The following is a 57,671-nucleotide window of genomic DNA, read 5'->3' as shown; positions in this document are numbered from 1 at the left end:
GGAATGGCGTAACTTTGTCCTTGTATGCCCACACTTACGCCCATGATGGCGCCAAAATGTCGGTGAGCTGTGCGTGCAGCGCCACCCCAATGCATGCCTTCACTATTGCTACCAAACACAAATACCTCGTCCAAGTTTAAGCTGGTTATCTTTTCAGGTGTGAAAAGGGGGCGTCTAATGCCATTATAGACGCGTGTTTGTTCGTTAGTGGGCTTAATTCCCGTTTTAAGAGATGCGTTTAGTAGGGTATTATTAACGTGTTCATCAAATGCATAACTCACATCGAGCATCCATTTTGGAAGCTTGTTTTTGGCATCTTTCAACAGTTCTTCAGGCATATACTTATAATGGGCGTATGCAATAGGCCCAGCAATAGCAGCAAGCGTGTCGGCATCTCCACCCAAAGCGATGGCCAATTTGATGCAGCTGGTATAGTCGTTGCTTTCTAAAAAGCAAATCAATGCTGCTGGGACGGTTATTTGGCACGTTTCGTCGAAGCGGTAATCGGGTTGTATGTCTTTGTACAGACAGCCCGACCATTGTGGATAGTAAACGTCTAACACTTTTTCGCGAATAAAGGTTTTGCCTTTGTTTTGCATGCCATAGAATATGGCCAAGGCCGTGGCCACAGCCCCTTTTATGCCTTCGGGGTGATTATGTGTTGGCATGGCGGTGCTGATTGCTAGGTCAATGCACTCGCTAGAGGTGGTAGCCATAAATCCCGCAGCAGCAACGCGCATGGCACTTCCATTGCCAAACGAATTATATGCTGGTGTTACATGGGGGTGATTGAGCCACTTGCGAAAGCGTCCGCCATAGCCTCGCTCTTTCTCCATGCGGCATCTTGACCAAAGTGTAGTGGCCATGTCGGTATGATTGAGCAACGATTCTGCGCACGCAAAGGTGCATACTGTATCGTCGGTATATGTGCTTTTGGCGTTTAAGAGCCTCACATCATTGTAATTCTTCGTTCGATTGCCAAATTCGTAGGGCATGCCAGCGATGTCGCCAACAGCCACACTGATAAGTAGGTCTTTCATTTTGTTTGTTTTTTATTGCTTGGTTGTGTGATATTACGATTTATTTCATTTTGATTGTCGAAGTGAAAATACTTGGTCCTTAATATTTAGGGGGATGGCTTTGGGTGAGTTTGAGAAAGATAAACCGCACAACTACACGGTCTCGTCAACTTGGTTGTATGCCAACTTATCAACTCGTAGGCTCACAATCTCGTAAACTAGAAACACATTATCTCGTGAAATAGACCACTACAAGTGGCATAAGTCATAAACACCTAAAACTCTAATCTAAATCCCTTCTGTTTTAAATCGTCGTAGCTTTCTTTATTAAAGCGGTAAAGTCGTGCTTCTCGTTTTGGGGTAGGTCTTACAGTTTCGTCTAAGGGTGTGAGAATGTTGAAGTGGAGCATTTTTTTCGAGAAGTTACCACGGTCGAAATGCACTTCGAGAATAGACTCGTATAGGTTTTGAAGCTGTCGCATGGTAAACTTCTCAGGCAGCAATTCAAAGCCTATAGGTTGAAAATGTATGCGTTCGCGCAGATGTTTCAGTGCATCGCTAAGAATAACATCGTGGTCGAAAGCCAGTTGCGGCACCTCGTTAATGTCGAACCATTGCGCCTTACTTGCATCGTCTCCAGCCTGAACTTCTTGCGTTTTTACCAATGCTAGATAAGCCACGGTAATTATTCTTTCGCGCGGGTCGCGGTTGGGGTTGCTGTAAGTTCGAAACTGTTCCATATACGCGCAGCTCATATTTGTTTCTTCTTGCAGTTCGCGTAACGCACCTTCTTCGCACGATTCGTCCATACGAACGAAACCGCCAGGGAATGCCCACTTACCTTTATGTGGTTCTTGACCGCGCTCAATGAGCAAAACCTTTAACTTTGCGCCATCGAAACCAAATATAACACTGTCGGTTGTCACTGCCAGGTGTGGGTATTTGTAGCAATACTTTAACTCTTCCATAATTAAACTAGTGTATTATTTACACTGCAAAGTTATGAATTGTTTTTTATCTAGCCAAACAAAAGATGTACTTTTTACACAAGATAAAAATAATTACTCGTTCCTTTAATTGTAATGGGACTATTCAGGATGATGTTTTTTGTTGATAGATAGCGATTTATGTTGTGTTTGTTAGCGCGAAGTAATTACGTTTGGATTAACGTTTGATTGGTGCATCCGAGTGACACAGCATCACATCTTTCGTTTTAGTAGGCTTTATTGTTGTTTTTATCGCACAGAAATTTTGCGACAAGAGGTAGTATTGAGTTAAGAATTTTAATGCGCGTGTGTGATAGAAGGCATACTCAATAGAGTGATGTTCATGCCTATTAACACCAATATATATATGCGTTGCAGGATGAAGAAGAGCAGTTGTTCGATTTTTCGTCTGTCAAACAGCGCTTTTTCAGTCAAAAAGGTTGCAATAAGTTGGATTTTTATTTATATTTGCAGATTAAAAGCACTGACATGCACAGCACATCCATGATTGGAAAAGAGAGTAATGAGATATTAGCCACTGACGAATTTCCATCACCTCACGAATTAGCGGGCGACGGTTACCCGTGGTATGCCGTGCGTTTGTTTTCATTGCGTCTGAACGAAGCACTCAATTATTTCAGCGGAGCAGGACTTACTTGTTTTGTACCCATGGAATGTAGCGAGCAGAAAACAATCGACAACGACGGCAAACCCGTGTTTAAGCCCGTGGTGTTTAACCTCGTATTTATTAAGAAAAGCCAGGAAGAACCAGCACTAAAGCGCATTTTTGCTGAGGCTAGATTTAAAATGTCGGTGATAAAGAAAGATAAAACCACTGGCGCTTATTATGAAATACCCTCTAAGCAGATGCTGGACTTTATGTTGATGTGCAGTCCTGAAATAGAGATGCGCAAGTTTCTTTCGGCCACCGATGCTAAATTGAAGAGCGGAACACCCGTTATGGTGAAACATGGACCACTAAAAGGACTAACAGGACGACTGGTGCGGAGCAGCAAAAAATATTTCTTGCTAAAAGAAGTGCCCGAAATGGGAGTGATGATTAAGGTGAGTCGCTGGTGTTGTGTGCCTTTAGAAGAACTATAAAACCGATGATATAATGGATTTAGATTTTGCACTTAGAATTTTTATTGCTGGCTTGCTGGGCGGAGCTATTGGCCTAGAGCGCGAGTATAGGGCTAAAGAAGCAGGGTTTAGAACCCACTTTTTGGTGTCGTTAGGCAGTGCCTTGTTCATGATTTTGTCGCACTCGGGCTTTGATAATATTTTGCAAGAGGCTACCAATGTGTCGCTCGACCCCTCGCGTATTGCTTCGCAAGTAGTTACTGGCATCGGATTTATAGGTGCAGGTATTATCATTTTTCAGAAGCATGTGGTGCATGGACTAACCACTGCTGCTGGTCTTTGGGTTACCTCTGCCATTGGTTTAACATGTGGCTCTGGTATGTTTGCTTTGGCCACTTCGGCCACTGTGATGGTGTTGATATGTCTTGAAGCCCTGCATTTGATATTGCGTAAGATAGGTACGCGCCACATATTGCTCACTATTTCGGCTTCAACGCGCAACGAAATAAAAGCGGTGCTGCAAGATATGAAGGCTAAGAATATGAACATTGCTAGCTACGAAATGCAAGAAAAGGTTTTGGGCGATGGCAAACACTTGCTAGTGGTCACTATTGACTTAAAGCTGAAGAAGAAAGTGTACGACAACTTTCTGCTTCAATTTATGGACGAATACGAAGGAGTGGATATTAATAAAATTGAATAAAGAAAAGAAACGATGAAAAGTTTTGCCCAATTGATGCATAGCAGACGTAGCTGTCGCAAGTTCACCCAGGAGAAAATAGACCCCGAAGCACTTAGCTTGGTGCTTAATGCTGCCTTACTTTCGCCTTCGGCAAAGAGCAGAAGGTCGTGGCATTTTGTGGTGGTGGAAGATAAAAACACGCTTGAAAAACTTGCAGATTGTAAAGAGTCGGGGGCTGCTTTACTTAAAAATGCAGCAGTGGCAGTGGTGGTTACGGCCAATGTTGCCGAAAACGATTGCTGGATTGAAGACTGCTCTATCGCTACCTTAGCCATGCAGTTGCAGGCCGAAGACTTGGGATTGGGTAGCTGTTGGGTTCAGGTTAGAAACCGTGGGCTGAATAGTGGCGAGCGTGCAGTGGATATTGTGCGCGGTATTCTTAATATTCCAGAAGGCTTCGATACGCTTTGCATTCTTGCCTTGGGGCATAAAGCTAGCGAACTACCCTTGAAAAACGACGATGATGCGCCTTGGGAGCAGGTGCATGTGGGCACTTTCTAATGAACATGAACGATATTAAGCAGTTTAAGATGGTGTTGCTTGGGGCTGGAAATCTGGCCACAAGCTTGGGCTTGGCCTTGGTTAAGAGTGGTTTTTGTGTAGAACAGGTGTATAGTCGCACGTTAGAAGCTGCGCAAACGTTGGCCAATGTCTTGAACGCATCGGCTGTTAGCAGCCTCGAAGAGCTTTCCAATTCGGCCGATGTGTATCTCTTGGCGCTGAAAGATGATGCGTTGCCAGGCGTTATTCAACAGGTTTGCAGGTTAAATCCGCATGCTGTGTATGCCCACACTGCTGGAAGTGTGCCAATGAGCGTATTTAACAACTTGGCTGTTAACCATGGTGTACTTTATCCGCTCCAAACTTTTTCCAAACAAAAGCCTTTAGATTTTAATACTATTCCTTGTTTAATTGAGGGGGCAAATGCTTTTTCGCAAGATATTTTATGGCGAATAGCACACGCTTTAAGTAACAACGTGCATCTTGCTTCATCTGAAGATAGGCGTGTGATGCACTTGGCGGCAGTGTTTGGCTGCAATTTTGTGAACCTTTGTTATACACTTGCAAGTGAGACCTTGAAGAGTCGCGGACTGGATTTTGGGTTGTTGCTCCCGTTGATAGACGAAACAGCGGCTAAGGTGCACCGAATGACTCCGCTTGAGGCACAAACAGGACCAGCAGTGAGAAAGGATAAAAAAGTGATGCAGGGACAAATGCAGCTTATAGACGATGCAGATCGGCGTCGACTTTACGAGTTGATGAGTGAAATGATTCATAAACTGGCAAATAAATAACACAATGATAAACTACGATTTACAACGCATTCGTGCCATCGTGTTTGATGTTGATGGGGTGCTTTCGGCTTCTACTATCACCCTTTCGGCAGATGGCGAACCGCTTCGCACAGTGAATATTAAGGATGGATACGCCATCCAACTGGCACAAAAGATGGGTTTGCGTATCTGTATCATCACTGGTGGCGACACAAAGGCCGTGCGTAAACGCTACGAAGGACTGGGAGTAGAAGACATTTATATGAAGGCAGGTGTGAAATTGTTGGCCTACGAAGATTTTAAAACACGTTATGGTCTAGCTGACGACGAAGTAATGTTTGTTGGCGACGACATTCCTGATTACGAAGTGATGTCGCGTTGTGGCTGTGCATGCTGCCCAGCCGATGCTTGCGCCGACATTAAGGCGATTAGTTGCTATGTGGCTACAGCTGCTGGAGGTATGGGATGCGGACGAGAAGTTATAGAACAGACGCTGCGAGCTAAGGGTTTGTGGATGAAAGACGCAAAGGCCTTTGGCTGGTGATTATCAAAAAAGAATAGGAAAATGAAAAACAGACTGGTGTTGGCGAGTAATTCGCCACGTAGAAAAGAACTGTTGCGTGGTTTGGGTATCGATTTTGAGGTGAGATTAATTCGCGATATAGACGAAAGTTATCCGCACGATTTGCCTACAAACGAAGTACCCGTGCATATATCTAAGGCTAAGGCTGCGGCATATTTGGATACGATGGCCGAGAACGAGGTGGTTTTAACTGCCGATACGGTTGTGGTGTGCGATGGAAAGATACTTGGCAAACCGCATGATACCGACGAAGCACACCAAATGTTGGCCTTATTAAGCGGTAAAAGTCATGAGGTGATAACGGGTGTTACGCTTAGTACACTACAATGGCAGCGTAGTTTTGCTGTAACAACGGTGGTTTGGTTTAAAGAACTGACTGCCGATGAGATTAGTTTTTATGTAGATTGTTATCGCCCATTTGATAAAGCTGGAGCCTATGGTATTCAAGAGTGGATTGGATATGTGGGTGTTCAGCGCATAGAAGGTAGTTATTTCAATGTGATGGGCTTGCCTGTACAGCGCATTTACGATGAGTTGAAAGATTGTTTCGACTTTTTGCATCCTTTTGAAGTGTAAATACTGGAGGATATAATGCCCTAAGGTTTTGACTATCTTAGAAGAATATATTGACAAGGCTGTGTTTAGGGCCTTATATTTATAACTCCTGACCCTGGTTTACGCCGTAACCAAAGAGTGCAAAGTCGGCTTTTAGTGGGTCGTTAGGGAATACTTTGGCCATTTCTTGTGTCAGTTTCTTGGCGATAGACATGGAGGTTGACTTGCTTTTGAGCAGTTTTAGGCGTTGTGCTTGCGTCAAAACGTGTGTGTCTAGTGGCATGATGAGGGTGCGTTTGTCGATGGAGTCTTTCCAAATGCCTAAGTCTACGGGTGAATTGTCGCGCACCATCCATCGCAAAAACATGCAAAGGCGTTTGCAGGCAGATTGCGAATTGGAGGGGATAATACCTGTTTTGTTATGCTCGTTAAAGTAATTGCATAGTGCTGTAATGGCCTTTAATGCATCGTTTTCAGCCATGTGCTGCAGATATTGCTGCAAACTACCATGTTCAATGAGTAGGGTTTGCAGCGTTTTAAGTAGGTTATTTATCATCTTTTTGGTGTAAAGGCGATAATAACAGTCGTCGGTTGGTGGTATGTCTTGTTCAAACAGTCCGCTTTTCACCCAGTTGTAAGGTTCGCCTTGCGACTTTTCCAGCACGAAATTTATCTTTGGAAAGAATTGCTTTCGGTTTCCATAGCTTAGGCTTGCCGCAATGAAAGCCATCGTTTCTTGGTTGTTTGTGCCCTGAACAAGGTGCATAAAGCGTGCAGGGTCTTCCTTTAAGAAGGCCGTTGTTTCATAGCGTGCAGCGTACTCTTTTAGTAATGCCTTTGTTTTTCCGTTCATATTGTTGCTGCTTTCGATATAAATATATTATTGCTTAATATTGCTGTCCGGTAAAACTTTTTTGGGGATATCTGTGTTAGTTAAAATAGATTTAACCTTATTATTTCTTAGAATTATCGGTTATTATAGGTCTTTTCTTATCAAAATAAGTGCATTCTATAATACTTTCAGTTTGAAATAGGAAACCAAGCCCCAGGATGGGTAAAACGGCTGCAATACCGATGGATAAAGAGATACAGAACTTTCTGTTTATTTTTACCAGACAGCAATAATTGCTTAACTAAAAGTTGCTTGTTTATTATTGCCAAAGGAAACATTGTTTACTATAATAATGCCAATTGAGATTGTGTACTGCGTTGGCGAGAAAAGGTAAAATGCGTAAAAAAGAGGATGTGACAAGCTGTGCACATCCTCTTTCATTTTATTGCTTAGTGGCCAACTGTCAGGCAATGAGCCTGAATTGGTTATGCGTTATTAGCAAACTTTGCGCGAACCATCGCTAATTACCACGTCGTAAACGGCGGGTTCACGGTTGTATTTTGCAGCATATTTCTGCTTAGCATCGGCAATAAACTTATCATAAAGTTCGTCTTTAACGAGGTTGATGGTGCAACCGCCAAATCCGCCGCCCATGATACGACTACCTGTAACGCCATTTTCTTTAGCCAAATCGTTTAGATAGTCAAGTTCTTCGCACGAAACTTCGTATTCTTTGCTCAACCCATGATGCGTTTCGTACATCTTTTGTCCTACTGTTTCGTAGTCGCCAGCGTTCAAAGCATCACAAACAGCCAACACATGGTCTTTCTCTCCGAGAACGAAGTGAGCGCGTTTAAAGTCTTCTTCAGAAACTTCATCCTTCACAGCGTCAAGCTCTTTCCAGTCGGCATCACGCAAAGTCTCAAATTTCTTTTCGGGGAATTTAGCGTTAAGAGCAGCAACAACGTTTTCGCAACTTTGTCTTCTTTGGTTATAAGCCGATGAAGCCAGTTCGTGTTTTACTTTAGAATCAAGCAAAACAAGCTTATATCCTTGTGGGTTGAAGGGGAAATATTCAAACTCTCTAGAACGGCAATCCAATCGCATGAGCTTACCTTCTTGTCCGAACACGCTAGCAAACTGGTCCATAATACCACACATCACACCACAATAGTTGTGTTCGGTGGCCTGTCCTGCAAGTACCATGTCCCATTTAGACACCTTATTGTCTCCAAAAAGGTCGTTCAGTGCGAAAGCAAAGCAGCTTTCGAGTGCAGCCGATGACGACATTCCTGCGCCCAAAGGCACGTCGCCCGAGAACGCAGTGTTGAAGCCTTTAACGTCAACGCCAAGCTTTTTCATTTCTTGGATAACGCCATAGATGTAGCGAGCCCAGCTAGCACGAGGACCATTAGGGTCGTCTACTTTAAATTCAACACGGTCTTTAAGGTCGATAGAGTAGCACATAACAGTGTCCGTTCCATTAGGGCGCACCTCGGCCATAATGCCTTTGTCTACCGCTCCTGGGAAAACAAATCCTCCATTGTAGTCGGTATGCTCGCCAATAAGGTTGATACGTCCGGGAGATGCGTATATGTTGCCAGTCTTTCCATCGAAGTGCTTGATGAAGCGACTTCTTACATGTTCAATATCCATCATATTAATGAGTTTTAGGTTTTGTGTATGCAATTTGTTTAACTAATAATTTGTTTGCCATTCGTTCGAGTTAGTCAACACGGATATCCTTGTTCACGTTCTTGCTACCGATAACGGCATAGAACAGAATGTAAACTAAGCCGATGAGTGGTATGGCATAAGAGATGAGATAGCCTGCATTGTCGGCAATAAAGTTCTGCATGAGAGGTAGAACACCGCCACCAACAACCATCATCATAAAGATACCTGAAGCTGCAGCCGAGTATTTGCCAAGGCCTTCGGTAGCCAAATTAAAGATGCTTGACCACATTACTGAGGTGCAAAGACCGCAAAGCACTAGCAAGAGTGCTGCAACAGGCACAGTAACAAACTGGAATGACGAGCCAGTAAACACGGGCATAGCCATTGTTGTGCTCTTACCAAGAACCATTGCCAACAGGATTAGCACGATGCCCAAGCTCGATGTGGCAATCATCATGGTTTTACTTGATACCTTATCGGCAATAAATCCAGCAGAGAAACGGCCTACAAGCATGAGAAACCAATAGGTGCCAGCCACAAAACCGCCAATCTTAACTGCTGTTGCGGGGTCAAGTCCACCACCATTAGCACCAGTATCAGAGAGGTAGAAGTTTAGTGTGCCGGGTATTCCAACTTCAACTCCCACGTAAATGAAGATGGCGATGGCGCCAAGAACAAAGTGGCGGAAGGCCCATGGACTTCTTTCGTAAACTGTTTCGGCTGAAGTCTTACCCATTTGTGGGTCGGCAATGGGGATAAAGAGCAGTGCAACGAAGGCTGCAGCAAATACACCCATGGCGATATAAAGTACAAGGTTGATGTCTACGAGTGTGGTTTTGGCCGTTACTGTACCGATAAGTGCACCCACGAACATTGGCGTAAGCGTACCAGATAGTGAGTTAAGCGTACCACCAACAAGGTTTAGCTGGTTACCACGGTTGCCACCGCCACCCAAAAGGTTGAGCATGGGGTTTACAACTGTGTTAAGCGTACAAACCGAGAAGCCCGAAATGAAGGCTCCGAGCAGGTAAACGGCAAAGCCTGAAACCTTATCGCCAACGCCACCAGCTAGGAATTGCACCAATACGCCAAAGAAACCAAGGGCAATACCCACGAGAGCAGTGCGCTTGTAGCCAATCTTTGAGAGTAGCTTACCAGCGGGAATGCCCATGAAGAGATAGGCCAAGAAGTTCATAGCGTTGCCCAGCATACCCACGGTGTTGGCGCTATCGCCTTGGAAAGCTTGTTTCCAGATGATGCCAATGGGTGCAGCGAGGTTTGTCACGAATGAAATCATTGCATAGAGAAACATCATTGTGACAATGGCTACTATGCTTCCACTTTTTGCTTGTTTATTTTCCATTTTAGTTTTAGTAATAAATGCTTTTAGTTATGGCCCATCTTTGATTGTGTGCACAACCTTTAGCGGTTGTACTTTGAGGCTTTTTCTGCGAAAAGAAACTGATGTGGTGTGGTTTGTTACGCACTTTGTTGTTCGAAGAGCAATTGAATAAGCTGTATAGAAACGTGCCACATCTAGTCAAAGGCATAGCAGACCAATCAAAGAGCGGGTCTATTGAGATAAATGGTTTATGCTTTTGTTCCGAATTTGTAAATGGTTTTTTGCTTATATTGTTCGCCAGGGTTGAGCACCACAGAGGGGAAGTAGGGGCGATTGGGCGAATCTGGGAAGTGTTGTGCTTCAAAGCAGATACCACTTCTTCGTGGGAAGGTGGCACCGTGTTGTCCTTTATATCCATCTGCCCAGTTGTCAGTGTAGAGTTGCACACCAGGTTCGGTGGTGTAAACCTCCATTGTGCGACCCGTATTGGGCTCTGTAATCCTTGCAGCAAAGCTTAGTTCGCCCTCTTCGCGCTTGTTAAGCACAAAACAATGGTCGTAACCAGCACCGTTTTTAATTTGTTCGTGGTCGGCATCAATATCTTGTCCGATGGTCTTTGGCGTTCTAAAGTCGAAGGGAGTGTCCTTAACAAAACGTATTTCGCCCGTGGGGATACTCACTTCATCAATAGGAATATAAAAGTCTGCATTAATTTCGCACTCCAAATTCTCAATGCTCGGTGTGGGGTTGGCTATACCTGCGAGCGAGAAAAAACCGTGACTGGTAAGGTTGATGACTGTTTTTTTGTTTGTTTTGGCCATGTATTCAATAACCAACTCGTTGTCTTTGTTGAACGAATAGATAACTGTGGTTTTGAGTTCGCCAGAGAAACCCTCTTCACCATATGCGCTAGTGTAGTTCAGAACAAGTGTATTATCGTTCATTTGTAGTGCATCCCACACTTTAGCGTTAAATCCTTTCTTGCCTCCATGCAGCGAATTGGGCCCATTGTTGATGGGCAGGCTATACTCTTTGCCATGCAATTGAAACTTGCCTTTGGCTATTCTATTGCCATATCTGCCCACAAGCGTAGAGAGATAGGGTTCGGGCGAGTTTACTACGTCTTGTATATTGTCATGTCCTTGTATCACATTGGCCAAATTTCCATGCTTATCGGGAACCATGATAGCCACAATTGCTCCGCCATAGTTGGTAATGGCCACTTCGTTTCCTGCTTCGTTGCGGAGAATATACAAATCGGTTTCTTTGCCGTCGATGCGAGCTTGAAAGTCTTCACGCTTCAGCCCGCATGCATTTTGTACCTTATCTGTGTTCGTCATATAAGAAAGTTTTTAGTTATACTTTGTTGCAAAGTAAACGAAAAAAAATGAATACAACAAATATTAATATATTAAAAGCGGTGGTTTCGTGTTAAAAATATTCAACAGACAACTCCACCGCTTTCCTTTTGCTAATATTTGGTTTAATCTTTATCCTTTAGTACGCAAATTTTAGTTGAAAGAGCGCACTTGTCTTTCTTTGGTTTTAAGGTTTATTTGTTGTTATTGGGGGTGTTTCAAGGCTTGATAGCAAGTCGGCCACCACATAGCTACTTCCGCCCACAAACACCAAATCTCCTTCTTCTGCATCGTTTAGGGCTGCATCGTAGGCTGTTCTTACCTTATTATATATATGGCCATGCAATGCGTTTTGTTCTGCTTTTTGCGCCACAATCTCACTAGGCACTGCTCTATGCGTGCTAGCTTGCGTGAAATAATAGGTTGCATTCTTAGGTAAGAGCGTAAGAACCGTGTCTAAATCCTTATCGTCTACCATGCCAAACACCATGCGCAGCGTGCGATAGCTTTGTGCTGCTAGTTGTGTGCTAAGGTATTGCCAGCCTGCAACGTTGTGTCCTGTGTCGCAAATCACTCTGGGGGCTGTGCTTAATGTTTGCCATCTGCCTTGCAAACCTGTTGATTGGCACACGTTGGCCATGCCTTGAGCCACTGCTGTTGCTGTTATGGCAAAGCCTAAAGTCTGTAATTGCAATGTTGCTGTTAAGATGGTGTTGGCGTTGTGGTGTTGATAGTTGCCTCCCAGTTCGAAAACCACGTTGCCAAAGCTACGGGTTTGTAAACTTATGCCACCCTCGTTGCGGTGTTGCCACTGTAACACTTCGGGTTTTTCTTCGGCCCAAACCATGGGCGCGTGCATTTCTTTGGCTTTGTTTGCAAACACAGGGTGTGTTTCTGCTGTGGTTTCTCCCACAACAACAGGCGTTTCTTTCTTTATAATACCTGCTTTTTCAGAAGCTATTTGTGCCAAGGTGTTGCCCAAAAAGCCAGTGTGGTCGAGGCTGATGTTGGTGATAACCGAGAGCACAGGACTGATAATGTTGGTGCAATCGAGCCTTCCGCCCAAACCCACTTCGATAACGGCTACGTCAACACTACTTTCTGCAAAGTAACTGAAGGCCATAGCAGTGGTTAATTCGAAAAACGAGGGATGCAATGGCTCGAAAAAATCGCGATGTTTTGCCACGAAATTCACCACATAGGCTTCCGAAAGTGGCTCTCCATTAACGCGAATGCGCTCGCGAAAGTCGATAAGGTGGGGCGATGTGTACAATCCCACGCGATAGCCACATGCTTGAAGAATGGCTGCCAGCGTATGCGCGGTAGACCCTTTGCCGTTGGTTCCAGCCACATGGATGGTTTTAAACTGGCGATGGGGCATAGCCAGGTGTTCATCTAGTGCCAACGAATTGTCTAAGCCCTCTTTATATGCAGAAGCACCCACATGTTCGAAAACAGGGGTGCTATTGTATAGATACTGAATTGTCTCCTGATAGTTCATCAGTTAAAGTAATTCTTGAATTTTTGGAATATTGTTTTTTTTGTGGCTTTGTCGCCTTTAAAGTTATCGCTTTCGGACAATTTCTCTAGCATGGACTTCTCTTCGCTTGTCATTGCCTTAGGCACATACACGCTAAGGTTTACAATGAGGTCGCCCGTACCCGAGCCATAGCCCTGAATGGCAGGCAAACCTTTGCCTCGCAATCGCAAGGCAGTTCCCGGTTGTGTTCCAGGAGCAACTTTCATTCTCACCTTACCGCCGTCTACCAGTGGTATTTCGAGGCTTCCACCCAAGGCAGCAGTGGGGAAATCTAGTAGTTCATTATATATAAGGTCGTTGCCATCGCGCACGAATGTGTCGTTAGGTTCTTCCTCAATAAACACTTGTATGTCGCCAGTTATGCCGTTTCGTTTGCCTGCGTTGCCTTTTCCAGGGACGTTAACCACCATTCCTTCGGCCACTCCAGCTGGTATTTTAATCTCTACCACTTCTTCACCTTTGATCACACCAGAGCCTTTACAGCTATGGCAAGGGGTCTTAATAACCGTTCCTTCGCCATGGCAGGTGGGGCATTCGCTTTGAGTTTGCATCATGCCTAGCATGGTTCTCACAGTTTTTGTAACTATACCTTGTCCTTTACATGTTGGGCAAGTCTCTGTTCCGCTACCTTCTTCAGCGCCAGTTCCATGGCAATGATTACAGGTAACATCTTTTTTAACTTTAAACTTCTTGGTGATACCTGTGGCAATCTCTTGCAACGACAGGCGCACTTTTAGACGCAAGTCGCTTCCTCTGTATTGTGCATGTCGGCCACCACGTGCGTCTCCGCCAAATCCAGAGAAGCCCCCAAAGCCTCTATGCCCACCAAAGATGTCGCCGAACATTGAGAATATGTCGTCCATATCCATGCCCGAACCACCACCAAAGCCACCGAAACCACCTGCTCCAGCAGGTCCGTCAAAGCCAAATTGGTCGTATTGTTGTCGTTTATTGGGGTCGTGCAGCACATCATAAGCTTCAGCAGCCTCTTTAAACTTTTCTTCGGCTTCCTTGTCGTCGGGGTTTTTGTCGGGGTGATATTTGATGGCGAGTTTGCGATAAGCCTTTTTTATCTCGTCTTCCGTAGCGTTTTTGTCAACGCCCAGCACTTCATAATAGTCTCTTTTTGCCATTTTCTTTCCTTTTCAGCCTGGTCAATTATTGTCCAACAGCCACTTTGGCATGTCTGATAACTTTATCGTTAAGGGTATAACCAGTTTGCACGCAGTCGATGATTTTTCCTTTTTTATCATCGCCCATACCTGGAACCATAGCCACAGCTTCGTGGAAATCCACGTCGAAATCTTTGTTTTCAACTTCAATTTTCTTCACGCCCATACCCTCGAGAGTGCTTAGTAGCTTTTTATAAATCAGCTCCCAGCCTTCTTCCACTGCATCAACGCACTCTTGTTTGTGTGCGTTTTCAATGGCTCTTTCCATGTCGTCGATAATGGGTAGAATGGCAGTGATGGCTTTTTCACCACCATTAAGAATAAGTTCGGTTTTTTCTTTTAGTGTGCGACGCTTAAAGTTGTCGAATTCAGCCACAGTTCTAAGATACTTATCTTTCAACTCTTCCAGTTGTTGTGTAATTTTTTCTTCTTCCGTAGAGTTGTCTTCTTCGGTTGCTTGTGGTTGTTCTTGTGGCTCGTTAGCCTCGTCTTTGTTTGTATCTTGGTTAAGGTCAACAGCCTCCTCGTTGTTCTGGAGGTTGCTGTTGGCCTTCTTTTCCATGTTTTCGTCTGTCATTTTTTCGTTCATTCCAAATGTGTATTTGTTTGTTTACTGTATTAAGTCTTTGTAAGTAATCTAGCAAATACCTTGCCAACCTGTTTTATACGTTGTACATTTTGGCCCTTTGTTCCTTAATGGCAGGGTCGTAAATGTAGTCGTCGTAGCTCATCAGCTTGTCGATGGTGCCACTGGGTGTTAGTTCGATAATACGGTCGGCTATCGATTGTATGAATTGGTGGTCGTGACTGGCAAAGAGTATGTTACCCTTAAAGCCCACTAAGTTGTTGTTGAAGGCCTGAATGCTTTCCAAGTCCAAGTGGTTGGTGGGTGTGTCTAGTATCAAACAGTTAGCATTTTTCATTTGCATGCGCGCAATCATACAACGCATTTTCTCGCCTCCTGATAGCACATTCACCTCTTTAAGTACGTCTTCGCCCGAGAAGAGCATGCGTCCTAGATAACTTTTCATTACCACTTCGTTTCCTGGTCCGTATTGACTGAGCCAGTCAACAAGGTTCAGTTTGCTATTAAAGAATTCGGTATTATCTAAAGGCAAGTAAGCAGTAGTGATGGTAACGCCCCATTTGTAGGTACCAGCATCGGCTTCGCGGTTGCCATTGATAATCTCGAAGAGTGCCGTCATGGCCTTAGGGTTATGGCTAAGGAACACCACTTTCTGACCTTTCTCCACGTTAAACGACACGTTGTCGAACAAAACGTTGCCCTCATTGTCGGTGGCTTTCAATCCTTCAACCTCTAGAATTTGGTTTCCAGGTTCGCGTTCCATCTGGAAAATGATGCCGGGGTATTTGCGGCTTGAAGGTCTGATTTCTTCAACGTTAAGTTTTTCGAGCATCTTTTTACGCGAAGTGGTTTGTCTACTTTTTGCCACATTGGCAGAGAAGCGACGAATAAATTCCTCCAACTCCTTGCGTTTCTCTTCGGCTTTCTGCTTTTGGTTTTGTGCTTGACGCAAAGCCAACTGCGAACTTTCGTACCAGAACGAGTAGTTACCCGAGAAAATGGTAACCTTTCCAAAGTCGATATCCACCGTTTGGGTGCTCACTGCATCGAGGAAGTGACGGTCGTGACTAACAACGAGCACCGTTTGTTCCACGTTGCCTAGGTATTCCTCAAGCCAGTTTACAGTGTCGAGGTCTAAGTCGTTGGTAGGCTCGTCGAGCAAAAGGTTATCGGGGTTGCCAAATAGAGCCTTTGCCAGCATCACGCGCACTTTTTCGTTGTTTGATAGGTCGCTCATTTGTTTATAGTGCAAGGCATCAGGCACGCCCAGGTTGCTCAGCATTTGTGCTGCATCGCTTTCGGCTTCCCAGCCATTCATTTCAGCAAACTTCTCTTCCAGTATGGCTGCGCGATTGCCATCCTCTTCGGTCATTTCTTCTTTCGCATATAGAGCTTCGCGTTCTTTCATGTTGTCCCATAGCTTTTGGTGACCCATCAGCACAGTATCTATAACGCGATATTCGTCGAACTTAAAGTGATCCTGATCCAAAACCGAAAGACGTTCGCCTGGTCCCAGCTCCACCGTACCCTTGTTGGGTTCTAGTTCGCCACTAATGGCTTTGAGAAGGGTGGACTTTCCAGCCCCATTTGCACCGATGATGCCATAAATGTTTCCTGAAGTGAACTTCATGTTCACGTCTTTGTAGAGCACTCGCTTACCGAATTGAATAGCAAGATTTGTAACAGTTATCATTCTCTTTTATCTTGTTTTATAATTATGTACAACTTGAATAGATGTTATGTGCCGACCTATTTTTTCGGCTTTAACCATGCAAAGGTAGTGGTTTTCATTGGATTATGCAAATTATTGGTTCGGGTTAGCTTTCTTGTCTTTGTTTTCAATGCTTGCATTGGTGTGAGGTTGTGGCAAATAGCACGCTTTTGCGGGATGCTCTTTCTTTTTTGATGGTTGTGTTGAGGTGCGTTGTTAAGTTGTTTTCTTGTAGTGTTTTTTGTTTATAGTGCATCTTTCCGATACCTATTATGCGGGTGGATTACAGTGTTTAGCTGGCTGTGTAATGTTAAAGTTCTAGAATGAATATATGTGTTTTTTACTTTTTTTGTAACTTTGCTATTCCTTTTGAATATATTTGTAATTGTAATTAGTTTATAATAGCACATGAAAAAGTTTTTGTTTCTTTTAGTTGCGTTCAATCTCGCTTGGATATTATCATCTAATGCGCAAAGCAACGTGCGTGGTCGCGTGGTTGATGCTGCAGGAAACGGCATCGAATACGTTACGGTATGCGTAGATAGCGTCTTTTGTATTTCGGATATTGATGGAAATTTCGACATAAAATTGCCTGATAATGCTACTGGTGACATGAAAGTGAGTCATATTAGTTTTAAAACGAAAGTTATTCCGCGTAGTCTTTATCAACAAGGTGATGTAAGAATTGTTATGGAAGATTTGGCTTATAGTCTGGGTGGCGTTGCTGTGGTGGCCAAGAAGCTCACGTTGGAACCTATACTTGGCAAGGGAATGAAACTCCCAGGCGATGCCACATTTGGCAAAGAGCAGCTAGGTGACCTCGAAGTTGGCCCGGCTTTTACCTCTAAAAAAGATTATGCGGTGGCTAATTTCCAATTTAAAGTGGGAAAATGTACCTATACACGTTGTGTTGTTCGCGTTATTGTATACGAACTTGTGGGCTCTGCTTTCGTGCCTGTACAGGCAAAACCCATTTATTTCACGCTGACTCCAGCCAATCAAAACACAGACGTGAAGGTTAAGGCTACAGAAAAAATATATCTAAAAAAGGGATTGACCTATTATGTGGGATTGTCTCTTGTGTCGGGAGGTAATGGTAGTTTGCATTTCCCCGCACACATGCGCTTTTCTTATGTACGAAATCTTATTAAAAATTCGTGGAAGAAAATGCCCGCTACGCTTGGGGTTGCTATTGAAGGTTATCGGTTAGAGAAGAAATAATGCGCAATGCTTGTTGTTTCAAGCTTGTTTGCTTAATATTGATAGAGACATTCACGTAGGACTGCTGTTATAGCTGGCGAGGTTTGTTTCTACATTTTTAGAATAGGTTTATCCTAGAAAAGCGGTGAGAGACGCTAGGCGATGGTTGTGTTTGTATGCGCCATAACCTAGCGTCTTTCGTTGCTTTTGGCGTTTGGGGAGACAGAAAAATTCAGTGTTCGATGGTCTTCTTTCTCCGTGATGCAAATGTTTCTGATGTGTTTACGCCCTGTTAGCGCCTATTTTTCTTATTCAGGGGTGTGAGTTTGGGCATTGCATTATGATGCTCTCTCGAGTTTTGTTATACGTTAAACCCCAATCGGGCATTATACCACAATGTTTCCTTAACTTTTGTTTTTGTGTTGTTTTCTCACATCTTTTATTTTCTTGTTGGCATCTTGTCTGTCTTTGCAACTTGATGTAGCCCGCTACGCCTGCGTTACAAAGACAGACAAGATGCCAACAATAAAATAAAAGATGTATAGGCTCTAATAACATTTGGGCTGAATGAAAAGTTAATATATTTCTTTATGTTTTACAAAACATCATTTTGAATACCTCTTATTTTAGCGTTTTAAAACAGACGGCAGATTGTAGCTATTTATTGCTGTTTTAATGCTGTTTTGGTGGTTTTTGATTGTAAGATGTTGTGTGTTAGTGTGTTGTGAACTGATGTTTAGGTGAAGAAGAAAAACACGGAGAACGAGACGACGGATGTTCATAATGTTGTTTTTGTTTCAAAAAGTCGTGTTTTAGGTGCTTTTTCTCCTTTTTTCGACTCTCTTTTGTTCTTTTGTTTCAGAAATATTAAGGTCGAAAAAGTGCTAATTATACAGTTTTACGCATTTAATGCATCGTATTTATCCAGTTGATGACTTGTATCGATGTCGTAGTAGAAGGCAGAAAACTGTTGTGTTTTTCTTATTTTGTTGTTAAAAGTAGGTTTTAGCTTGGCGTTTTGCTGCATTTAACCTTGCGTTTTGTAGCAGTTAGCACTGCGTTTTGTAGGAGTTAGCACTGCGTTTTGCTGCAAAACGCACGGTATTTTGCAGCATTTAGCCTTTTTTACCTGCTTCTTCTCATTTATTTATTAGGCTTAGCCCAAGCTTGTAATAGTTGTGTTTTGCGATATTTATGCAAAATACCCCATGCAAGAATTTAATTTATGCAGCCAAGAGGAGAGATGACTCGAAATAATGCCGTATTTTTTGTTAAATAAACATCTTGAAACTTTACAAAATTGTGGGTAGTGTGTGACGATGAGTACCAAAGACAACTTTCTGCTTGCTCAAACCTAATGGCGTTAGGTTAATTCTTGCCTCTAATTTAATATTGATGTGTTTGAAACATAAATGGTTTAGCAAGCTTTGTCAACCACTTTTTCTATTTGGCACAACATCAATGTATGATGCGAGGGGGGGGAGATAGATTTCTTGGTGTGCGAGTATCTCTCATTATCTAAATAAGACAGCTGAAAAACTTGTGTTTCTAATCCAAAAGTGTTATTAAAATTTAAGCTAAGGAGGGCAGGTGATAATTTAATTAACATTTAATTTTGACTACTTTCAAGAACTAAATGCTTTATTGATAGACGCTTATCTATGCTTTAAAACTGCCTTTGGCGGGGTACTAAAAGGAATGTAGTGTTAAAAAATAGGAAAGTGTAATAGGCAAAAGTATTTTTGCTTAACTTTGCTCAATATTTATAATTATAACACAAGTTAATTTATGAAGAAAGTTTTATCAACAATGTTTGTTGCAGCCTTTTGTTTACTAAACACAACGCCTGCTATGGCACAGTTTAATCTTAAAAAGGCAGTGGGAGGAGCAGCAAAAGCAGTGAAGGCGGCTACTTTGACAGATGCCGACGTGCAGAATTATGTGAAGGAATACATCGATTGGATGGACAAGCACAATCAAGTTTGTCCCGATGACAACCCCTATGCTATTCGTTTAAAGAGACTTACTTCTGGATTAACCAACGTCGAAGGTATTCCTTTGAATTTTAAGGTGTATTATGTTATTGATGTTAATGCCTTTGCTTGTGCTGATGGCAGTGTGCGTGTATTCTCTTCGTTGATGGACATCATGACCGATGAGGAATTGCTCGGCGTAATTGGTCACGAGATAGGCCACGTGGCACACAAAGACTCGAAAAACGCATTCCGCACAGCTTTGTTAACCTCGGCTTTGAAAGATGGTGTCTCTTCAACCAATGGAAAGGCAGCTGCGCTGAGTGACTCTCAGCTAGGCGATCTGGGTGAGGCTTTACTCAATGCCACCTATTCGCAACAGCAAGAAAGCAGCGCAGACGCTTACGGTTACGAGTTTTTGAAGAAAAACAATAAGAATCCTTGGGCTATTGCCTTGTCGTTCGAGAAACTGAAGAAACTTGAAGAGGATGCAGGCTATAAGAAAGACAGCAAATGGAAACGTATGTTCTCTTCTCACCCCGACCTTGACAAGCGTATTAAGACGATGAGCGAACGTGCTCAGAAAGATGGATTTACACGACCTGAAAACAAAATGCCCGCAGATGCAGCCACTCAGAAAGCTGCTAAGGGTAAGAAATAATAACCTTAAAAATACATAACTAATTATGCTATCATTTTTTGCATCATTTTATTACGCCGTCTTTGGTGGTTTTCGTATAGACAAAAACACCAACTTGAGTACGGACCAACAGCGCAAATTGTTGCTTAGTGGTGTCTTCTCTTGTCAGAAAGGCGCTTATTTAAATGTGGTAACAACGGGCTTGTCGGCTGGCAGTCGCGAGCAAATGTTCGGTCAAGGTTGGGATATAACCGACCGTGAATCGGCTATTGCCATGCTGGATTATCTTAGGGATGAAGGCACACGCCGTTTCTTCCCCCAGGTGGTAGAGGCGTTGAAGCTTAAAAACAAACAGGCTATTCAGCAGTATATCACCGAAACCTGTGAAACCGAAGATGATATGTACGCCTGTTGGGAACAGGTGAAGTTTGCTTTCGAGTCTATTGAGCCGTTAATGAAACAACAACTCATCAAAGACGAAGCCGACTTTGTGCGCATTGGCCCTGATGCTTGGGATGCAGGTAGGTTGGTGTTTATGGCCAGAGTGTGCAATGAGCATGGTTATATCACCAACGAAGAATTATGGGATTATATTGAGGCAGCCGATGATATAGCCCATCAGACAATACGTTCATGGGAAGATTTCGGTAAGAGCTATATCATAGGACGTTGCTTATGGTGTGGCACAGCCAACTATTTTGAAGTGATGGCTGACCATGCAAAGGAACTATATACGAAAGAAAAAAGTCCTTGGAAAACCATTCCTTTTGACAAATAAACATATTTACTTACATAATACAATCAGAAAGCCATTGCTTGTTGCGCACTTGCGACAGGCATTGGCTTAAATCACTAGAAATTAACTATATGAAAAAGAAAAACATTTTTGGTTTGATGGTAGTGATGTGCTTTGTTGCACAGCAAGTTGAGGCTGCTGAAAGGTTTCGTATTAGAACTCATGGAGGCTCGGGAGATGGTGATGGCTCGTATAATTGGATTTTCTATCTAATCTTTGCTATTGCTATTTTGGGCGGATTGTACCATTATATGGCTGAATTAAAAAGCATGTTGCGTTCTGTTTTTGGTGGTTTCCTATTAGACGAAAAAACTACATTGAACAAAGACCAGCAACGAAAGCTGCTTTTGAGTGGTATTTATTCTTCGTCTCTTAAACTTTATATGAACAGTTTGAAGAGTGACATGACGTGGCAAGAGCGTAAAGATTGCCTTCAAAATGATTGGCAAATAAACGATCGTGACTCGGCACTTAGCGTTCTTACCGAGTTGAAAGTGCTTTGCACAAAGAGTAATATTCCGCATATAGCAGAGGCATTCAAACTCAACGACCAGCAGGCCATCGATAAATATCTAAGCGATACATTCATGGTGGATAAGGATGCGCGAAGCTGTGCTAAGGAGATAGAGAATGCTTTTAAAGCGATGCCCACACTAGTGAAGTATGGCATTGTTAAAGATCATAACGAACTTGTACGTATAGGAACAGATGGCTGGAACATCACTCGTTTTGCTTTCATTGTGCGTTTGTGTTATGATTCGGAGTATATCAACGAGACCGAGTTTTGGGAATTTATGGATGTGGCCGACGAATTGGCTCATCGTTCGCTCACTTCTTGGGAAGATTATGGCAAGAGTTATCTTATTGGTTATGCCCTCTGGGGTACTTCAAACGTTGAATTGAAGATTGAAAGCGATAAGATTAAGAAACTAACAACCGACCCAAAGAGTCCTTGGGTGACGTTCCCTTTTGCTAAATAAATTTTTAAGGCCCTTTGCAGACGCTGAATATAGTTTGCAAAGGGCCAATTTGATTTTAGAAAGAACCTTTTGGTGATTAATGTTATAGGATGTTTTAAGAAAGTGGTTTACGTAAAAAACTTACTCTTCGCACAGCCTACGTCTTGCTTTGCGAACCAAACACACTGCTTACATGCTGATAACACCACATAATATGTATTGCGATAGATATTAACGAATAGGATATTTGCGGGATGAATAAAAGTAGAAAAACAGCTTTAACTTGAAGAAAAAAGACGAGAAGAGGGTTTTTATGAATACTTTTTGAGCCAGAGAAATACAAATACGAACGAATTAAAAAGGAGTTGGACGTTGCACTATGAATGGGGGTACATCCTAACAATAAGATTAGATGCAGTATATTGTTGTGACGCAGAATAGAATAAAAAAACCGCCGACAAAATTGTCAGCGGTTTAAAATATTATGTTGTGCATTTGCCTTGATAAGGGCTGCACATTGCAAGCGCAGATTAGTTAGCCGATTGGAACTCTTGCAAGAAACGAACGTCGTTCTCGGAGAACATACGCAAGTCGGCCACGTGATATTTCAAGTTGGTGATGCGTTCGATGCCCAAACCAAAGGCATAACCCGAATAAACGGTGCTGTCTATGCCGCAGGCTTCAAGCACATTGGGGTCTACCATGCCACAACCAAGGATTTCAACCCAACCCGTGTGTTTGCAAAAACCACAGCCCTCGCCACCGCAGATGTGGCAAGAGATGTCCATTTCTGCACTTGGTTCGGTGAAGGGGAAATAGCTTGGACGCAGGCGGATGTCGGTGTCGGGACCGAAAAGCTCGCGAGCAAAGGTAAGCAACACCTGTTTTAGGTCGGTAAACGACACGTTTTTGTCGATGTACAAGCCTTCTAGTTGGTGGAAGAAACAGTGCGCGCGTGCCGAGATAGCCTCGTTGCGGAACACGCGCCCAGGGCAAATCACGCGGATAGGCGGTTGTTGGCGTTCCATCACTCGGCTTTGGTCGTTAGACGTATGCGAGCGTAAGATAACACTTTTCGTAACGTCGTTGGGGTTGCTCTCGATAAAGAAAGTGTCTTGCATGTCGCGAGCTGGATGGTCGGGCGCGAAGTTTAGTTTGGTAAACACGTGCAAGTCGTCGTCGATTTCAGGTCCTTCGGCAAGCGTAAAGCCCATTCGTTGGAAAATATCAATGATTTGATTGCGCACGATAGTTAGCGGATGGCGCGTTCCTAGCCTGATGGGGTAGGGAGTACGAGTAAGGTCGGGTGCGTCTTCGGCCTTATTTTGTTGGCCAACACACTCTTTCAGTTCTTTCAGTTTGTCTTGTGCAAGCTGTTTCAACTCGTTGATTTTCATGCCCACCTCTTTCTTTTGTTCTGCAGGCACATTGCGGAAGTCGGCCATCAGAGCAGTGATGTCGCCCTTTTTGCTGAGGTATTTAAGGCGCAGTTGTTCAATCTCGTCGGCATTTTGTGCCGAGAGATTGCTCACTTCTTTCAACAGTTGGTCTATCTTATCGAGTATCATCTTTTATTGTGTTATTACAATTTGAATGCAAAGTTAATATTTTTATATTGAAATAAACATGGTGTGGAAATAAAGTTGTACTTTTGCATGAGTTACGGTGCACCTCTATGGTATGAAAACAATGCACAAGAAGGTGTTCTCCGTAGTTATGAAAGATTTGAGAGACTAACAAAAAGTTTTAGAAAAGAATAGAATAAAGATGAAGAAACTAGTTTTCTTTGCCATCATGGCTGTGGTGTTGGTAGCGATAGGGAGTACAACCACCAGCTGTAAAGATAAGAAATCCGTTGCCGACAGCATCCGAATAGACTCCTTGCAGGTTGATACAACGGCACGTGACACCCTAGAAAGTATTATAGAAGAACAGCCCATGCCCAAGGCGGCCGATGAGTTGTTCGATGATTTTGTTTTTAATTTCGCTGCAAACCGCAAATTGCAGTTGACGCGCATAAAGTTTCCGTTGGACGTTTACCAAAACGATAAGGTGGTGAAGCGCATTGAGAAAAAAGATTGGCGTATGGAACACTTCTTTATGAAGCAAGGTTATTATACGCTTATTTTCGACAATGTGAAGCAGATGGACTTGGTGAAAGACACTACAATCGACCATGTGGTAATCGAAAAAATTACGTTTAAGAACAAATCCGTGAAGCAATACCTGTTTAATCGCATCAACGGACAGTGGACGCTCACGTCGATGGGTCTTAAGCATATAAGCGAAACCACGAATGCTTCGTTCTTACAATTTTACCAACGCTTTGCTTCAGACAGCGCGTTTCAGGTTCAAAGTCTTAACGATTTAGTGGAGTTTACCGCTCCTGATCCTGACGACGACTTTAGTTCGATAACTGGTTCGATAACGCCCGAGCAGTGGCCATCGTTTAAACCTTGGCTGATACCCGATGGAGAGATTTATAACATCATCTATGGGCAAAAGTACACTGAGAGCAATCGCAAATTGTTCGTTATTAGAGGGGTGGCTAATGGTATGGAAACCGAGATGAACTTCAAGGTTGTGAAGGGCAAATGGAAACTGATGAAGTTTAATAGTTAGGCTCGTATTATATATGACAGACCTTTATAATTACGACCTCACGGCGCATAATACCTTCGGTATCAATGCCAGATGCAAACGATATGTGGCCTTTGATAATGTGGAAGAAGCTCAAACCGTACTTCCAAGCTTGGTGGCTAGCGGCGAACAATTGTTGATTTTAGGTGGTGGGAGCAACCTGCTATTAACAGCCGACTATAATGGAACGGTTGTTCACTCGCGCATATTGGGTGTGCAAAGTAGCGATGATGGTGCCGACCATGTGCTGTTGCGAAGTGGTTCGGGTGTGGTTTGGGATGAACTTGTGGCCCAATGTGTAGCCGAAAACTTGCACGGAGCCGAAAACCTGTCGCTGATACCTGGCGAAGTGGGAGCAAGTGCCGTGCAAAATATTGGAGCTTACGGCGCAGAAGTGAAAGATTTGATAACCGAGATTGAAGCTATTGAAATCAAAACAGGGCACTTAGTATATATAACCAATGCTCAATGCGAATATGCTTACAGGCAGAGTAGATTTAAAAAAGACTGGAAAGACCGCTTTTTTATCACGCATGTAACCTATCGGCTTAGCAGAAACTTTGTTCCGCATCTTGATTATGGCAATATTAGGGGGGCATTGGCCGAGAAAGGTATCGCTACACCCACGCCAAGCGAGTTGAGACAGATTATCATTGATATAAGAAATGAGAAGTTGCCCGACCCGAAAGTAGAGGGAAATGCTGGTAGTTTTTTTATGAACCCCATCGTAGAACGAGGCCAGTTTGAAGCCTTACAAAAGCTATATCCCAACATGCCACATTATATTATAGATAATGAACACGTGAAAATACCAGCTGGCTGGATGATAGAACAATGCGGATGGAAAGGAAAAACCCTGGGACGGGCTGGCGTTCATCATAAACAAGCATTGGTTTTGGTAAATAAAGGTGGAGCAGATGGCAAAGAAGTTTTGGCGCTTTGTCAGCAAATACAGTTGGATGTGCAAGCCAAATTTGGCATTACTATTCATCCAGAGGTTAATATAAGATGAAATTTACGCTTTTAGGTACGGGTACATCTAATGGAGTACCTGTGTTGGGATGCGATTGTGCGGTATGTCGAAGTACAAATAGCAAAGACAAACGCTTGCGTTGCGCGCTGCTAGTGGAGAGCAATGCGAGCAGATTACTAGTGGATTGTGGTCCTGATATTCGTCAGCAGCTCATGCCTCATGCCTTTCGTGCCATTGATGGCGTATTGCTTACCCATATTCATTACGACCATGTGGGAGGTATTGACGACCTTCGGCCCTATTGTAGTTTTGGAGATATAAACCTCTATGGTAACGCTTCCACGGTAAAAGATTTGAAACACAACATGCCTTATTGCTTCTCAGATAAACTATATCCAGGTGTTCCACTTCTTAAGTTGCATGCTATTGCACCCCATCAAACCTTAACTTTCGGCGATATTGAAGTGATGCCCATAGAAGTGATGCATGGTAAGCTGTCTATCCTGGCTTTTAGATTTGATAAGTTGGCCTATATCACCGACATGAAAACCATTGCAGAAGAAGAAATAGCCAATCTACAAGGTGTGGAAGTACTGGTTATAAATGCCCTTAGATTTGAAAAAGAGCATCATTCACACCAATTGGTGGATGAGGCAATCGCCTTTTCAGAGCGCTTAGGGGCAAAAAGAACAGTGCTTACACATCTCACCCATCGTATAGGAATCCACGAAGAAGCCAGTAAACGTTTGCCCCAAGGTGTTGAATTGGGTTATGATGGAATGCAGATCGAGCTTTAAATACCCGATCCGCATTTATTGTTAAGGGAAAATTCTGCTGTTGTTAAGGGGAAAATCTAATGCCTTTAAAAGTGGGTTTATCAATACCCGCATTGTTGAAAGGCTACTACAAGAAGTAAGCTTTTAGTGAATATTGTGCCTTTTGTTGCATCTTAAGGAATGCAGAGGCACAAAACATTGCGTCATTGCTTTTAAAAAAATGGAAGTCTTGTAGGCAATTGTAAAAGCAAGATGCCGTTACGGCGGTTATCAAAACCAGCTTTTAAATTTTAATAGTGGTTTTCCTGTGAATTTTCGATATAGTTTCCATCCAAGAATAAGCGTGTCGGCAACGCTAATTCCAGTGCTTACCATGTCTGAAATACGCTTTGAAGGCGAAGTGTTCTCCTTGTCGTTAGGAGTGAACAATTTGTCCCATAGCACCCTAACCTTGTCTTCTTCCTCTACAATCTGCTTTCTTACTGCCTCCTTTTTCGCTCTAATCTGTGTGAGCGAAGTGTAAGACGGCGAATGAATAATATCGTTTTCCATATCCTAATCCATTAAGATGCTCGCAAGAATTCTAATCACAGGCCTCTCAATCCATTGCTTTCGGAAAGCGAAGATTAGCAAGAACAGCACAATATAGAAAGCCGCCACCACACAAAAGCTAGTGGCCATACCTAATGAAGGTGCCAAAGCGTAGACGACAGCAAACGACCCGAAAATGATAATCATCATAATCGAGGCTGTGAGAATGCCTAACAAAGTTACAGCGGTGATAAGACGCACCACCTTTTCAATTACATCGAGCTTCACATATTCTTTTTGAAGCCCGATGTAATCTTTGAGCACTTCTACGAGTTGCCCAATGGTTTCTACGTTGTTATCTGTAGAGAACATGCTCATGTTTATTCAACAATCGACTCTGGAACGGCGTCTTTGATGTCGTCAACGAGGTCGTCTACCTGCTTGCGGCTCAACTTGAGGTTGTGTTTCTTGCAGAAATCGTCAACAGCGTCAGAAATTTTACCACGTGTGTCTTCGCCTTTTTCAGGGGCAACCAGCAGTCCGAGGGCTGCACCTGCGATAGCGCCACCTAAGAATGCGCCAATGTAACCTAATGCTTTCATACCTTTTTTAGTTTTAATATTTATTGTTTTTATTATAAACGATTGGAAGCAATTTGGCAAAGCCTGTTAGCTGTGCCATATCCAATACTTTAGCAAATGTAATAAAACTATGCTAATATTCAAAATTATTGTGTCATTATTTATGTTAAAAAGCGTGTATGGTGTTCAATTAACAAACTTTATGCGAGCTAACTTCGTGTTTTACTTATATATTTTGTAATTTCGCCCATCAAAAAGTGATTGTAAGTTTAATTCTAAATAGGATAGAAGATGAAGAAAAGTATGATTTTAGGCGCCACATTGTGTGCCGCATTTATGTTGTCTAGCTGTGGGTCGAGCAAAGAAAGTGCTTATAAAAAGGCCTACGAAAAGGCAAAAGCACAAGAGCAAGGACAGTCTTCAGACGATATGCAAGGCGCTGCGCCCGTAGTAACACCCCTTGAAGAATCGCCCGCAACACAAGTAACAGCTGCTGAAGCCGTTGAAAATGCTACCGTAAGACAAGAAAGCGTCACTGTAGTGAGTGGCACTGGTCTTAGCGATTATAGCGTTGTTGTTGGTTCGTTCTCACTGCGTAGCAATGCCGAGGGACTGTATAACAGACTCAAGAGCGAAGGAAATAACGCACAGTTGGTATTCAACGCCGAGCGTGGAATGTATCGTGTAGTGGCTGCTACGTTTGTTTCTAAGTCAGACGCAGTTGCTTCAAGAAACCAATTCCGCTCTACCTATCCCGACGCTTGGTTGCTTTACAGAAAGTAAATAGCGCGTGGCTAGAATATTATCCGTAGACTACGGAAAGAAAAGAACAGGAATCGCTGTTACTGATCCGTTGCAAATTATTTGCAATGGATTGGTAACAGTTTCTTCGTCTACATTGGTTGATTTCCTTCTCGACTACACCAAGCGAGAAGATGTGGAACTAATCGTTGTTGGCGAACCAAAACAAACTAATGGGCAACCAAGCGAAAACCTCGAACGCGTGAAACAATTCGTGGCGCGATGGAAGAAAATTTGCCCTACAATACCTGTCGTTTACTACGACGAAAGATTTACGTCGGTGCTGGCACATCGTGCAATGATCGACGGTGGCTTAAAGAAAAAAGCCAGACAGGATAAGGCATTGGTCGACGAGATTAGTGCCACTATTATTCTGCAAAGTTACATAGAATCAAAGAGAAAATGACATTACCTATATATATTTATGGTCAACAGGTGCTGCGAAAGGTGGCACAAGACATCCCATTGGACTATCCCAATTTGAATGAACTAATCCAAAACATGTTCGAAACAATGGAAAACAGCGACGGAATAGGATTGGCGGCCCCTCAAATTGGGCTAGACATACGTCTGTTGGTTATCGACCTGGATGTGCTTGCCGATACTTATCCCGAATATAAGGGGTATAGAAAGGCTTTTATCAATCCTCATATTGTTGAGATTGATGAGAAATCTAAAACCGAAAGCCTTGAAGAGGGATGTCTCTCCCTACCTGGCATTCACGAAAAGGTTACTCGGCACACGCGCATACGTGTACAATATGTAGACGAAGAACTTAAACCTCATGACGAATGGTTTGAAGGTTATGTTACCCGTGTGTTGCAACATGAGATTGATCACCTTGACGGTGTACTCTTCACCGACCATCTTTCACCATTTCGTAAACAGCTTATTAAAAGTAAGCTAAAGGCTCTGATGCAAGGAAAATTCCGTTGCGGGTATCGCACAAAGGTCTCTGCGCGCTGATAAAACCCTTTGTATCCAACCTATTATTGCCAACAGAATTACACCAGAATTACCTCCTTTGCTGCATGAAGAGAAAAATCGCACTTGTTTTCTTCGCTCTTGTGGCGTTGGTTGGTCGCGCACAATTTAATGTAGACCGACTAATGACAAGCGGACAGATAGCCCTCCATTACGAGGACTATGTGCTCTCCATGCAATATTTTAACCAAATCATCTCACTTCGGCCCTATCTTTATCAACCCTGGCAATATAGAGCTATAGCTAAATATTACCTCGACGACTACGTTGGGGCCGAAGAAGATGCTGCTGAAGCCATCAAATTAAATCCTTACATTGAGGATATATACGACCTAAGGGCTATCTCTCGCATTAGGCAAAATAAGTTTCAAGAGGCTATTATTGATTATAATAGCGCTATTAAGCTTAATCCGCGTAACCGAAACTATTGGTACAACCGCGCCGCTTGTCGGATGAATAGCAAAGATTATGCTGGAGCTCACCACGATCTAGACACGATTGTGAGGCGTTGGACCGATTATGCCAACGCTTATACACTTAAGGCAGAGGTTTTTTTACACGAAAAAGATACGCTTAAGGCTGCTGAGTGGCTGGATAAGGGATTGAAACTTGATCCCTACGATGCCAATGTGTGGACTATGCGTGCCTATATCAGTCTATCGCGAAACCAATGGCGCGAGGCTGACGAGTTTTTAAGCAAGGCCATTCACCTAAAACCTAAAAACGTGGATAGTTATCTTAACCGAGCCATTGCTCGCGTAAACCTGAATAACCTACGTGGGGCAATGGCTGATTACGACCTCGCGCTGGAACTAGACCCTAATAATTTCTTGGGGCACTATAATCGCGGACTCCTACGTTTGCAGTTGGGCGACGACAATAGGGCCATCGCCGATTTTGATTTCATCATTAAACAAGAGCCTGCTAACTTCATGGCAGTGTTCAATCGTGGTATTTTGCACGAGAAAACGGGTAATATTCGTGCTGCAATCGAAGACTATTCGGCTGTTATTAAGCAATTTCCTAACTTTTGGATAGGATTATCTTATCGTGCCCGATGCTATCGTAGACTGGGTATGACGGCCAAAGCCGAACTCGATGATTTTAAGATTCTCAAAGCACAAATGGATAAACGTTTGGGTGTGCAAGCAAGATGGAGTAAGGCAAAGTTAAAAGAAGTGCGCAAACGCAGCGAGTTTAATATGGACAAATACAACCAAATGGTTGTGAATGATGAAAATGAGGTGGCTCACGAATACCAAAGTCGCTATCGCGGGCGTGTTCAAGACAACACTGTCAACACGTCTCTCATGCCCATGTTTCACCTTTCGCTTGTACCATACGCCAATGGTATACGTTCGTATCAGGCTTTTGACCGCGATGTAGAACACTTTAATAGCGTGGAAAAACAAATCGATAAACTCTATGTCGCCTGTGGAAACGAACAGTTGGATGAGGCCCGTTCTAAACATTTCTTTATTTTGGTAGAGTCATTGTCTGTTAAAATAGGTGGCAACAATAACAATGTTGCACTTCGTGCACTGCTCTTGCAGCGTTCTGTGGCTTATAGTACATTGCAAAATTTTGATGCGGCAATTGCCGATGCAACCACATTGCTTTCCATCGATAGCACTTCGGCCATGGCATATTGGCATCGTGCAGTGTGCCAGATAGCCATGAGCGGATTTAAGGCATCTAACGGAGTAGATGTTAAGTTACAAGAAGCAGGCGCATTGTCCGACTTAAATAAGGCCATTGCACTGAAACCACAAAACGCTTATTTGTATTATTGTAGAGCTAATCTATATGCTCATCAAGGCAACAATGAAAAAGCTGTCGCCGACTATACATCGGCTATCAAGCTCGATAATCGTTTTGCTGAAGCCTATTTTAATCGCGGATTAACCTATATAACGCTCGACAATCGCTCACTGGGTGTGAAAGACCTTAGCAAGGCAGGCGAACTAGGACTATATTCGGCATACAACATCATCAAGAAAAACAGTGCTTCGGCTACCAAGAAGCATAGCAAATAATTGTTTGCTAAGTGCTTATAGCCCTTTCTAGTATATGTGCCAACGAGAAAACTAAATGGTGCAGCCAGCTTATACCATAGCATAGCAAAAGTAACGTATCAAGCAATTCTCCTGGTGACTAACATTGCTTTGTAAATTCATATTATCTGCTGAAACATCGCTTTACATTTTTCGATTTTTGTATAATAAATAAGGCTTCAATATACATCAAATGCCACAGACATAACGTATTTTTAAGTGTGGATGAATTATAATTCTTTGCTTAAAATTCGTTTTTCTCCTTATATAACGTTACCTTTGCATAATCGTTAGGAATATAAAATATGAGCTTTTGTTCGTTCTGCTGTTGCTTATTAATGCTCAAAGCACGGTGGCGACAGCATTTTGCACAGTATTCATTAAACAATATAATAAGAATATGAAGAAATTGGTATTGCTAACAATGATGCTTTTTGCATTCGTTGGATTTGCTGTAGCACAGCAAAAGGCAGAAATTAAATTTGATAAGGTAACCCACAACTTTGGTCGTTTCAGTGAAAAGAATCCAGTTCAGGAATGCACGTTCACTTTTACCAATGTGGGTCAGGCTCCCCTTGTTATCAATCAGGCCATGGCAACTTGTGGATGCACCGTACCTTCGTATCCCAAAACTCCCATCAAACCAGGAGAAAAAGGCGAGATTAAGGTAACTTATAACGGAAAGGATAAGTTTCCTGGACATTTTAAGAAAACAATTACCATTTACACTAACGGAACTACCGAGATAACTCGCATTTATGTTGAGGGTATTATGGAAGAAGCGAAGTAACGAAAAGTAAATAAATCAACAAGGCTAAACATAAAAAACGATATAACAGAAGAATATTTCACAAGTAATTTTTATGCAATATGCCGTAAATAATAAGGTGTTTAAAGCATGGCTTTAAGCACCTTTTTTGTAACTTTGCACCATTATGCAACTCGAATTACTTTCACAGTCTGATTTAGAAACTCTAAGTGGGTTGATAAAGGATGCGCGCAACATCATTGTGTGCTGTCATAAGTCGCCCGACGGAGATGCTATTGGCTCTTCGTTAGCATGGGCCGACTATCTGAGACAAGTGGGCAAAGACCCACTTGTTATCGTTCCTGATGCGTTTCCCGACTTCCTTAGGTGGCTGCCAGGCGTAGAAAAGGTGATGCGCTACGATAAGCATACTGCTCTATGTAATGCACGAATGACTGAAGCCGACCTTATTTTTTGCCTCGATTTCAACGCAACGAGTAGGGTAGACGATATGCAGCAAGCCTTGGACAAAGCCACAGCCCAGCGCGTGGTATTCGATCACCATCTTAACCCACAGATCTACGCGCGCCTATTGGTCTCGTTCCCGTTGATGAGTAGCACCTGCGAAATTGTTTTCCGTATTGTATGGCAACTCGGAGGCTTTGACTTACTTACCAGACAAGCTGCCGTAGCCGTGTATTGTGGCATGATGACCGATACAGGAGGGTTTACTTACAACTCCACTCGACCTGAAATTTATGTTATTATCGGTCATCTACTCACCAAAGGGTTTGATAAAGACAAAGTTTATCGCAAGGTCTACAACAATTATAGCTCGTGGGCTATCCGCTTTAGAGGGTATCTCATGAGTCAAAAGCTCAATGTATTAAATGAATTAAACGCTTCGTATTTTTGCATTACGCGTCAAGATATGAAAAATTTTCATTTCGTTAAAGGTGATGCAGAAGGGCTTGTTAACGAACCTTTGCGCATTAAAGGGCAGAAACTTGTAATCTCCTTGCGCGAAGATACCGATAAAGATAATCTTATTTTGGTAAGTCTACGCTCGGTAGACGATTTTCCTTGTAACGAGGTTGCTGAGCGTTTCTTTAACGGAGGTGGCCATTTAAATGCGAGTGGTGGTAAATTGTATTGCACGATGGATGAGGCAGAGCGAGTGGTTCGCGATGCAATTTTGGCCTATGCTGACCGCTTAAGGGCCTAAATTGATTGTTAATAACACCTCTCAAAAACATCAATAAAAGACGTTCAATGCCTTCAAACTTCCCAAATGGAAGTATAATGAGGCATGCGGATGTGTAAAAAAGCAAAAATACAAGACTTTACATCCGCTGAAAGTAATATTTTTATTATCTTTGCAGTATTGTGGGCGAAGTTTAAACTGTCGGTTATTAACGACAAAATAGATGAACAAAAAGTCCGCATGCTCACCATATAAAATTTAAACGACGAATGAAGAAATTGTTCTTTTCACTTTTCCTCCTGGCAGGAGCGCTCTCTTGGCAATCGTGCAGCAAGTACGAAACTTACGCCGACCAGGTGGAAATGGAACGAAACGCTATCAACAATTACATCACGAAGCATAACATCAAGGTGATTAATGAAAGCGATTTTAAAGCAAACGGCAATATCACCGACGCCACTAAAAACGAATATGTGCTCTTCGAGAGCTCTGGCGTGTATATGCAAATCGTGCGTAAAGGTAAAGGAGAACCCATTGCGTTAGGTCAAAGCATGGATGTGGAATGCCGATTTAAAGAGGTGAACATGATAACCGATAGTCTTGTGTTGTCTAGTTTCCAGCCACGCTTCGCAGCATGGCTTGATAAGATGACTGTAACCAATAATTCAGGCACATTCACAGGAACCTTTATTGGTACTAATGGTTTGATGTATAGGGCGTATCAAAGCTCAAGTGGCGCGTCTGTGCCTTCGGGTTGGCTCACTCCTTTTACATATCTCTTGTTAAGTAGGCCCTCTTCGTCGGCTGATGCTACAGCACTAGTGCGCCTAATAGTACCTCATGATAGAGGGCATGGCACAGCAAGCACCAGTGTAGTACCTTATTTTTACGAACTAGAATTTAGTAAAGCACGTTAATAACATATTGTTTATGACACTCATTAAATCAATTTCTGGTATCCGTGGCACTATCGGCGGACCATGTGGAGATACACTCAATCCCTTAGATATCGTTAAGTTCACTTCGGCTTACGCCACCTTTATTCGCCAAAACACTCCTTCTGGTAGCAACAAAATTGTTGTGGGACGTGATGCGCGCATCTCTGGCGAGATGGTTAAGAACGTAGTGTGTGGCACACTTATGGGGATGGGCTTCGATGTTGTAAACATTGGACTGGCTACCACGCCTACAACCGAGTTGGCTGTTACTATGGCAGGGGCTGATGGCGGTGTCATTATCACCGCAAGTCATAATCCACGTCAGTGGAATGCTTTGAAACTGCTAAATAATAAAGGAGAATTTCTTACAGCCGAAGATGGTGCTGAACTGCTAAAAATTGCTGATAAAGGCGATTTTACTTATGCAGACGTTGACCATTTAGGACTTTATACCGAGGATGATAGCTTCGACCAACGCCATATTGATAGTGTGTTGGCACTTAAACTTGTTGATGCCGAGGCCATCAAGAAAGCTGGATTTAGGGTTGCTGTAGATGCTGTTAATAGCGTTGGTGGTGTTATTCTCCCTAAACTACTTAAGCAACTGGGAGTGGAATACACCATGATCAACGGAAAACCAACTGGCGATTTTGCACATAACCCCGAACCTTTGGAAAAAAATCTCACCGAGATTATGACCGAGGTTAAGAATGGTAACTATGATATGGGTATCGTTGTCGATCCCGATGTAGACCGCTTGGTGTTTATTTGCGAGGATGGACAGATGTTTGGCGAAGAGTATACACTTGTGAGTGTTGCCGATTATGTACTGTCTAAAACGCCTGGTAATACTGTTTCTAACCTTAGTTCAACACGTGCTTTGCGTGATGTAACACTTAAACATGGCGGACAATACACAGCTGCTGCAGTTGGAGAGGTGAACGTAACCACACAGATGAAAGCCACAAAGGCTGTTATTGGCGGCGAAGGCAATGGCGGAGTAATCTATCCTGAAAGTCATTACGGTCGCGATGCCTTGGTTGGTATTGCGCTCTTCCTTAGCAATGTTGCACATAAAGGTTGCAAGGTTAGCGAACTGCGTGCTAGTTATCCCAACTATTTCATTGCTAAAAATCGCATAGACCTTACAGCTTCTACCGATGTTGACGCCATTTTGGAACGCGTTAAGGAGTTGTATAAAGACGAACAAGTTAACGATATCGACGGCGTTAAGATTGATTTTGCCGACAAATGGGTGCATCTGCGCAAGAGCAACACCGAACCAATCATCCGCGTATATAGCGAAGCAGCCACAATGGAAGAGGCTGATGCTATTGGTAAGAAGTTGATGCAGGTGGTTTACGATATGACTAAGTAATAAATTTGCACGTGGCTTTATCGCTATTAATGGCCATCGCTGCATGCTTATAATTCCCCTACACCTTGTAGGAAACAATTCTTTAGATGCCACTTTTGTCTCTCTTTGCTCTTATTCTGTAGTCTAGAATAGGCGATGAGAGGTAAAAGTGGCGTTTAATTTTGTCTTTTACAGCACGATGCAATTAGTACAGAGCAAGTTTACAGTTGCACTTTAGAGCTGTAAGTTACAATCTCAACACATAAGGCATTCACTTGTAAACAGAAGATGTGTATAATAACAAAGACAGTCAACCCTTCACAGTAAACAATGACCGTGATAACCAACAATCAACAAAAGCCTTTTTCTAGTAAATCAAGCTATGTTAAACAGCGAAAACTATCAAACAATTCTTAGCCCACAATATTGTACGCACGCTACAAGCATCTTGTATCAGCACTACAAGTGTCTTGTACTAGCACTACAAGCTTCTTGTATCAGCACTACAAGTGTCTTGTACTGACGCTACAAACCAGCTAGTACCGATGTTAAAAGTATTTTTTTCCACACATTCATCTTCTGAATCCCTGTTTTTTAGTTACACCTCTCCCTACTTTAATTTTGCAGTAATAGCCATAATCGTTGCCAAATAAATTTGTTTTCGGTTCTAAAACAAATGTCTAAAGCTCTAAATCTAGCTTCTAAAGGCCTGAAATTAAGGCTATAAATTGCAATATTCCCCTTTTTTTCGTACTTTTGCAGTTAGTATTCGCTCCAACCAAGGCATAAACCTTATGTCAAAGGTAAAAGAAAGCGTGAGCGTAACACTTCTAATTACACTTTTCGAAACAAAAATTATGGGATTATTTTCCTCAATATTCAAAAAACAAGCCGATAAATCGAAAGCAGGAGGCATGGAAGACTATATGACGCTTGTGCGTGTTTACTTCCAAGCAACCCTCGCAGCCAATCTTGGAATAACCAATTTGGCCATGCTTCCCGATTTGAGAACGTACAAAACAACATTGCGCATACCCACGCAAAACAATAAGTTGGGTCTTGGTGAGAAGTCGCATTGTCGCAAAATGTTGAAAGAACTCTATAAAACCGACGACGACTTCTTTAAGGAAATTGATGCCAGCATCAGAAGAAACTGTCATAAACTGCAAGATGTGCAGGTGTATTTGGTGCAATTCCAAAACTTCACACAAGACCTCATGATGCTAATGGGCAACCTTATGAAGTTTAAGTTGCGTTTACCATCCTTTTTCAAAAAGGCCATCTACACCATGACGCAACGCACCATCAACGATATTTTCAATAAGAACGACTTTTCGGATGCTGGTGTTTTGAAAACCGTAGGCTCAATTAGGCAGTACAACAAGCGACTGGGATTTAGCCAAAAATGGGTAACCGACTTTGTATTCCAAGTGGTGATGCTGGCCAAAAAAGAACCCCGTCCTGAGGAAAAAAACAAATAAAGGGTAGGGTAGAGCAACTGTGTTGCTGCCATTTCGAGGGTTGCCGCATGCATTTTGTAAGACGATAAAACCTAAATTTCGCCTTTTATAACCTGCAGGTACACAATAATTACATTTTTTCTAAAATGTAACAGCCTGAAAATTTGCGGTATCCAAATAAATAAATTAAATTTGTAGTCAAATTGGTGTTTATATGGATGCAAACGAATTCACATTGTCGCACTTAAGCACACGCCTTCGCCAGCTGATTCTCCAATATAAAGAGTTGGAGAAAAAGAATGCTGAGCTGCAGGCGATGGTCAACGAGCGCGATGAAAGAATTAAAGAATTGGACGATAGTCTTCAATCCGTTTGCAAAAGCTATGAAAGCCTTAAAATGGCAAAGATGGTTGAAATCACCGATGGCGACATGGAGTCGGCCCAGAAAAGGCTTTCTAAACTCATTAGGGATGTTAACAAATGTATAACACTCCTTAGCGAAAATAGCATTGACAATGGCTGAAAATAATAAAGATATCTTAAGTATTAAGCTCAATGTCTATAACAGAACGCTGCCTGTTAACTGTAGACGTGACGAAGAAGAGAAGTATCGCAAAAGCGCTAAGCTGATTACCGACCTCGTAAACTTCTATTCTTCGCGTTATGCAGGGCAGAAAAATGATGTAGACATCTTATATATGGTGCTCATTGATGTTGCTATGCGATATCATAAGTCGGAAGAACGCAACGACGTTGAACCGCTTATGGAGACCCTTAAAGGGCTTACCGATGAAATTGAAGATGCTTTGGGTATTGAACCATCGTCTGTTTAAGCTGTTTCCTTTTTAGAGTTTTCTTGGCTCCTGGCATCGCATGTCTAGGTAATTGCTCGTATTCACCAAACGGGAACAGAACAAAAACATTACATAATCAATATAAAACTCTGTATGATAGAAACGATAATCGCTGCCGCCGTGGCACTTATTATTGGGTGCTTTGTTGGCTATCTCTTTTTTAGATATGTTATTAAAGGGCAGTATAACGAGATGTTAGAAAACGCTAACAAGGAGGCGGAAGTGCTGAAAGAAAAAAAATTGCTTGAAGTAAAGGAGAAATTCCTAAATAAAAAGAGCGAATTGGAGAAGGAGGTGCAAATACGCAACCAACGTATTCAGCAAAACGAGAATAAACTTAAGCAACGCGAAATTTCGCTAAACCAACGTCAAGACGAGTTGGCACGCCGAAAACAAGAGGTGGAACAATGTCAACAACGTGTGGATAACGAGAAAAAGTTGCTCAGCATTAAGCAAGAGGAACTTGAAAAGATGCAATGCCAAGAACGTACTAAGCTTGAAGAACTTTCTGGCCTTAGTGCTGAAGAGGCTAAAGAGCGTCTTATCGAGAGTCTTAAAGACGAAGCGAGAACGGATGCTGCTAGCTATATCAACGAAATTATTGACGAAGCTAAACTCAATGCAAACCAGCAGGCTAAGAAAATTGTTATCCAAACCATTCAACGTGTGGCTACCGAAACGGCAATCGAAAACTCGGTTAGTGTGTTCCACATTGATAACGATGAGGTAAAAGGTCGCATCATTGGTCGCGAAGGTCGCAATATCCGTGCTTTGGAAGCTGCTACGGGCGTTGAAATTGTTGTTGATGATACTCCCGAAGCCATCGTTATTTCGGCTTTCGACCCCGTTCGCCGCGAAGTTTGCCGACTGGCTCTGCACCAACTTGTGGCTGATGGTCGTATCCATCCCGCCCGCATTGAGGAAGTTGTGGCTAAGGTAAAGAAACAATTGGAAAACGAAATCATTGAAACAGGTAAGCGTACAGCCATCGACTTGGGTATCCATGGCCTCCATCCTGAACTCATTCGTATTGTGGGTAAGATGAAATACCGCTCGTCTTATGGTCAAAACCTTTTGCAACATGCGCGCGAAACGGCCAATCTTTGTGCTGTTATGGCCTCTGAACTGGGGCTTAATCCTAAGAAAGCTAAACGCGCAGGACTGCTTCATGATATTGGAAAAGTGCCTGATGAAGAAAGCGAACTGCCCCATGCTTTATATGGAGCGAAGATTGCAGAGAAGTTTAAGGAGAAGCCAGACATCTGTAATGCCATCGGAGCTCACCACGATGAAATAGAAATGAATACCTTGTTGGCTCCCATTGTTCAGGTTTGTGATGCCATTTCTGGTGCTCGCCCTGGTGCACGTCGTGAGATTGTAGAAGCTTATATCAAGCGTCTCAACGATTTGGAAGCCATCGCAATGAGCTATCCTGGCGTAACAAAGACTTACGCTATACAGGCTGGTAGAGAACTGCGCGTTATTGTTGGCGCCGATAAGATGGACGATGCTGAGAGCGAAAAGCTAAGCGGCGAGATTGCAACAAAGATTCAAAACGAGATGACTTACCCCGGACAAGTGAAGATTACCGTTATACGCGAGACGCGTTCGGTGGCCTTTGCCAAGTAAGTTTCAAATGTTTAAAAAGGCTTGTTAAGCCTATATATATAATAAGGTGTGCTTTGTGGCACACCTTATTTTATTTTCTGCGCTTCTGTTAGTTGGCTGACAACTTCCAGGGTATTGGTCAAACGTTTTACAACTACCCATTAATTGAACTTTTGGGCTAGCTTACCAAACAAAAAAACGGGACATTTCTTGATGCAAAACGTCCCGATGTTGCAAATACTCTCTCGAAAGAGATAAGCAGATGTGGTAGAGAAGTTAGAAGGTAACGTTTCGGTCTTCCTCCGCACCCTTTAAGTCGCCCAATGCTTCGCGCACATCGCCCCTTTCTTTAAACGCCTCGGCGTGGAAGGGGTTAGCCTCAATCACCTTATCATAGTATTCAAGAGCTGCAGCATTATAGCCTTTAGCCTTCTCGATGCGAGCTTTTAGTAGCAGCGCATCTTCGTTTCCGTCCACGTGTTCCAACAAAAAGTTAGCATCTTCTTCGGCTTCTTCCAAATTTTCCATATCTAAGAGCGTTTCCCCTCTTAGCAAATAGGCGTCTAAGTATTCGGGCGTGGTGAGAATAGCTTGCGTTAACATAGACACGGCATTAACGTTATCGCCTTGTCCAATACAAGCTCTAGCGTAGAGATAGTGCACCGTTGGACTTCTCTTGTCTATCAATAGTGCCTTCTCGCACGCATCAGCCATAGCGCCATAATCGTCTATACGATAGGCCACATCAGCCATTCTGATAAAAATCTTTTGGTTGTCGGGTTGAGCTTCTGCAAGTTGTTGCAGTTGTTCGTAAGCTTTTAGTGGTTCGTTAGCCATTAAATAAGCTTGCGAAAGATAGTCGCGTATCTCCAAATCTTCTTGATACTTCAGGGCATTGGTAAAGCAATTGATGGCGTAGTCGGCTTGTCCCATGTGCAAAGCCTTTACACCGTCGAACTTCAGAATGTCGAAATTCTTTGCCTCTTCATCTTGTTTTCTCTCTTCAGGGTCTTCGGTTTTCCCACCGAACAAGGCTTTTAGAATGTTCATGGTGTTGTTTACATTTAGCGTTTAGTATTTTGTGATATGTTTTTTAGATTGCAGTGTGGGGCTAAACCTTTAGGGCTAGCCCCACAAAGTGGCAATTAATAGTTTTTCAGTTCGTTGTAAACGGGCAGAGGAATAACGTCGGTGCGGTCCCATTTGGGCCATCTTCCGTTAACAATACCATATTCTTTGCCCACGTCTTTATATCTTTGAAAACTAAATCGGGCATTGATATAGCCATCGTCTCCATCCTTAGCCAATACGTAGCAATACATATATTGGAGATAACCAATTACTTTGCTACCATCTTTTACCGATTCGCTCACCCATCCTTCTTGCGGAATGGTTACGCTAACAATATTGGTGTGAGGGTATTTTTTGGCAAATAATTTCTCGCTAGTCTTTTTAAATTTCTCTGCATCTTTACCTTCGTAGATGTTAAGCGAGTAGATAGGCATGTAATAAGTACCGTCTATTTTTACTTCGTCACCCTCTCTGCCTTTTTCGTTTAAGCCAATTACTTTCTCTAATCGTTTTCCTGCGCGTTGCATCGAACTCTTAGCCTTTTTCATAATGGAAGAAACCTTCTCGGCTAACGACTCGTCTTGGTTTCCTTTATTGCTTTGCGCCCATGCTTGAGATGCAGAAAATAGCATTGCAAGTATTGCGCATGTTAATGTTTTCTTCATCATAATTCTTCTTTTAGTCTTTGCAAAAATAAGGCAAATAGGCTATTTCGCAAAACAAATAGTGGTAAATAATTTAAAAATTGACCTTCTAACGACAATTTTCACTCTATAAAGTGTATTGTTCTTAGGCTATATTTGTTTGTTCTGTTTTTTATTTCATTCTGTTTTTATCTAGCTGTTGATTATGCATTTTGCTGATTCAAACGTTTCTTAAAAAATGTTTTTTGCGTTGGTTTTTGACGTTTTTCTTTTATCTTTGCTTCATGATGAAAAGACTATTATTGTTATTAATGATATCGTGTGCCACGATGAATGCTGCTTTTGCGCAGAACGAGCGAGGGCACGACACCAAGCGCAAAACTAATAAGGCGGTTGTGGTCGAGCAAAAGAGGGTGGATAGCCTAGCAATTGACTCGCTGCAACGCAGTGCTTCACCTATTGTGGCTGCCGAACCAGCTGTAGATTTACCCCTGCCATTGCCCTCTTTAACCATGGGTGGACAGGGAGAACCCTTGGGTTATCGCCCTTGGTTTTGGGCATCGAGCCAGCGATGGGATTTGCATCCAGGACTAAACCTCAATGTGGGTGCATCAGTTTTCGCGCAATTTGGTAAGAATGCGCCTCGTGGTGCAGGCTTTATGCAGAATATTTCGGCCATGTACGCACAGCCATTAGGCAAGAAGTTTACGGTGGCTGCAGGCGGTTACTTTAACAATGTGTTCTGGGGAGGCGACAATTATCGCAATGCAGGTTTGCAAGCCGTTGTGGGTTATCGTTTCAACGACCAATGGGAAGGCTATCTCTATGGACAAAAAAGCTTGGTTAAAAACAAGTTAATGCCTTATTTGTTGCATGATATGCAGGCCTTGGGCGACAGAATTGGCGCGACGGTTAAGTACAATGTTAACCCTTATCTCAGTGTGCAGGTTTCTTTAGAACAAGTTTGGGGACCTAATATGCCACGAGGATATTACGACTCGTTTAGCCCTATGGGGCGTTAAGCGGTTATGAAGTATAGCTTGGGGGATGATGGCTGTTTGCCTTTCATCCCCTTTTTATTTTGCCTGTTGGCGTGCGTTCTATCTCGTTCACGGCGAAATAGGCTTTAGGTTGCCAATATTTGGGTAGCACTTGTTGGCAAATCTGTTTTGCCATGGTTGTGGCTTCGTTTGGATTTTGGCCACTGAGAGGCACAAATTCTAGTCCAACCACCTCACCAAACTTTTGATCCTTTATTTTTATTATGCGGTAAGGGGTGTTGAGATGTGGGTAAAGTTCACGTTCCACCTCTTCAATTTGTATTTTGATACCGCCACTAACAAGCACATTATCTAGTCTACCTAGGATGCGAAACACCACGCCTTGTTCCACGCTGTTCTGCTTCAAATCCTCTTCGTTTACATCTATAGCCTGCTTAATGATGGCTATGTCGTTTGTCTCTAAAGGCTCTTGGCACACGTGGGGAGCGTTTATCACCAAGCATCCTTTGCTGTTTAACTTCACTTCAACCCCAGGAAGTGGCGCGTACCACTCGCTAGCTTCTGGTCCATTGAGTCTTCTTAAAGCAACGTGCGACAATGTTTCGGTCATGCCATAAGTGCTCCAAACGGCATTAGGAAAATTTCTAAGCTCTTGTGCTAAGTCCGCTTCAATGGCACTTCCGCCAATAATAAGATGTTTAATACGCATAAGACGCAGGCGTTCGGAAGGCACTTGCAAACTGTTAAACACCTGTAGAGGTACCATTGCTGCAAAATCAATGTCCTCTTCCATGTTTTTTAGCGGGTGTCCGTTGGGTTCCACAACGATAAGTTGTAGTTTAGCCACCAGTGCACGCACCGCCATCATCTTACCAGCGATATAATCTAGCGACATGCAGAGCAAAGCTTTGTCGCCTGCTTTCAACTTTAGATATTGGCAAGTGGCCTTTGCACTGGCTTCCATGCGACATTTATCCACCCAAAGTGGTTTGGGCTTACCGGTCGAACCACTGGTGTGAACCAACATTTGCGGGTTGTCGTTGTTCCAAAGTTCTAAAAATTGGGTAAGAACCATAGGTTATCTCCTTTAATTTGCAGTGGCATCGCAATGTTATCTGTAAACAATTGTCCCGTGCCAAGTCCTTGTGGCATATTGATTTGTGGTCCATACACCTCTGAAGTTAAGTGAGCGATAGCATTTAGGCCCACATTACTTTCTAGAGCACTGGTTATCCACGAGTCAATGTTGCGCTTTTGTGCCAGTCCAATCCACTCTTTCGTGCCAGCGATACCGCCATGAAGCGAAGGCTTTAGCACCAGATATTGGGGCGATATGGTGTCTAGCAATGCCTCTTTCATTGAAAGCGAGTTTGTACCGATTAGTTCTTCGTCGAGTGCAATAGGCAAAGGTGAGTGTTTGCACAGCTTGGCCATCTCCAGCCATTGACCTTTAGCGATGGGTTGTTCGATAGAATGAATATCGAGCGTGGCCAGTTTATCGAGTTTAGCTAAAGCCTCGTTAGGCGCGAAAGCCCCATTTGCATCCACTCGTAGTTCCACTTCCTGCCGCGAAAAAGTATTACGTATAAGGCCCAGCAACTGCAATTCGCGTTCAAAGTCTATAGCTCCAATCTTTAGTTTCACGCATCTGAAACCTTGTTTTAGTTTCTCTTCAATGCGTGCAGCCATCTCTTCAAATGTTCCCATCCACACCAATCCATTGATAGGGATACCCATTTCGCCCCTTCCGAAAGGAGTTTGCGACAGTGCCATATCTCCATTGCGTTGCCATTGCCATAAAGCACACTCCAATCCGAAGCGAATAGAAGGGTAGGGCAGCAGCTCTTCGTGTTGTATTTCTCCTGTTTCGCACAGTCGTTGGCATGCATGGCGCAAGCAATCTTCATAATTGGGCAGGTCGTCGCAACTTAAATTAGGCAGCGGAGCACACTCGCCCACGCCCTTAACACCCGGTTTTTCGGGTGAAGAGAGCGTAATAAACCAGGTCTTTCGGGTGAGATACACCCCACGAGAAGTACCAGCAGGCTGTTTAAAGTGCAACGTATGAGGTGCAATGTCTATGCAAAACTTCATGCTTGGTTTATGGAAGTTTAGGATATTTCTTAAAGTTGGGTTTACGTTTTTCAAGGAAAGCTTTGCCGCCTTCTTGCGCTTCGTCTAGGAAATAATACAGCATGGTAGCGTCGCCAGCCAATTCTTGTATGCCAGCTTGTCCGTCTAATTCAGCGTTAAGACCAGCCTTAATCATGCGTAAAGCTAGCGGACTGTGTTGCATCATCGTCTCAGCCCATTCCACACACTCGTCTTCCAGCCTGTCAAATGGCACCACCTTGTTTACCAAGCCCATGCGTTCGGCTTCTTCTGCGTTGTATTGTCTGCATAGGAACCATATCTCGCGTGCCTTCTTTTGTCCTACTATGCGCGCTAAGTACGAAGCCCCAAAGCCAGCATCGAACGAACCAACCCTTGGACCTGTTTGTCCGAAGATGGCGTTTTCACTAGCAATGGAGAGGTCGCATACAAGATGTAGCACGTGTCCGCCACCGATGGCATAGCCATTAACCATTGCCACCACAGGTTTAGGTAGTCGTCTAATCTGCATTTGCACGTCGAGAACATTAAGTCTTGGCACTCCGTCTTCGCCAACATATCCGCCTCTGCCTTTCACGTTCATGTCGCCACCAGCGCAAAACGCCATATCTCCAGCGCCAGTGAGCAGCACCACACCTATGTCTTGGGCCTCGCGACAGTAGGCAAAGGCCTGACTCATCTCCCACGTAGTGCGTGGTGTGAAGGCGTTACGATAGCGAGGGCGATTGATAGTTATCTTAGCAATGCCTTGATATTCTTCGAATAATATTTCTTTGAAGTCGAATGCTTCAATTTTTTTCCATTCTCTTTTCATACAATGTTATTTGTTTTGGGATAAGGGATATAGTTGTTGATGGTGCTTTTGTGCGCTTTAGGCCGAGGCACCAGCGCTTTGTTTAAAGTTTACTTCAAGCACAATAGGACAGTCCTCGTTGTGGTTTATCAATTCTGTAACGCCCTTTTGTAGCTCTTTTTTGTTGTTGGCAACCAGGTATTTAATGCCGTTTTGTTGGCAAATGCCTTGAGCCGACGTTCGGTGTTCGGCCGAAACAAAGGTGTCTCTTATATCATTGGCAGGCATTCCTTTCACATGTTGGAAAATTTTTCCTCCGCCATTGTTCAGCAATATTATTCTAAAATTTCCTTTCAAGCGTGTGTTCCATAAGGCGTTTTGGTCGTAAAAGAAACTCAAATCGCCTATTATGCAATACACATTGTTGGTTGTTGTCAGCGACATTCCTGCTGCAGTAGAGAGCGAACCCTCAATACCGTTTACGCCACGATTGCACCAAACAGGGTGCTGAGCGTACTTATTGGCTAGACGCACACTCATACTGTTGGCGTAATGCACCTCATAAGGGGTTGTGCTATGCGAGAGCTGTTGTTCAAAACATTGCACAGCGAACGCTTCGGTGTATTCTAAGCGCTCTTTCTTGAGGTTTTCACGATAGTCGTTGTGTGCTTTTTGCCACCGTTGTATGTAAGCATTGACGCGTGCTTCGTGTTGTTTTTTATCGATTTGTTGCATCATCTGCACCATCAGCGACAGCACATTGTTGGGCAAAGTCTCCACAATTGTTGTGAGATGCATAAAGGTGTCAATTACGTCTCCACCCTCGTTTATCAGCCATTGCGCTGCGTCTTGCGCTTGTCGCAATAGCGACTTGATGTTTTTCCCAATGAGATGTCCGCCCAAGTATAGTATGAAATCGGGTTTAAGCTCAACTGTTTCTGTGCTCGTGGCTAACAGCTCGTCTGCATTTTGCAGCGTTCCAACACCACTTAGCACCTCAGAAATCACCACAGCATGCTTTTCTAATTCCTTGATTAGCGTGGTGTCGATGGTTGTGGGGCGCATTTGTCCCACCACAATCATCGGCTTTTCGGCCCTTAAGAACTGGCTAATCAGTTCGTGTAAGTCGGCTTCTACAAGCGTTTGGGGCATTATCCTACTAATCGTTCTTACGTTGGGAAGCTTGCAAACATTGTATTCAAACAGCGGTTCAGACAAGGGTACGTTGATGTGAACAGGGCCCACGCCATGATGATTAGTAGCCAATAAAGCCTCGTTTGCAAGCCTGTTGCAGTACCAACGTTGGGTGTTGTCGGTGGGTTCGTTTAGGTTTACGGCTTTCTTAACGAAGTCGGTCAACGCGTTTTGTTGGCGAATGGTTTGCCCATCTTGTTGGTCTATCCAGGCCAAAGGGCGGTCGGCAGAGATAACTATCAAGGGAACATGCTGGTAATAGGCCTCGGCCACGGCTGGCAGAACATTGAGCAAGGCCGACCCCGATGTTACACAAACAGCCACAGCATCGCCACTTAGCAGAGCCATTCCCAAGGCATAAAACCCAGCCGAACGCTCATCGGTTACGGGATAACAACAAATGGCGCCCGATTTCACGAGGTTATGAACGATGGGTGCATTGCGCGAACCAGGGCAAACCACGGCTCGCTTAACGCCATGGGCCACGAGTAAGGCTGTTAGAATATTGATGTTTTCTTTATTCGAATACATGTTTGATGGTTGAGTTCGTGTTTAAATCTTAGGTTTATAAGTTCATGCGTTTGCCATTCCAGGCGTTAAGCGGTTGGTTTGGCGCATTGGTTATTTTTACTTATAAGCTAAGCTCTGCCGAAAACCAAAGAGGTTTAAACCTGTGTGGTTCATACCACAACGCATAAACCAATTTGCTCATCAACTTAAGAACTGAAATTACGGTTGCATTAGGCCCAACATGGTTTCCATTTTTGCTCTTGTTTCTTCCCATTCCTGCTCTTCGGTGCTGTTTTTAAGCAGACCTCCACCAGCGTATAGACATGCTTTGTGATTAGAAAGCTGCATACAGCGCAAGGAAACGTACAGCCTTGTGCCCTCAATGGCCGACACCGGACCGCAAAAACCGCTGTAGTAGCGTCGGTTGTGGGGTTCATTTTCAATGATAAATTGCCAAGCCTCGGCCTTAGGTAGTCCGCAGATGGCTGGAGTAGGGTGCAGTGTTTGCACCAAGTCGCCCAGTCCATAGGTAGGCTTCAGCTTAAAAGTAAAGTCGCTTCTAAGATGTACCAATCCTCCTGCGCGTTGGGTGTAAGGCCGTGTTTCTTCAATATCGTAAGCCAGATTAGCTAGGCAGTCACCTATGTAGTGTGCCACAAGGCGTTGCTCTTCCTTGTTTTTGGCGCTCCATTCTAGGGGCAGCGTGTCGCTATTCCATGCACTATCGGGCCATTGTTGTTGTTCGGCATTAAGTTTCATCGTGCCCGCCAGCGCCATGGTGCGCCATCGTTGTGTGTCGTTTTGCACCAACACTTCGGGCGTAGCCATAAGCCACGTACCTGCTTTGCGTGTGCAAACCAAGGCAATAAACGAACGAGGGTAGCGTTGGCAGGCTCTCCAAAACAGCTGTTCGGCATCGACAGCGCGTGTTAAAGCCACATCTTCTGTTCTACTGAGAACAATTTTGGCAAATCTTGCTTGCACCAGTTCTTGGTGAAAACTTCTGAAACACTGCTGATAAGAGGTACTAATTGATTGCTTTTCTTTGTTGTTAAGTACCATTGGAGCCTCATTACCACTCTGCGGTAAACGCAAAATGTATGCGGTTGCGTCCATTTTTTCCACCCTGTTGGGTGCAATAACTAAGAGCGGGCATTCATCGCTGATGGCGAAGGGTGCGAAAACAAAGCCATCAACATTGTTTAGTGCGTCATAATTGGGAAGACTTTGGGCCTCTCCTTGCACCTGAATATAGCGCAAAGCATGCGTGGCATGTGGCTCGCGAAAGAGCGCAAAGTCAGTCATCTTTGCGAGCATTGAGCACATAATTGGTTACTTGCACCGAACAAACCAAATCGCCAGCAGTGTTTCTTATCTCTACTTGCCATTGATGTAGCGTTCGTCCCTTGTGTATAATATGCGCAGTGGCAGTTACGGTGTCGCCTTCTTCCACTGCTATTAGGTGACTCCCGCTAACGTTGATGCCCACACTAATCTTGCCAGGACAAAGCGTTAGCGAGCCAACTCCTGCTAAGTTCTCGGCCAGTGCTAGCGAAGCGCCCCCACTAAGGAAACCAAAAGGTTGACGATTGCGCTCGTCTACCTTCATGCGAGCCATGCAAGTGTTGGGGTCGGGGGTAGAAATAAATTCCATACCCAAGGCCGTTGAGAGGTTGGGCAACCTGTTTAGTTTATCTTTAATGTGTTCGATGTCCATGATGCTTGTTTTAATACTACTGCAAACTTACATAAAAATGCTGTAAAAACAGCACGAAAAGGCGATAATTCTGCGTTTATGCTGCGACGTTGATGTGCTATATTACTTTGATCGGTTGTTCTTTTGTTTCTGGCTTAACTGGGTGTTTTGTAGGGCGGTTTTAGCCGGGCATCACAAATAAGTAACAAGCTTGGCTGCTTAAATTCTCAATTTTATTCTCTCTTTAACCTTGTGAAAATGGCTTTTTTGTTGTATCTTCGTTTGCATAAAACAAGCAAATATAATGACAGAGAGACTTCATATTGCGGTGGTAGGCGGTGGCGCAGCAGGCTTTTTTGCTGCCATTGCAGCCAAACAAACCAATTCCAAGGCGCGTGTTACCATTTTTGAACGCGGACAAAAAGTGCTGGCCAAGGTGCTAATAACCGGTGGCGGACGCTGCAACCTTACCAATTCGTTTGCACAAATTACAGATTTAAAACAGGCTTATCCGCGTGGTGATAAAATGATGAAGCGTCTTTTTAATATGTTTTCGCACAAAGACACCTGCCAATGGTTTGAACAACGGGGGGTGAAACTAGTTAAGCAAGACGATGAATGTGTGTTCCCTGTATCGCAATCGGCACAATCTGTGGTTGATGCCTTAACCCACGAGGCCCACAAACTGGGAGTGGAGGTGCGTACAGGATATGCTGTTGAGGCTGTGAAGCAGATGGGAAACGGAGAACTACAACTGCTTTTTAAAGTGCAAAAGCCTGTAACCGTGCAGCGAGCGGCCATCACAACAGGTGGCAGCCCACAGGCCAACGCCTTGCAATATCTGGCTAATTTGGGGCATAATATTGTGCAGCCAGTGCCCTCGCTCTTTACTTTTAATATTGCTGATGCGACTTTTAAGGCCTTGATGGGTACGGTGGTAGAAGGCGTTACGGTGTCGTTGGTGGGTACTAAACATAAAGCCACAGGCCCATTGCTTGTTACGCATTGGGGGGCAAGCGGTCCGGCAATACTCAAACTCTCATCTTATGGCGCGCGTTATGTACACGATTGTGGCTATCAATTCCCTATTGCAGTAAACTGGATAGGACTAACCAACAGCGCATTGGTGGCCGAACATCTACAAGTTATTGTTGATTCCAATCCTAGAAAACTCCTCACTAGCGTTCATCCCTTTGGTTTACCCACGCGAATGTGGCAATATATTTTAGAAAAAACGGCGTTGGGCGCAGACAAACGGTGGGACGAACTGGGTAAGAAAGGTTTGAACAAACTAGTTGAATCGCTAACAAACGACCAGTATAAGGTTACTGGCAAGGGTGCGTTTCGCGAAGAGTTTGTTACCTGTGGCGGTGTCTCGCTTTCGGATATCAACCTCAACACCATGGAAAGTAAGGTATGTAAAAACCTTTATTTTGCTGGCGAAGTGTTGGATGTTGATGCTATTACAGGTGGATTTAATTTGCAAGCGGCGTGGACAACGGGCTATGTGGCGGGTAAGGCAATGGCGCTTTAGTGAACTAAATCAAAGAGAATGAAATTAAAACTCTTTGTCAAACAAGGCAAGAGTTGTTTAACGCGTATGGAGATTAAGAGTTTGTTCGTTGAAGGCATGCCTGTTGGTGTGAGTTCGACGAATGAATGTAAACCACAATGGGGTAATAAGCAAAATTTCAATTGTATGACAACGAGTTTACGTAAAACTAAGGTTAGTGCGTAGCATTAACGAATGTAGCTATTGCTGATTTCTCTTTTGTTAAACAAGGTGTTTTTATTTTACAAAAACCATCTCTATAGATGACCCCTTCTAGCAGAAAATACTGCCCAAAAGCACGCTTTTAGCCTCAATTTTCAACTTTTCAGATTTAATTTTACGTCATTTTTTAGAGAAAAATCACCAAAAAGCACCATTTTGCCTTTCTATTTAGTGACTTCGACGAAGTTTTTAGTCGCGCCAAAAACAGCTTTTATTAGCCAAAAAATCGGTTTACTTAGTTGTTTTTGCTCACAATGAGGCATGATTTTTTTGTAAATCGTGGCGATTTAGTCTCTTTTCAATATGCAGAATGTTGCATACAATCATACGTTTTCTACCTACTAACCTCGTATTTAGCACCAAAATACACTGCGTTTAGCACCAAAATACACTGCGTTTAGCACCAAAACGCATGGCGTTTAGCAGCAAAATGCAAGCTGTTTAGCACCAAAACGCACGACATTTAGATACTTTTTGCTCATTATCTGGTATAAGTTGCATATTTTTTCAATGAAGTTTGGTTTTGTATGCACTCTCTAGATAACCTTTTTTTACCCAATCAAACCTCGCGAGAATTGAAAATTTGCGAACGAGTGGAGATTTGTGAGCAGATAAGGTACTCATAATGTTAAATTTTATGCGTAATATTTTACATTTAACCTCGCTTGTATCATTCTTATTCAAATCAAGCGTTAGCGCCGTTTAAATGTTGTGTGTTGTTGAACACATTGCATGTTTTGTGTTTTGTAGGCATAGTGTAAAATATCAAAGGAATAAAACAGGCAAAAAGCCGAGAAGCCAACGAAAGAAGGAGTGGAAGCTATGAAAACATTAAAAGGTTGTAAGCTAAGCGGTCTAATAACTGATTACGGTTATAACTAAAGCAAGACATAATAACAAGTGCGTACACACAAATAACATGAAAACACTTATTATCAAATGGGAATATAAAATAGTCTGAACATAATAAGAAAAGTAGACCAGTAAAAACAAAAAGCGGGATGCAGCCCCAAGGTTGCATCCCGTTTTGATAAATGACCTTCGCCATTATTATTAGTAAGCGAAGAGCGGGTAGGCTTTCATTTTCTCGTTTACGCGTTGGCGAACACTGGCGATAGTAGTTTCGTCGGTGGGATTGTTAAGAACTTCCTCAATAAGTTCGGCAATAAAGGCCATGAGGTCTTCTTTAGCACCGCGCGTAGTGATAGCAGCTGTACCCAGACGGATACCACTTGTTTGGAAAGCACTACGAGTATCGAATGGCACCATGTTCTTGTTAACGGTGATGTCGGCAGCAACAAGCGCATTTTCGGCAACCTTACCCGTAAGTTCGGGATATTTATCGCGCAGGTCAACAAGCATAGAATGGTTGTCTGTGCCACCGCTAACGATGGTAAATCCACGTTTAATAAGTTCTTCGGCCAGCACTTTAGCATTCTTCTTAACCTGCATAGCCCACTCTTTAAACTCGGGTTGGAGAGCCTCTTCGAAAGCAACAGCCTTAGCAGCGATAACATGTTCGAGTGGTCCACCTTGAATTCCGGGGAACACAGCCGAGTTAAGAAGCTGGCTCATCATCTTCACTTCGCCCTTAGGAGTTTTCTTACCCCATGGGTTTTCGAAGTCTTTACCCATCAAGATGATACCTCCACGTGGTCCGCGTAGCGTCTTGTGCGTGGTAGAAGTAACAATATGAGCATATTTCAAAGGATTTTCAAGCAGACCAGCAGCAATCAAACCAGCAGGGTGAGCCATGTCAACCATAAAGATAGCGCCCACTTTATCAGCGATATCGCGCATGCGTTTATAGTCCCATTCGCGGCTATAAGCCGAGCCACCACCGATAATGAGTTTAGGTTTGTGTTCCAAGGCAAGGCGTTCCATTTCATCGTAGTCAACGCGACCCGTTTCTTTGTTGAGGTTATAACCTACTGGGTTGTAGAGAATACCCGATGTGTTTACAAGGCTACCATGGCTAAGGTGTCCGCCGTGGGCGAGGTTCAAGCCCATGAAAGTGTCGCCAGGGTTGAGGCAAGTGAGCAGCACGGCCTCGTTGGCTTGTGCGCCAGAGTGAGGTTGAACGTTAGCAAATTCGGCACCGAAAAGTTTTTTGATGCGTTCGATAGCTAGGTTTTCCACCTTGTCTACCACTTCGCAACCGCCATAATAGCGTTTACCGGGCAGTCCTTCGGCATACTTGTTGGTAAGATACGAACCCATGGCTTGCATCACCTGTTCGCTAACGAAGTTCTCCGAGGCAATCAGTTCGATGCCTTTAAGTTGGCGTTGATGCTCATCTTCAATGAGTTTGAAAATTTCTAGGTCTCTTTTCATAAATGAAATTGTTTGTGTTAGTTATTGATTTTGGTAAGACGTGGTGTTCGTCTTGCCGTTGTTAATATGTACACTGTGAAGGGATGTATTGTGTGTGCATACAGCCGAGTGCGTGTTTACACCAATTGAGCCTTGTCCATGGTTTGTTCCATGTCGCAGTAATGGCATTTTAATGTGCGGTTTTCTTTGTCAACCACGTTGAAAACCGTTTGCATTGGCTCGTTGTTGGTGATGCACTTTGGGTTGTTGCAGCGTACAATACCCTTAAGTTCTTCGGGTGTTTCCACCTTTTTCTTTTCTATAACCTCGTAATCTTTAATGATGTTGAGCACCACATTAGGGGCTACTACCGAGAGTCTAGAAATCTCTTCGTTGGTGAAATACCTGTCGGTAACTTTGATAATGCCTTTCTTTCCCATCATTTTTGAGGCATAGTTGTTGCCGATAGTGATAGGTTCGTTAATGGTTTGCAGTTCAAGCAAGGCCACAACTTGAAATGTTTTGTCGGCGGGTATGTGGTCGATAACAGTGCCGTTTTTGATGGCGGCCACTAGTCGTTCTTTCTTATTTACACTCATTTGATGATGGTTTTGTCGTTTCTAACATCTTCCAAGGTAATACCCAGCACATCGCAGAATAGTGCTTGGCGTGCGTACAATCCGTTTTGTGCCTGTTGGATGTAGTATGCGTGCGGATTGTCGTCCACATCATAGGCAATTTCGTTCACTCTTGGCAGTGGGTGCAATATACGCATATTATCTTTTACATTGCCCAGCATGTCGTTTTTAAGGATATACACGTCTTTAACGCGTTCGTATTCCATCAAGTCGGAGAACCTTTCCTTTTGCACGCGCGTCATATATATTATGTCGGCATCGGCAATAATCTTCTCGTTAAAGGCCGTATGCTCTTGAAAATTGATGCTGTGGTTTTTGCAATAGAGCTTATACTCGTTGGGCATGGACAACTCTTTGGGTGCGATGAAATGGAAAGTGGGGTTGAAATGGCGCATGGCCATGATGAGCGAGTGCACCGTTCGTCCGTATTTCAAATCGCCTACGAGGTAGATGTTGAGGTTTTCGAGCGTTCCTTGTGTCTTATATATGGAGTAAAGGTCGAGCATGCATTGAGAAGGGTGCATGTGAGCGCCATCTCCAGCATTGATAATGGGTACAGGCGACACCTCGCTGGCATATTGTGCAGCCCCTTCAATGTAGTGTCGCATCACGATGATGTCGGCATAATTGGCCACCATCATGATAGTGTCTTTGAGGGTTTCTCCTTTAGACACACTGGTGGCTTTGGCATCCGAGAAACCAATGATGCGTGCACCGAGCCTGTTGGCTGCAGTTTCGAAGCTCAAACGGGTGCGAGTGGAAGGCTCGAAGAAAAGACTTGCGATGACTTTTCCTTTGAGTAACTCGCGGTTGGGATGTTTCTCAAACTCTTGCGACAGTTCGATGAGATAGTGAATTTTCTCTTTCGAAAGGTCAGCAATTGTCACAAAATCACGTTGTTTCATCTGTTTTGACATTGGAACGTTCTCTATTTTGCGTGCTAAGATAAGTATAATTTTTCTTATTTGGATGTCTAATAGGGAGAAAAATTGTATTTTTGCAGTAATTTTAGAATTCAGAGATTGATGAGAAAGAAATTAATACATACCTTATGGGGTTTGCTGGTGCTAGGCGTTCTGTCTACTGTATTGGCTTTTGTGGCCATTTGGAATGGTTGGATAGGTTATATGCCGCCGATTTCCGAATTGCAAAATCCCATTAACCGATTTGCTACACAGGTGTATTCGGCTGATGGAAAGGTTATAGGAACATGGAATGAGAATCGTGAAAATCGCATCTGTATTCCGTATTCCACATTATCGCCACACCTCGTTCATGCGTTGGTGGCTACAGAAGACATTCGGTTTTACGACCACTCTGGCATTGACTTCTTTGCGCTGGGGCGCGCATTCATTAAGAGAGGACTATTAGGAAAGGCCAGTGCAGGCGGTGGAAGTACTATTACGCAGCAGCTTGCCAAACAGCTTTATTCGGAAAAAGCCCACTCAACACTCGAACGACTGTTGCAAAAGCCTATTGAATGGGTTATTGCGGTGAAGCTAGAACGCCATTATACGAAGGAAGAGATTATTGCGCTATACCTTAATTATTTTGACTTCTTGCACAATGCCGTGGGAATAAAGACTGCGGCAAACACCTATTTTAATAAAGAACCTAAGGACTTGACCATTACAGAGTCTGCAACACTGATAGGATTGTGCAAAAACCCTTCGTTCTTTAACCCTGTGCGCTATGCCGAAAGGAGCAAAGAGCGTCGTAATGTGGTGTTGTCGCAGATGGTTAAGGCAGGTTATCTTTCGGATGGAGAGTATAGAATGTATGCTGAAGAACCTCTTGTGTTGAATTTTCATCGCACAGACCATAAAGACGGCACAGCTACTTACTTTAGGGAGTTTTTACGCCTGTACTTGATGGCCAAGCGCCCAGAAAAGAGTAATTATCCCGAATGGAACAAGGCACAATATGTTTACGACTCTGTGGCATGGGCTACCGACCCGCTTTATGGATGGTGTAACAAGAATACAAAGAAGAATGGCGAACATTACAACATCTATACTGACGGATTGAAGGTGTATACGTCAATAGACAGTCGTATGCAACAGTATGCCGAGGATGCTGTTTATAGGCATTTGGCCCGCTTCTTGCAACCCGCTTTCTTCAAAGAAAATCGTGCTAAACCCAACGCGCCGTTTACAAATCAGCTTACGGCTGCCCAAGTTCGCACAATCTTGAACCGCTCGATAAACCAAAGCGAACGTTATCGCAATATGAAATCAGCGGGCTACTCTGAAGAAGAGATAAGGAAAGCCTTCAGAACACCCACCGACATGGCCGTGTTTACTTATCATGGCGATGTAGACACCGTAATGACGCCACTGGATAGCATTCGTTACTATAAGTCGTTCTTGCGAACAGGTTTCGTAAGTATGGATCCGAAGAACGGATTGGTGAAGGCTTATGTTGGTGGTATGGACTTTACGCACTTCCAATACGACATGGCTACCGAGGGACGCAGGCAAGTTGGTTCTACAATCAAGCCATTCCTCTACTCACTGGCGATGGAAAACGGTTTCTCTCCATGCGATGAGGCACCCAATGTGCAAACCACTTACACTGTGGCTGGCCAAAGTTGGACGCCAAGAAACGGAAGTAGGGCGAGATATGGCCAAATGGTGACCTTGAAATGGGGCTTGGCACAGTCTAATAACTGGATATCTGCTTATCTTATGAGTAAGCTAAACCCGCAGCAATTTGTGGGCTTGCTTCGTAGCTATGGTTTTAACAACCCCGATATACACCCTTCTATGGCCTTGGCTCTAGGTCCGTGCGAGGCTAGTGTGTGCGAGATGGTTAGTGCTTACACGGTTTTTGCCAATCATGGCATTAGGTGTGCACCCATGTTTGTTACCAAAATAGAAGACAACGAAGGAAATGTAATTGCCACGTTCCAACCAAGGATGAACGAAGTGATAAGCGAAACCAGTGCCAATAAAATGCTTGTTGAACTGCAAGCCGTAGTTAACGAGGGCACTGCTCGCCGTTTGCGCTTCAAATATAACTTCACAGGCGAGATTGGAGGTAAGACAGGAACTACCAACCGCAATGCTGACGCATGGTTTATGGGCTTTACACCCGAACTTGTTAGCGGCTGCTGGGTTGGTGGAGAAGACCGTGATATACACTTCGACTCAACAAGTATGGGTCAGGGTGCAACGATGGCTCTGCCTGTTTGGGCCTATTTCATGCAGAAAGTGTTTGCCGACCACCGTCTGGGTTACAGTCAGAGCGCCACATTTGCCTTACCCGATGGCTTCGATCCCTGTTCGAAAGATGATGGCGGAGGTGCTGAATATGATATTGACGAAGTGTACGAGTAGGCGAGAGGCTATATTCTCCTTGTTAAAAATGACATTTGGCTGGCTTTAAGTAAGTATACGAGTTACACAGTCTGAATAATAAAGACAACTTTATCCTAATAAATAATGTATAACACAATGAAAAGAATGCTATTCGGGCTGTGCTTAGCGCTGATGCCCATAACGATGATGGCACAACAGTTGCACAAAATGTGGGTGAATATGCCCACTTCGGTTGCAGGCTCGCTTGAGAAAAGCGTGCGACAAGAACTGCTTGATTTAAAGGAAATGAAGAAAACAGCAGTTATTGAAGGCTTGCTGGGCGAAGAAAGTCGTATAGATACGTTAACAAACGATTTTCTTTTGGCTAACCTAAGTAAAGTCTCTACCTTGCAAATGAAGATGTTGCCCGCGGCGAACGGTGACTCCTTGCTCTGCTTGGTGCAAACATTCATGGGACCAACACCCGAGAGCGTAATCTCGTTTTATACGTCCGACTGGAAGACTTTGTCTATGCCTGAAATGCAATTAGATGTAGAACTGCAAAAACCTAGCGATATGTCGCTCGAAGACTTTAATAAATTGCAGGCGCAGTTCGACCCCAAATTACTTTCTTTCACACTTTCACCATCCAGTAATGAACTTGTGGTGACGCTCTCACCCGTGTTTGTTAGTGAAGTAGAAAAAAGCAATATGAAAGCATTGGTTTTGCAAAGGAAGTTTAAATGGAATGGGAAAACATTTAATTAATGTTATATATATAGTACTTTTATCAGTAAACGCTTGCAAAATTAAATAATTATCGTAACTTTGTAACGTGTTTTTCATGGTATTAGATTATTAAGGTTAAGAAAGATTGGTTGTCGTGAGACAATCAATTTTTTTTTGTACCAATTCGAAGTACAATTGTTGCTGTTTTTTTCACCTTATAATATAGGTTTGGTCTAGTGCTGATATGGGAGAATTTAAACACCTTGGTAGTTTAGATGTTTGTTTTTTCAGACTTCAACTAAAGACGGGTCAGTCCTAAAACCCAGTTGTAAGTCCTTCCCCCTCATGCACATAATTTCA

54 protein-coding genes (1 of these 54 running past the window's edge) are annotated in these 57,671 nt (G+C 43.3%); 29 read left to right on the top strand and 25 right to left on the bottom strand.

Features of this window, described 5'->3' with window-relative positions; genetic code table 11:
* Window positions 1-1,040: the 5' portion of an A1S_2505 family phage non-structural protein gene (locus tag QME03_RS09400; RefSeq protein WP_281724205.1), read on the bottom strand. It extends 202 nt beyond the left edge of the window; 1,040 of the gene's 1,242 nt are visible here — the first part of the coding sequence; the start codon lies at window positions 1,038-1,040; its stop codon lies off the left edge, out of view.
* Window positions 1,041-1,294: 254 nt separating this feature from the next.
* Window positions 1,295-1,987, bottom strand: coding sequence for an NUDIX hydrolase (locus QME03_RS09395; protein ID WP_281724204.1), 693 nt, complete (start codon window positions 1,985-1,987; stop codon window positions 1,295-1,297).
* 507 nt (window positions 1,988-2,494) lie between these two features.
* Here QME03_RS09395 and QME03_RS09390 point away from each other — a divergent pair.
* From QME03_RS09390 to QME03_RS09365, 6 genes are read left to right on the top strand one after another with little or no spacing between them, the layout of a single operon-like run.
* On the top strand, window positions 2,495-3,109 hold the full coding sequence (locus QME03_RS09390; protein WP_273148257.1) for a UpxY family transcription antiterminator: 615 nt from the start codon (window positions 2,495-2,497) through the stop codon (window positions 3,107-3,109).
* A gap of 13 nt (window positions 3,110-3,122) precedes the next feature.
* The gene (locus QME03_RS09385; protein WP_281724203.1) at window positions 3,123-3,791 is read left to right on the top strand and encodes an MgtC/SapB family protein; all 669 of its coding nucleotides are present in this window, start codon (window positions 3,123-3,125) and stop codon (window positions 3,789-3,791) included.
* A gap of 12 nt (window positions 3,792-3,803) precedes the next feature.
* The gene (locus tag QME03_RS09380; protein ID WP_281724202.1) at window positions 3,804-4,331 is read left to right on the top strand and encodes a nitroreductase family protein; all 528 of its coding nucleotides are present in this window, start codon (window positions 3,804-3,806) and stop codon (window positions 4,329-4,331) included.
* Between the two features lie 5 nt (window positions 4,332-4,336).
* Window positions 4,337-5,125, top strand: a complete 789-nt coding sequence (locus QME03_RS09375; protein WP_281724201.1) for a Rossmann-like and DUF2520 domain-containing protein — start codon at window positions 4,337-4,339, stop codon at window positions 5,123-5,125.
* Window positions 5,126-5,129: 4 nt separating this feature from the next.
* On the top strand, window positions 5,130-5,648 hold the full coding sequence (locus tag QME03_RS09370; protein WP_281724200.1) for a KdsC family phosphatase: 519 nt from the start codon (window positions 5,130-5,132) through the stop codon (window positions 5,646-5,648).
* Window positions 5,649-5,669: 21 nt separating this feature from the next.
* On the top strand, window positions 5,670-6,263 hold the full coding sequence (locus QME03_RS09365) for a Maf-like protein (protein ID WP_281724199.1): 594 nt from the start codon (window positions 5,670-5,672) through the stop codon (window positions 6,261-6,263).
* A 79-nt stretch (window positions 6,264-6,342) separates the two neighbouring features.
* Here QME03_RS09365 and QME03_RS09360 read toward each other — a convergent pair whose 3' ends face one another.
* The 8 genes from QME03_RS09360 to QME03_RS09325 form a co-directional block, all read right to left on the bottom strand.
* Window positions 6,343-7,095, bottom strand: coding sequence for a TIGR02757 family protein (locus QME03_RS09360; protein WP_281724198.1), 753 nt, complete (start codon window positions 7,093-7,095; stop codon window positions 6,343-6,345).
* A gap of 474 nt (window positions 7,096-7,569) precedes the next feature.
* Entirely contained in the window at window positions 7,570-8,730 is a 1,161-nt protein-coding gene (gene galK / locus QME03_RS09355; protein ID WP_281724215.1) for a galactokinase, read from the bottom strand.
* A gap of 70 nt (window positions 8,731-8,800) precedes the next feature.
* A complete protein-coding gene (locus QME03_RS09350) occupies window positions 8,801-10,114 on the bottom strand; it encodes an MFS transporter (RefSeq protein WP_273113106.1) in 1,314 nt (437 codons plus the stop codon).
* Window positions 10,115-10,341: 227 nt separating this feature from the next.
* Entirely contained in the window at window positions 10,342-11,433 is a 1,092-nt protein-coding gene (locus tag QME03_RS09345; RefSeq protein WP_281724197.1) for an aldose epimerase family protein, read from the bottom strand.
* Window positions 11,434-11,638: 205 nt separating this feature from the next.
* Window positions 11,639-12,952: a bifunctional folylpolyglutamate synthase/dihydrofolate synthase gene (locus QME03_RS09340; protein WP_281724196.1), complete on the bottom strand. Its 1,314-nt coding sequence runs from the start codon at window positions 12,950-12,952 to the stop codon at window positions 11,639-11,641.
* Window positions 12,952-14,124 carry a molecular chaperone DnaJ gene (gene dnaJ / locus QME03_RS09335; protein ID WP_281724195.1) on the bottom strand — a complete coding sequence of 391 codons (1,173 nt, stop codon included), beginning with the start codon at window positions 14,122-14,124 and terminating at the stop codon, window positions 12,952-12,954. Before dnaJ ends, QME03_RS09340 begins: the two co-directional genes overlap by 1 nt.
* A 25-nt stretch (window positions 14,125-14,149) precedes the next feature.
* Complete coding sequence (locus QME03_RS09330; protein WP_281724194.1) at window positions 14,150-14,752, bottom strand: nucleotide exchange factor GrpE; 603 nt, start codon at window positions 14,750-14,752, stop codon at window positions 14,150-14,152.
* 73 nt (window positions 14,753-14,825) lie between these two features.
* A complete protein-coding gene (locus tag QME03_RS09325) occupies window positions 14,826-16,442 on the bottom strand; it encodes an ABC-F family ATP-binding cassette domain-containing protein (RefSeq protein ID WP_281724193.1) in 1,617 nt (538 codons plus the stop codon).
* 426 nt (window positions 16,443-16,868) lie between these two features.
* On the opposite strand from QME03_RS09325, the gene QME03_RS09320 reads away from it, so the two are divergent.
* The 4 genes from QME03_RS09320 (at window position 16,869) to QME03_RS09305 (ending at window position 22,049) form a co-directional block, all read left to right on the top strand.
* Window positions 16,869-17,681 carry a hypothetical protein gene (locus QME03_RS09320; protein ID WP_281724192.1) on the top strand — a complete coding sequence of 271 codons (813 nt, stop codon included), beginning with the start codon at window positions 16,869-16,871 and terminating at the stop codon, window positions 17,679-17,681.
* Window positions 17,682-19,448: 1,767 nt separating this feature from the next.
* Window positions 19,449-20,294, top strand: coding sequence for a M48 family metallopeptidase (locus QME03_RS09315; protein WP_281724191.1), 846 nt, complete (start codon window positions 19,449-19,451; stop codon window positions 20,292-20,294).
* Between the two features lie 25 nt (window positions 20,295-20,319).
* Complete coding sequence (locus QME03_RS09310; protein ID WP_025815333.1) at window positions 20,320-21,051, top strand: DUF1266 domain-containing protein; 732 nt, start codon at window positions 20,320-20,322, stop codon at window positions 21,049-21,051.
* Window positions 21,052-21,140: 89 nt separating this feature from the next.
* The gene (locus tag QME03_RS09305; protein ID WP_273113095.1) at window positions 21,141-22,049 is read left to right on the top strand and encodes a DUF1266 domain-containing protein; all 909 of its coding nucleotides are present in this window, start codon (window positions 21,141-21,143) and stop codon (window positions 22,047-22,049) included.
* 509 nt (window positions 22,050-22,558) lie between these two features.
* Here the strand turns inward: QME03_RS09305 and pheS are convergent.
* Window positions 22,559-23,596, bottom strand: a complete 1,038-nt coding sequence (pheS, locus tag QME03_RS09300) for a phenylalanine--tRNA ligase subunit alpha (RefSeq protein WP_025815332.1) — start codon at window positions 23,594-23,596, stop codon at window positions 22,559-22,561.
* A 199-nt stretch (window positions 23,597-23,795) separates the two neighbouring features.
* Here pheS and QME03_RS09295 point away from each other — a divergent pair, with 199 nt between their 5' ends.
* From QME03_RS09295 to QME03_RS09285, 3 genes are read left to right on the top strand one after another with little or no spacing between them, the layout of a single operon-like run.
* A complete protein-coding gene (locus QME03_RS09295) occupies window positions 23,796-24,650 on the top strand; it encodes a DUF4348 domain-containing protein (RefSeq protein WP_281724190.1) in 855 nt (284 codons plus the stop codon).
* 13 nt (window positions 24,651-24,663) lie between these two features.
* Window positions 24,664-25,680 (top strand): UDP-N-acetylmuramate dehydrogenase, encoded by a 1,017-nt coding sequence (murB, locus tag QME03_RS09290; protein ID WP_281724189.1) that lies wholly within the window; start codon window positions 24,664-24,666, stop codon window positions 25,678-25,680.
* Window positions 25,677-26,438, top strand: a complete 762-nt coding sequence (locus tag QME03_RS09285; protein WP_110370256.1) for an MBL fold metallo-hydrolase — start codon at window positions 25,677-25,679, stop codon at window positions 26,436-26,438. The genes murB and QME03_RS09285 overlap by 4 nt, the downstream gene beginning before the upstream one ends.
* Window positions 26,439-26,687: 249 nt before the next feature.
* Here the strand turns inward: QME03_RS09285 and QME03_RS09280 are convergent, their stop codons facing one another.
* Genes QME03_RS09280 through QME03_RS09270 form a run of 3 tightly spaced genes read right to left on the bottom strand, consistent with a single transcriptional unit; the run spans window position 26,688 to window position 27,550 of the window.
* Window positions 26,688-26,969, bottom strand: a complete 282-nt coding sequence (locus QME03_RS09280) for a hypothetical protein (RefSeq protein WP_273261973.1) — start codon at window positions 26,967-26,969, stop codon at window positions 26,688-26,690.
* A gap of 3 nt (window positions 26,970-26,972) precedes the next feature.
* Window positions 26,973-27,320 carry a phage holin family protein gene (locus tag QME03_RS09275; RefSeq protein ID WP_281724214.1) on the bottom strand — a complete coding sequence of 116 codons (348 nt, stop codon included), beginning with the start codon at window positions 27,318-27,320 and terminating at the stop codon, window positions 26,973-26,975.
* Between the two features lie 8 nt (window positions 27,321-27,328).
* Complete coding sequence (locus QME03_RS09270) at window positions 27,329-27,550, bottom strand: YtxH domain-containing protein (protein ID WP_110370255.1); 222 nt, start codon at window positions 27,548-27,550, stop codon at window positions 27,329-27,331.
* Between the two features lie 270 nt (window positions 27,551-27,820).
* Here QME03_RS09270 and QME03_RS09265 point away from each other — a divergent pair, with 270 nt between their 5' ends.
* The 12 genes from QME03_RS09265 (at window position 27,821) to rny (ending at window position 39,558) form a co-directional block, all read left to right on the top strand.
* Window positions 27,821-28,312: an SPOR domain-containing protein gene (locus tag QME03_RS09265; protein ID WP_281724188.1), complete on the top strand. Its 492-nt coding sequence runs from the start codon at window positions 27,821-27,823 to the stop codon at window positions 28,310-28,312.
* 7 nt (window positions 28,313-28,319) lie between these two features.
* Window positions 28,320-28,736, top strand: a complete 417-nt coding sequence (gene ruvX, locus QME03_RS09260; RefSeq protein WP_025815326.1) for a Holliday junction resolvase RuvX — start codon at window positions 28,320-28,322, stop codon at window positions 28,734-28,736.
* A complete protein-coding gene (def, locus tag QME03_RS09255; protein WP_025815325.1) occupies window positions 28,733-29,296 on the top strand; it encodes a peptide deformylase in 564 nt (187 codons plus the stop codon). Before ruvX ends, def begins: the two co-directional genes overlap by 4 nt.
* A gap of 65 nt (window positions 29,297-29,361) precedes the next feature.
* Window positions 29,362-31,350 (top strand): tetratricopeptide repeat protein, encoded by a 1,989-nt coding sequence (locus QME03_RS09250; RefSeq protein WP_281724187.1) that lies wholly within the window; start codon window positions 29,362-29,364, stop codon window positions 31,348-31,350.
* Between the two features lie 418 nt (window positions 31,351-31,768).
* Complete coding sequence (locus QME03_RS09245) at window positions 31,769-32,158, top strand: DUF1573 domain-containing protein (RefSeq protein ID WP_025815323.1); 390 nt, start codon at window positions 31,769-31,771, stop codon at window positions 32,156-32,158.
* Window positions 32,159-32,303: 145 nt separating this feature from the next.
* Complete coding sequence (locus QME03_RS09240) at window positions 32,304-33,341, top strand: DHH family phosphoesterase (RefSeq protein WP_281724186.1); 1,038 nt, start codon at window positions 32,304-32,306, stop codon at window positions 33,339-33,341.
* Between the two features lie 248 nt (window positions 33,342-33,589).
* Complete coding sequence (locus QME03_RS09235) at window positions 33,590-34,237, top strand: DUF4827 domain-containing protein (RefSeq protein ID WP_025815321.1); 648 nt, start codon at window positions 33,590-33,592, stop codon at window positions 34,235-34,237.
* Window positions 34,238-34,250: 13 nt separating this feature from the next.
* The gene (glmM, locus tag QME03_RS09230) at window positions 34,251-35,636 is read left to right on the top strand and encodes a phosphoglucosamine mutase (protein ID WP_110370254.1); all 1,386 of its coding nucleotides are present in this window, start codon (window positions 34,251-34,253) and stop codon (window positions 35,634-35,636) included.
* A gap of 836 nt (window positions 35,637-36,472) precedes the next feature.
* Window positions 36,473-37,096: a hypothetical protein gene (locus QME03_RS09225; protein ID WP_025815320.1), complete on the top strand. Its 624-nt coding sequence runs from the start codon at window positions 36,473-36,475 to the stop codon at window positions 37,094-37,096.
* Window positions 37,097-37,289: 193 nt separating this feature from the next.
* Window positions 37,290-37,598 carry a hypothetical protein gene (locus QME03_RS09220; protein ID WP_025815319.1) on the top strand — a complete coding sequence of 103 codons (309 nt, stop codon included), beginning with the start codon at window positions 37,290-37,292 and terminating at the stop codon, window positions 37,596-37,598.
* Entirely contained in the window at window positions 37,591-37,908 is a 318-nt protein-coding gene (locus QME03_RS09215; protein WP_025815318.1) for a cell division protein ZapA, read from the top strand. The genes QME03_RS09220 and QME03_RS09215 overlap by 8 nt, the downstream gene beginning before the upstream one ends.
* Before the next feature lie 114 nt (window positions 37,909-38,022).
* The gene (gene rny, locus QME03_RS09210) at window positions 38,023-39,558 is read left to right on the top strand and encodes a ribonuclease Y (RefSeq protein ID WP_273115650.1); all 1,536 of its coding nucleotides are present in this window, start codon (window positions 38,023-38,025) and stop codon (window positions 39,556-39,558) included.
* 255 nt (window positions 39,559-39,813) lie between these two features.
* Here the strand turns inward: rny and QME03_RS09205 are convergent, their stop codons facing one another.
* The gene (locus tag QME03_RS09205; protein WP_025815316.1) at window positions 39,814-40,587 is read right to left on the bottom strand and encodes a tetratricopeptide repeat protein; all 774 of its coding nucleotides are present in this window, start codon (window positions 40,585-40,587) and stop codon (window positions 39,814-39,816) included.
* Between the two features lie 95 nt (window positions 40,588-40,682).
* Complete coding sequence (locus QME03_RS09200) at window positions 40,683-41,276, bottom strand: hypothetical protein (RefSeq protein ID WP_273146990.1); 594 nt, start codon at window positions 41,274-41,276, stop codon at window positions 40,683-40,685.
* Window positions 41,277-41,536: 260 nt separating this feature from the next.
* Between QME03_RS09200 and QME03_RS09195 the strand changes: the two genes are divergently transcribed.
* Complete coding sequence (locus QME03_RS09195; protein ID WP_281724185.1) at window positions 41,537-42,274, top strand: hypothetical protein; 738 nt, start codon at window positions 41,537-41,539, stop codon at window positions 42,272-42,274.
* Between the two features lie 43 nt (window positions 42,275-42,317).
* Here QME03_RS09195 and QME03_RS09190 read toward each other — a convergent pair whose 3' ends face one another.
* From QME03_RS09190 to QME03_RS09165, 6 genes are all read right to left on the bottom strand, one after another.
* Window positions 42,318-43,328 carry an AMP-binding protein gene (locus QME03_RS09190; RefSeq protein ID WP_281724184.1) on the bottom strand — a complete coding sequence of 337 codons (1,011 nt, stop codon included), beginning with the start codon at window positions 43,326-43,328 and terminating at the stop codon, window positions 42,318-42,320.
* Complete coding sequence (locus QME03_RS09185; RefSeq protein WP_281724183.1) at window positions 43,307-44,347, bottom strand: o-succinylbenzoate synthase; 1,041 nt, start codon at window positions 44,345-44,347, stop codon at window positions 43,307-43,309. Before QME03_RS09185 ends, QME03_RS09190 begins: the two co-directional genes overlap by 22 nt.
* Before the next feature lie 7 nt (window positions 44,348-44,354).
* Window positions 44,355-45,179 carry a 1,4-dihydroxy-2-naphthoyl-CoA synthase gene (menB, locus tag QME03_RS09180; protein WP_273115663.1) on the bottom strand — a complete coding sequence of 275 codons (825 nt, stop codon included), beginning with the start codon at window positions 45,177-45,179 and terminating at the stop codon, window positions 44,355-44,357.
* Window positions 45,180-45,236: 57 nt separating this feature from the next.
* Entirely contained in the window at window positions 45,237-46,883 is a 1,647-nt protein-coding gene (gene menD / locus QME03_RS09175; RefSeq protein ID WP_281724182.1) for a 2-succinyl-5-enolpyruvyl-6-hydroxy-3-cyclohexene-1-carboxylic-acid synthase, read from the bottom strand.
* A gap of 198 nt (window positions 46,884-47,081) precedes the next feature.
* Window positions 47,082-48,179, bottom strand: a complete 1,098-nt coding sequence (locus tag QME03_RS09170) for an isochorismate synthase (RefSeq protein ID WP_410521768.1) — start codon at window positions 48,177-48,179, stop codon at window positions 47,082-47,084.
* Window positions 48,160-48,579 carry a PaaI family thioesterase gene (locus QME03_RS09165; protein WP_273115670.1) on the bottom strand — a complete coding sequence of 140 codons (420 nt, stop codon included), beginning with the start codon at window positions 48,577-48,579 and terminating at the stop codon, window positions 48,160-48,162. Before QME03_RS09165 ends, QME03_RS09170 begins: the two co-directional genes overlap by 20 nt.
* Before the next feature lie 283 nt (window positions 48,580-48,862).
* Here QME03_RS09165 and QME03_RS09160 point away from each other — a divergent pair, with 283 nt between their 5' ends.
* Complete coding sequence (locus tag QME03_RS09160) at window positions 48,863-50,092, top strand: BaiN/RdsA family NAD(P)/FAD-dependent oxidoreductase (RefSeq protein ID WP_281724180.1); 1,230 nt, start codon at window positions 48,863-48,865, stop codon at window positions 50,090-50,092.
* 1,293 nt (window positions 50,093-51,385) lie between these two features.
* Here the strand turns inward: QME03_RS09160 and glyA are convergent.
* From glyA to pyrB, 3 genes are all read right to left on the bottom strand, one after another.
* The gene (gene glyA, locus QME03_RS09155) at window positions 51,386-52,666 is read right to left on the bottom strand and encodes a serine hydroxymethyltransferase (protein ID WP_281724179.1); all 1,281 of its coding nucleotides are present in this window, start codon (window positions 52,664-52,666) and stop codon (window positions 51,386-51,388) included.
* A gap of 116 nt (window positions 52,667-52,782) precedes the next feature.
* Complete coding sequence (pyrI, locus tag QME03_RS09150) at window positions 52,783-53,244, bottom strand: aspartate carbamoyltransferase regulatory subunit (RefSeq protein WP_273116272.1); 462 nt, start codon at window positions 53,242-53,244, stop codon at window positions 52,783-52,785.
* Window positions 53,241-54,188 carry an aspartate carbamoyltransferase gene (gene pyrB / locus QME03_RS09145; RefSeq protein ID WP_281724178.1) on the bottom strand — a complete coding sequence of 316 codons (948 nt, stop codon included), beginning with the start codon at window positions 54,186-54,188 and terminating at the stop codon, window positions 53,241-53,243. The genes pyrI and pyrB overlap by 4 nt, the downstream gene beginning before the upstream one ends.
* Before the next feature lie 120 nt (window positions 54,189-54,308).
* Here pyrB and QME03_RS09140 point away from each other — a divergent pair, with 120 nt between their 5' ends.
* Window positions 54,309-56,621, top strand: a complete 2,313-nt coding sequence (locus tag QME03_RS09140) for a transglycosylase domain-containing protein (protein ID WP_281724177.1) — start codon at window positions 54,309-54,311, stop codon at window positions 56,619-56,621.
* 117 nt (window positions 56,622-56,738) lie between these two features.
* Complete coding sequence (locus QME03_RS09135; RefSeq protein ID WP_281724176.1) at window positions 56,739-57,350, top strand: DUF3256 family protein; 612 nt, start codon at window positions 56,739-56,741, stop codon at window positions 57,348-57,350.
* Window positions 57,351-57,671: the final 321 nt, after the last annotated feature.

Source organism: Hoylesella shahii, assembly GCF_937990675.1.
GTDB lineage: Bacteria > Bacteroidota > Bacteroidia > Bacteroidales > Bacteroidaceae > Prevotella > Prevotella shahii.
This window is presented reverse-complemented; position numbering and strand designations above follow the sequence as displayed.

What these genes read in the sequence shown, in the direction of transcription:
- QME03_RS09395 (WP_281724204.1), bottom strand. Translation starts at nt 1,987, where the DNA reads ATGGAAGAGTTAAAGTATTGCTACAAATACCCACACCTGGCAGTGACA.
- QME03_RS09390 (WP_273148257.1), top strand. Translation starts at nt 2,495, where the DNA reads ATGCACAGCACATCCATGATTGGAAAAGAGAGTAATGAGATATTAGCC.
- QME03_RS09385 (WP_281724203.1), top strand. Translation starts at nt 3,123, where the DNA reads ATGGATTTAGATTTTGCACTTAGAATTTTTATTGCTGGCTTGCTGGGC.
- QME03_RS09380 (WP_281724202.1), top strand. Translation starts at nt 3,804, where the DNA reads ATGAAAAGTTTTGCCCAATTGATGCATAGCAGACGTAGCTGTCGCAAG.
- QME03_RS09375 (WP_281724201.1), top strand. Translation starts at nt 4,337, where the DNA reads ATGAACGATATTAAGCAGTTTAAGATGGTGTTGCTTGGGGCTGGAAAT.
- QME03_RS09370 (WP_281724200.1), top strand. Translation starts at nt 5,130, where the DNA reads ATGATAAACTACGATTTACAACGCATTCGTGCCATCGTGTTTGATGTT.
- QME03_RS09365 (WP_281724199.1), top strand. Translation starts at nt 5,670, where the DNA reads ATGAAAAACAGACTGGTGTTGGCGAGTAATTCGCCACGTAGAAAAGAA.
- QME03_RS09360 (WP_281724198.1), bottom strand. Translation starts at nt 7,095, where the DNA reads ATGAACGGAAAAACAAAGGCATTACTAAAAGAGTACGCTGCACGCTAT.
- galK (WP_281724215.1), bottom strand. Translation starts at nt 8,730, where the DNA reads ATGGATATTGAACATGTAAGAAGTCGCTTCATCAAGCACTTCGATGGA.
- QME03_RS09350 (WP_273113106.1), bottom strand. Translation starts at nt 10,114, where the DNA reads ATGGAAAATAAACAAGCAAAAAGTGGAAGCATAGTAGCCATTGTCACA.
- QME03_RS09345 (WP_281724197.1), bottom strand. Translation starts at nt 11,433, where the DNA reads ATGACGAACACAGATAAGGTACAAAATGCATGCGGGCTGAAGCGTGAA.
- QME03_RS09340 (WP_281724196.1), bottom strand. Translation starts at nt 12,952, where the DNA reads ATGAACTATCAGGAGACAATTCAGTATCTATACAATAGCACCCCTGTT.
- dnaJ (WP_281724195.1), bottom strand. Translation starts at nt 14,124, where the DNA reads ATGGCAAAAAGAGACTATTATGAAGTGCTGGGCGTTGACAAAAACGCT.
- QME03_RS09330 (WP_281724194.1), bottom strand. Translation starts at nt 14,752, where the DNA reads ATGAACGAAAAAATGACAGACGAAAACATGGAAAAGAAGGCCAACAGC.
- QME03_RS09325 (WP_281724193.1), bottom strand. Translation starts at nt 16,442, where the DNA reads ATGATAACTGTTACAAATCTTGCTATTCAATTCGGTAAGCGAGTGCTC.
- QME03_RS09320 (WP_281724192.1), top strand. Translation starts at nt 16,869, where the DNA reads ATGAAAAAGTTTTTGTTTCTTTTAGTTGCGTTCAATCTCGCTTGGATA.
- QME03_RS09315 (WP_281724191.1), top strand. Translation starts at nt 19,449, where the DNA reads ATGAAGAAAGTTTTATCAACAATGTTTGTTGCAGCCTTTTGTTTACTA.
- QME03_RS09310 (WP_025815333.1), top strand. Translation starts at nt 20,320, where the DNA reads ATGCTATCATTTTTTGCATCATTTTATTACGCCGTCTTTGGTGGTTTT.
- QME03_RS09305 (WP_273113095.1), top strand. Translation starts at nt 21,141, where the DNA reads ATGAAAAAGAAAAACATTTTTGGTTTGATGGTAGTGATGTGCTTTGTT.
- pheS (WP_025815332.1), bottom strand. Translation starts at nt 23,596, where the DNA reads ATGATACTCGATAAGATAGACCAACTGTTGAAAGAAGTGAGCAATCTC.
- QME03_RS09295 (WP_281724190.1), top strand. Translation starts at nt 23,796, where the DNA reads ATGAAGAAACTAGTTTTCTTTGCCATCATGGCTGTGGTGTTGGTAGCG.
- murB (WP_281724189.1), top strand. Translation starts at nt 24,664, where the DNA reads ATGACAGACCTTTATAATTACGACCTCACGGCGCATAATACCTTCGGT.
- QME03_RS09285 (WP_110370256.1), top strand. Translation starts at nt 25,677, where the DNA reads ATGAAATTTACGCTTTTAGGTACGGGTACATCTAATGGAGTACCTGTG.
- QME03_RS09280 (WP_273261973.1), bottom strand. Translation starts at nt 26,969, where the DNA reads ATGGAAAACGATATTATTCATTCGCCGTCTTACACTTCGCTCACACAG.
- QME03_RS09275 (WP_281724214.1), bottom strand. Translation starts at nt 27,320, where the DNA reads ATGTTCTCTACAGATAACAACGTAGAAACCATTGGGCAACTCGTAGAA.
- QME03_RS09270 (WP_110370255.1), bottom strand. Translation starts at nt 27,550, where the DNA reads ATGAAAGCATTAGGTTACATTGGCGCATTCTTAGGTGGCGCTATCGCA.
- QME03_RS09265 (WP_281724188.1), top strand. Translation starts at nt 27,821, where the DNA reads ATGAAGAAAAGTATGATTTTAGGCGCCACATTGTGTGCCGCATTTATG.
- def (WP_025815325.1), top strand. Translation starts at nt 28,733, where the DNA reads ATGACATTACCTATATATATTTATGGTCAACAGGTGCTGCGAAAGGTG.
- QME03_RS09250 (WP_281724187.1), top strand. Translation starts at nt 29,362, where the DNA reads ATGAAGAGAAAAATCGCACTTGTTTTCTTCGCTCTTGTGGCGTTGGTT.
- QME03_RS09245 (WP_025815323.1), top strand. Translation starts at nt 31,769, where the DNA reads ATGAAGAAATTGGTATTGCTAACAATGATGCTTTTTGCATTCGTTGGA.
- QME03_RS09240 (WP_281724186.1), top strand. Translation starts at nt 32,304, where the DNA reads ATGCAACTCGAATTACTTTCACAGTCTGATTTAGAAACTCTAAGTGGG.
- QME03_RS09235 (WP_025815321.1), top strand. Translation starts at nt 33,590, where the DNA reads ATGAAGAAATTGTTCTTTTCACTTTTCCTCCTGGCAGGAGCGCTCTCT.
- glmM (WP_110370254.1), top strand. Translation starts at nt 34,251, where the DNA reads ATGACACTCATTAAATCAATTTCTGGTATCCGTGGCACTATCGGCGGA.
- QME03_RS09225 (WP_025815320.1), top strand. Translation starts at nt 36,473, where the DNA reads ATGGGATTATTTTCCTCAATATTCAAAAAACAAGCCGATAAATCGAAA.
- QME03_RS09220 (WP_025815319.1), top strand. Translation starts at nt 37,290, where the DNA reads ATGGATGCAAACGAATTCACATTGTCGCACTTAAGCACACGCCTTCGC.
- QME03_RS09215 (WP_025815318.1), top strand. Translation starts at nt 37,591, where the DNA reads ATGGCTGAAAATAATAAAGATATCTTAAGTATTAAGCTCAATGTCTAT.
- rny (WP_273115650.1), top strand. Translation starts at nt 38,023, where the DNA reads ATGATAGAAACGATAATCGCTGCCGCCGTGGCACTTATTATTGGGTGC.
- QME03_RS09205 (WP_025815316.1), bottom strand. Translation starts at nt 40,587, where the DNA reads ATGAACATTCTAAAAGCCTTGTTCGGTGGGAAAACCGAAGACCCTGAA.
- QME03_RS09200 (WP_273146990.1), bottom strand. Translation starts at nt 41,276, where the DNA reads ATGATGAAGAAAACATTAACATGCGCAATACTTGCAATGCTATTTTCT.
- QME03_RS09195 (WP_281724185.1), top strand. Translation starts at nt 41,537, where the DNA reads ATGATGAAAAGACTATTATTGTTATTAATGATATCGTGTGCCACGATG.
- QME03_RS09190 (WP_281724184.1), bottom strand. Translation starts at nt 43,328, where the DNA reads ATGGTTCTTACCCAATTTTTAGAACTTTGGAACAACGACAACCCGCAA.
- QME03_RS09185 (WP_281724183.1), bottom strand. Translation starts at nt 44,347, where the DNA reads ATGAAGTTTTGCATAGACATTGCACCTCATACGTTGCACTTTAAACAG.
- menB (WP_273115663.1), bottom strand. Translation starts at nt 45,179, where the DNA reads ATGAAAAGAGAATGGAAAAAAATTGAAGCATTCGACTTCAAAGAAATA.
- menD (WP_281724182.1), bottom strand. Translation starts at nt 46,883, where the DNA reads ATGTATTCGAATAAAGAAAACATCAATATTCTAACAGCCTTACTCGTG.
- QME03_RS09170 (WP_410521768.1), bottom strand. Translation starts at nt 48,179, where the DNA reads ATGCTCGCAAAGATGACTGACTTTGCGCTCTTTCGCGAGCCACATGCC.
- QME03_RS09165 (WP_273115670.1), bottom strand. Translation starts at nt 48,579, where the DNA reads ATGGACATCGAACACATTAAAGATAAACTAAACAGGTTGCCCAACCTC.
- QME03_RS09160 (WP_281724180.1), top strand. Translation starts at nt 48,863, where the DNA reads ATGACAGAGAGACTTCATATTGCGGTGGTAGGCGGTGGCGCAGCAGGC.
- glyA (WP_281724179.1), bottom strand. Translation starts at nt 52,666, where the DNA reads ATGAAAAGAGACCTAGAAATTTTCAAACTCATTGAAGATGAGCATCAA.
- pyrI (WP_273116272.1), bottom strand. Translation starts at nt 53,244, where the DNA reads ATGAGTGTAAATAAGAAAGAACGACTAGTGGCCGCCATCAAAAACGGC.
- pyrB (WP_281724178.1), bottom strand. Translation starts at nt 54,188, where the DNA reads ATGAAACAACGTGATTTTGTGACAATTGCTGACCTTTCGAAAGAGAAA.
- QME03_RS09140 (WP_281724177.1), top strand. Translation starts at nt 54,309, where the DNA reads ATGAGAAAGAAATTAATACATACCTTATGGGGTTTGCTGGTGCTAGGC.
- QME03_RS09135 (WP_281724176.1), top strand. Translation starts at nt 56,739, where the DNA reads ATGAAAAGAATGCTATTCGGGCTGTGCTTAGCGCTGATGCCCATAACG.